Origin of the sequence: Nesterenkonia salmonea, assembly GCF_005771525.1 — a bacterium.
GTDB lineage: Bacteria > Actinomycetota > Actinomycetes > Actinomycetales > Micrococcaceae > Nesterenkonia > Nesterenkonia salmonea.
In genome coordinates, this window is sequence record NZ_VAVZ01000021.1 from 1 (window position 1) to 57,050 (window position 57,050).

49 protein-coding genes, 2 tRNA genes and 2 pseudogenes are annotated in these 57,050 nt (G+C 61.7%); 31 read left to right on the top strand and 22 right to left on the bottom strand.

Annotated features, from left to right (window positions below):
* From FEF26_RS08535 to FEF26_RS08545, 3 genes are all read right to left on the bottom strand, one after another.
* A partial coding sequence (locus FEF26_RS08535; protein WP_138253123.1) for a restriction endonuclease occupies nt 1-2,740 on the bottom strand: 2,740 nt, incomplete at its 3' end.
* Nucleotides 2,741-3,309: 569 nt separating this feature from the next.
* Entirely contained in the window at nt 3,310-3,501 is a 192-nt protein-coding gene (locus FEF26_RS08540) for a hypothetical protein (protein ID WP_138253124.1), read from the bottom strand.
* Between the two features lie 40 nt (nt 3,502-3,541).
* The gene (locus tag FEF26_RS08545) at nt 3,542-3,742 is read right to left on the bottom strand and encodes a hypothetical protein (protein WP_138253125.1); all 201 of its coding nucleotides are present in this window, start codon (nt 3,740-3,742) and stop codon (nt 3,542-3,544) included.
* Nucleotides 3,743-4,797: 1,055 nt separating this feature from the next.
* On the opposite strand from FEF26_RS08545, the gene FEF26_RS08550 reads away from it, so the two are divergent.
* The 5 genes from FEF26_RS08550 to FEF26_RS08575 all read left to right on the top strand — a co-directional run bounded on the left by FEF26_RS08550 (nt 4,798) and on the right by FEF26_RS08575 (nt 10,991).
* The gene (locus FEF26_RS08550) at nt 4,798-5,496 is read left to right on the top strand and encodes a glycosyltransferase family 2 protein (protein WP_166432974.1); all 699 of its coding nucleotides are present in this window, start codon (nt 4,798-4,800) and stop codon (nt 5,494-5,496) included.
* Nucleotides 5,493-6,461: an acyl-CoA dehydrogenase family protein gene (locus tag FEF26_RS08555; RefSeq protein ID WP_138253127.1), complete on the top strand. Its 969-nt coding sequence runs from the start codon at nt 5,493-5,495 to the stop codon at nt 6,459-6,461. Before FEF26_RS08550 ends, FEF26_RS08555 begins: the two co-directional genes overlap by 4 nt.
* Nucleotides 6,458-7,918, top strand: coding sequence for a bifunctional PIG-L family deacetylase/class I SAM-dependent methyltransferase (locus FEF26_RS08560; protein ID WP_138253128.1), 1,461 nt, complete (start codon nt 6,458-6,460; stop codon nt 7,916-7,918). Before FEF26_RS08555 ends, FEF26_RS08560 begins: the two co-directional genes overlap by 4 nt.
* 9 nt (nt 7,919-7,927) lie before the next feature.
* Nucleotides 7,928-9,016 carry an alcohol dehydrogenase catalytic domain-containing protein gene (locus FEF26_RS08565; protein ID WP_138253129.1) on the top strand — a complete coding sequence of 363 codons (1,089 nt, stop codon included), beginning with the start codon at nt 7,928-7,930 and terminating at the stop codon, nt 9,014-9,016.
* A 499-nt stretch (nt 9,017-9,515) separates the two neighbouring features.
* Nucleotides 9,516-10,991, top strand: coding sequence for an HNH endonuclease signature motif containing protein (locus tag FEF26_RS08575; protein WP_138253131.1), 1,476 nt, complete (start codon nt 9,516-9,518; stop codon nt 10,989-10,991).
* Between the two features lie 146 nt (nt 10,992-11,137).
* On the opposite strand, the gene FEF26_RS08580 is transcribed toward FEF26_RS08575, so the two are convergent.
* From FEF26_RS08580 to FEF26_RS08595, 4 genes are read right to left on the bottom strand one after another with little or no spacing between them, the layout of a single operon-like run.
* Nucleotides 11,138-12,274, bottom strand: coding sequence for a bifunctional 2-methylcitrate synthase/citrate synthase (locus tag FEF26_RS08580; RefSeq protein WP_138253132.1), 1,137 nt, complete (start codon nt 12,272-12,274; stop codon nt 11,138-11,140).
* Nucleotides 12,271-13,197: a methylisocitrate lyase gene (gene prpB, locus FEF26_RS08585; RefSeq protein ID WP_138253133.1), complete on the bottom strand. Its 927-nt coding sequence runs from the start codon at nt 13,195-13,197 to the stop codon at nt 12,271-12,273. The genes FEF26_RS08580 and prpB overlap by 4 nt, the downstream gene beginning before the upstream one ends.
* Nucleotides 13,197-14,714, bottom strand: coding sequence for an MmgE/PrpD family protein (locus tag FEF26_RS08590; protein ID WP_138253134.1), 1,518 nt, complete (start codon nt 14,712-14,714; stop codon nt 13,197-13,199). The genes prpB and FEF26_RS08590 overlap by 1 nt, the downstream gene beginning before the upstream one ends.
* A 16-nt stretch (nt 14,715-14,730) precedes the next feature.
* The gene (locus FEF26_RS08595) at nt 14,731-15,372 is read right to left on the bottom strand and encodes a GntR family transcriptional regulator (protein WP_138253135.1); all 642 of its coding nucleotides are present in this window, start codon (nt 15,370-15,372) and stop codon (nt 14,731-14,733) included.
* A 159-nt stretch (nt 15,373-15,531) separates the two neighbouring features.
* Between FEF26_RS08595 and FEF26_RS08600 the strand changes: the two genes are divergently transcribed.
* The 8 genes from FEF26_RS08600 to der all read left to right on the top strand — a co-directional run bounded on the left by FEF26_RS08600 (nt 15,532) and on the right by der (nt 24,264).
* Nucleotides 15,532-17,451 (top strand): acetate--CoA ligase, encoded by a 1,920-nt coding sequence (locus FEF26_RS08600; RefSeq protein WP_138253136.1) that lies wholly within the window; start codon nt 15,532-15,534, stop codon nt 17,449-17,451.
* 93 nt (nt 17,452-17,544) lie between these two features.
* Nucleotides 17,545-18,432, top strand: a complete 888-nt coding sequence (locus tag FEF26_RS08605) for a ParA family protein (protein ID WP_138253137.1) — start codon at nt 17,545-17,547, stop codon at nt 18,430-18,432.
* On the top strand, nt 18,420-19,292 hold the full coding sequence (locus tag FEF26_RS08610; RefSeq protein WP_138253138.1) for a segregation and condensation protein A: 873 nt from the start codon (nt 18,420-18,422) through the stop codon (nt 19,290-19,292). Before FEF26_RS08605 ends, FEF26_RS08610 begins: the two co-directional genes overlap by 13 nt.
* Nucleotides 19,289-19,912 (top strand): SMC-Scp complex subunit ScpB, encoded by a 624-nt coding sequence (gene scpB / locus FEF26_RS08615; RefSeq protein ID WP_138253139.1) that lies wholly within the window; start codon nt 19,289-19,291, stop codon nt 19,910-19,912. Before FEF26_RS08610 ends, scpB begins: the two co-directional genes overlap by 4 nt.
* Before the next feature lie 48 nt (nt 19,913-19,960).
* Nucleotides 19,961-20,896 carry a pseudouridine synthase gene (locus tag FEF26_RS08620; RefSeq protein ID WP_138253140.1) on the top strand — a complete coding sequence of 312 codons (936 nt, stop codon included), beginning with the start codon at nt 19,961-19,963 and terminating at the stop codon, nt 20,894-20,896.
* Nucleotides 20,889-22,019, top strand: coding sequence for a prephenate dehydrogenase (locus FEF26_RS08625; protein ID WP_138253141.1), 1,131 nt, complete (start codon nt 20,889-20,891; stop codon nt 22,017-22,019). Before FEF26_RS08620 ends, FEF26_RS08625 begins: the two co-directional genes overlap by 8 nt.
* A gap of 50 nt (nt 22,020-22,069) precedes the next feature.
* The gene (gene cmk / locus FEF26_RS08630; protein ID WP_138253168.1) at nt 22,070-22,732 is read left to right on the top strand and encodes a (d)CMP kinase; all 663 of its coding nucleotides are present in this window, start codon (nt 22,070-22,072) and stop codon (nt 22,730-22,732) included.
* Entirely contained in the window at nt 22,732-24,264 is a 1,533-nt protein-coding gene (gene der / locus FEF26_RS08635) for a ribosome biogenesis GTPase Der (protein ID WP_138253142.1), read from the top strand. The genes cmk and der overlap by 1 nt, the downstream gene beginning before the upstream one ends.
* A 6-nt stretch (nt 24,265-24,270) precedes the next feature.
* Here the strand turns inward: der and FEF26_RS08640 are convergent, their stop codons facing one another.
* Nucleotides 24,271-25,596: a serine hydrolase gene (locus tag FEF26_RS08640; RefSeq protein WP_138253143.1), complete on the bottom strand. Its 1,326-nt coding sequence runs from the start codon at nt 25,594-25,596 to the stop codon at nt 24,271-24,273.
* Between the two features lie 186 nt (nt 25,597-25,782).
* Here FEF26_RS08640 and FEF26_RS08645 point away from each other — a divergent pair.
* Together FEF26_RS08645 and FEF26_RS08650 are read left to right on the top strand one after the other, a co-directional pair.
* Nucleotides 25,783-25,859, top strand: a tRNA-Pro gene (locus FEF26_RS08645).
* A gap of 539 nt (nt 25,860-26,398) precedes the next feature.
* The gene (locus FEF26_RS08650; protein WP_138253144.1) at nt 26,399-27,289 is read left to right on the top strand and encodes a DMT family transporter; all 891 of its coding nucleotides are present in this window, start codon (nt 26,399-26,401) and stop codon (nt 27,287-27,289) included.
* 85 nt (nt 27,290-27,374) lie between these two features.
* On the opposite strand, the gene FEF26_RS08655 is transcribed toward FEF26_RS08650, so the two are convergent.
* Nucleotides 27,375-28,064, bottom strand: coding sequence for an SDR family NAD(P)-dependent oxidoreductase (locus FEF26_RS08655; protein ID WP_243730490.1), 690 nt, complete (start codon nt 28,062-28,064; stop codon nt 27,375-27,377).
* Nucleotides 28,065-28,286: 222 nt separating this feature from the next.
* On the opposite strand from FEF26_RS08655, the gene FEF26_RS08660 reads away from it, so the two are divergent.
* Nucleotides 28,287-28,598 (top strand): putative quinol monooxygenase, encoded by a 312-nt coding sequence (locus FEF26_RS08660; protein WP_138253145.1) that lies wholly within the window; start codon nt 28,287-28,289, stop codon nt 28,596-28,598.
* Nucleotides 28,599-28,611: 13 nt separating this feature from the next.
* On the opposite strand, the gene FEF26_RS08665 is transcribed toward FEF26_RS08660, so the two are convergent.
* The gene (locus FEF26_RS08665; RefSeq protein WP_138253146.1) at nt 28,612-28,851 is read right to left on the bottom strand and encodes a DUF6480 family protein; all 240 of its coding nucleotides are present in this window, start codon (nt 28,849-28,851) and stop codon (nt 28,612-28,614) included.
* Nucleotides 28,852-28,971: 120 nt separating this feature from the next.
* Here FEF26_RS08665 and FEF26_RS08670 point away from each other — a divergent pair, with 120 nt between their 5' ends.
* A complete protein-coding gene (locus FEF26_RS08670; protein WP_138253147.1) occupies nt 28,972-29,706 on the top strand; it encodes an SOS response-associated peptidase in 735 nt (244 codons plus the stop codon).
* A 22-nt stretch (nt 29,707-29,728) separates the two neighbouring features.
* Here the strand turns inward: FEF26_RS08670 and FEF26_RS08675 are convergent, their stop codons facing one another.
* Nucleotides 29,729-30,559 carry an alpha/beta hydrolase gene (locus tag FEF26_RS08675; RefSeq protein WP_138253148.1) on the bottom strand — a complete coding sequence of 277 codons (831 nt, stop codon included), beginning with the start codon at nt 30,557-30,559 and terminating at the stop codon, nt 29,729-29,731.
* A 23-nt stretch (nt 30,560-30,582) separates the two neighbouring features.
* Entirely contained in the window at nt 30,583-31,314 is a 732-nt protein-coding gene (locus tag FEF26_RS08680; RefSeq protein WP_138253149.1) for a GAF and ANTAR domain-containing protein, read from the bottom strand.
* Nucleotides 31,315-31,503: 189 nt separating this feature from the next.
* On the opposite strand from FEF26_RS08680, the gene FEF26_RS08685 reads away from it, so the two are divergent.
* Both FEF26_RS08685 and FEF26_RS08690 read left to right on the top strand, forming a co-directional pair.
* Nucleotides 31,504-31,806 carry an STAS domain-containing protein gene (locus tag FEF26_RS08685; protein ID WP_138253150.1) on the top strand — a complete coding sequence of 101 codons (303 nt, stop codon included), beginning with the start codon at nt 31,504-31,506 and terminating at the stop codon, nt 31,804-31,806.
* Entirely contained in the window at nt 31,803-32,210 is a 408-nt protein-coding gene (locus FEF26_RS08690) for a CBS domain-containing protein (RefSeq protein ID WP_138253151.1), read from the top strand. The genes FEF26_RS08685 and FEF26_RS08690 overlap by 4 nt, the downstream gene beginning before the upstream one ends.
* Nucleotides 32,211-32,233: 23 nt before the next feature.
* Here FEF26_RS08690 and FEF26_RS08695 read toward each other — a convergent pair whose 3' ends face one another.
* The 4 genes from FEF26_RS08695 to FEF26_RS08710 are packed head-to-tail and all read right to left on the bottom strand — an operon-like array spanning nt 32,234 to nt 36,178.
* Nucleotides 32,234-33,334 carry a cysteine desulfurase family protein gene (locus tag FEF26_RS08695; RefSeq protein WP_138253152.1) on the bottom strand — a complete coding sequence of 367 codons (1,101 nt, stop codon included), beginning with the start codon at nt 33,332-33,334 and terminating at the stop codon, nt 32,234-32,236.
* The gene (gene nadC / locus FEF26_RS08700) at nt 33,331-34,209 is read right to left on the bottom strand and encodes a carboxylating nicotinate-nucleotide diphosphorylase (protein ID WP_138253153.1); all 879 of its coding nucleotides are present in this window, start codon (nt 34,207-34,209) and stop codon (nt 33,331-33,333) included. Before nadC ends, FEF26_RS08695 begins: the two co-directional genes overlap by 4 nt.
* Nucleotides 34,206-35,480, bottom strand: a complete 1,275-nt coding sequence (gene nadA / locus FEF26_RS08705; RefSeq protein WP_138253154.1) for a quinolinate synthase NadA — start codon at nt 35,478-35,480, stop codon at nt 34,206-34,208. Before nadA ends, nadC begins: the two co-directional genes overlap by 4 nt.
* Nucleotides 35,477-36,178 (bottom strand): NUDIX hydrolase, encoded by a 702-nt coding sequence (locus tag FEF26_RS08710; RefSeq protein WP_138253155.1) that lies wholly within the window; start codon nt 36,176-36,178, stop codon nt 35,477-35,479. The genes nadA and FEF26_RS08710 overlap by 4 nt, the downstream gene beginning before the upstream one ends.
* A gap of 122 nt (nt 36,179-36,300) precedes the next feature.
* Here FEF26_RS08710 and FEF26_RS08715 point away from each other — a divergent pair, with 122 nt between their 5' ends.
* Nucleotides 36,301-37,269 carry a 2-hydroxyacid dehydrogenase gene (locus FEF26_RS08715; RefSeq protein ID WP_138253156.1) on the top strand — a complete coding sequence of 323 codons (969 nt, stop codon included), beginning with the start codon at nt 36,301-36,303 and terminating at the stop codon, nt 37,267-37,269.
* A gap of 8 nt (nt 37,270-37,277) precedes the next feature.
* Here FEF26_RS08715 and tgt read toward each other — a convergent pair whose 3' ends face one another.
* Nucleotides 37,278-38,576, bottom strand: coding sequence for a tRNA guanosine(34) transglycosylase Tgt (tgt, locus tag FEF26_RS08720; protein WP_138253157.1), 1,299 nt, complete (start codon nt 38,574-38,576; stop codon nt 37,278-37,280).
* Between the two features lie 37 nt (nt 38,577-38,613).
* Between tgt and FEF26_RS08725 the strand changes: the two genes are divergently transcribed.
* Nucleotides 38,614-39,219: a helix-turn-helix domain-containing protein gene (locus FEF26_RS08725; protein WP_138253158.1), complete on the top strand. Its 606-nt coding sequence runs from the start codon at nt 38,614-38,616 to the stop codon at nt 39,217-39,219.
* Nucleotides 39,220-39,225: 6 nt separating this feature from the next.
* Here FEF26_RS08725 and FEF26_RS08730 read toward each other — a convergent pair whose 3' ends face one another.
* Nucleotides 39,226-39,897, bottom strand: coding sequence for a DUF1028 domain-containing protein (locus FEF26_RS08730; RefSeq protein WP_138253159.1), 672 nt, complete (start codon nt 39,895-39,897; stop codon nt 39,226-39,228).
* A gap of 147 nt (nt 39,898-40,044) precedes the next feature.
* Here FEF26_RS08730 and FEF26_RS08735 point away from each other — a divergent pair, with 147 nt between their 5' ends.
* The 5 genes from FEF26_RS08735 to FEF26_RS08755 are packed head-to-tail and all read left to right on the top strand — an operon-like array spanning nt 40,045 to nt 46,149.
* A complete protein-coding gene (locus FEF26_RS08735; RefSeq protein ID WP_138253160.1) occupies nt 40,045-41,571 on the top strand; it encodes an ABC transporter substrate-binding protein in 1,527 nt (508 codons plus the stop codon).
* Between the two features lie 5 nt (nt 41,572-41,576).
* Complete coding sequence (locus tag FEF26_RS08740) at nt 41,577-42,542, top strand: ABC transporter permease (RefSeq protein ID WP_138253161.1); 966 nt, start codon at nt 41,577-41,579, stop codon at nt 42,540-42,542.
* Entirely contained in the window at nt 42,539-43,465 is a 927-nt protein-coding gene (locus FEF26_RS08745) for an ABC transporter permease (protein WP_138253162.1), read from the top strand. The genes FEF26_RS08740 and FEF26_RS08745 overlap by 4 nt, the downstream gene beginning before the upstream one ends.
* Nucleotides 43,462-45,090, top strand: coding sequence for an ABC transporter ATP-binding protein (locus FEF26_RS08750; RefSeq protein WP_208012879.1), 1,629 nt, complete (start codon nt 43,462-43,464; stop codon nt 45,088-45,090). Before FEF26_RS08745 ends, FEF26_RS08750 begins: the two co-directional genes overlap by 4 nt.
* Nucleotides 45,091-45,114: 24 nt before the next feature.
* Nucleotides 45,115-46,149 carry a YeiH family protein gene (locus FEF26_RS08755; RefSeq protein ID WP_138253163.1) on the top strand — a complete coding sequence of 345 codons (1,035 nt, stop codon included), beginning with the start codon at nt 45,115-45,117 and terminating at the stop codon, nt 46,147-46,149.
* Nucleotides 46,150-46,163: 14 nt separating this feature from the next.
* On the opposite strand, the gene FEF26_RS16385 is transcribed toward FEF26_RS08755, so the two are convergent.
* Nucleotides 46,164-46,373, bottom strand: a complete 210-nt coding sequence (locus FEF26_RS16385; RefSeq protein ID WP_138253164.1) for an Lrp/AsnC ligand binding domain-containing protein — start codon at nt 46,371-46,373, stop codon at nt 46,164-46,166.
* Between the two features lie 134 nt (nt 46,374-46,507).
* On the opposite strand from FEF26_RS16385, the gene FEF26_RS08765 reads away from it, so the two are divergent.
* Nucleotides 46,508-47,134, top strand: coding sequence for a LysE family transporter (locus FEF26_RS08765; RefSeq protein ID WP_166432975.1), 627 nt, complete (start codon nt 46,508-46,510; stop codon nt 47,132-47,134).
* A gap of 130 nt (nt 47,135-47,264) precedes the next feature.
* On the top strand, nt 47,265-49,385 hold the full coding sequence (locus tag FEF26_RS15730; protein ID WP_208012880.1) for an intein-containing Rv2578c family radical SAM protein: 2,121 nt from the start codon (nt 47,265-47,267) through the stop codon (nt 49,383-49,385).
* On the opposite strand, the gene FEF26_RS08780 is transcribed toward FEF26_RS15730, so the two are convergent.
* Nucleotides 49,382-54,748: a DUF4011 domain-containing protein gene (locus FEF26_RS08780; protein WP_138253166.1), complete on the bottom strand. Its 5,367-nt coding sequence runs from the start codon at nt 54,746-54,748 to the stop codon at nt 49,382-49,384. The two genes, FEF26_RS15730 and FEF26_RS08780, sit on opposite strands and share 4 nt — an antisense overlap.
* A 69-nt stretch (nt 54,749-54,817) precedes the next feature.
* Between FEF26_RS08780 and FEF26_RS08785 the strand changes: the two genes are divergently transcribed.
* From FEF26_RS08785 to FEF26_RS16095, 3 genes are all read left to right on the top strand, one after another.
* Nucleotides 54,818-55,132: an antibiotic biosynthesis monooxygenase family protein gene (locus FEF26_RS08785; RefSeq protein ID WP_138253167.1), complete on the top strand. Its 315-nt coding sequence runs from the start codon at nt 54,818-54,820 to the stop codon at nt 55,130-55,132.
* Nucleotides 55,133-55,196: 64 nt separating this feature from the next.
* A tRNA-Arg gene (locus FEF26_RS08790) sits at nt 55,197-55,272 on the top strand.
* A 34-nt stretch (nt 55,273-55,306) separates the two neighbouring features.
* Nucleotides 55,307-55,672 (top strand): hypothetical protein, encoded by a 366-nt coding sequence (locus FEF26_RS16095; protein ID WP_243730491.1) that lies wholly within the window; start codon nt 55,307-55,309, stop codon nt 55,670-55,672.
* 204 nt (nt 55,673-55,876) lie between these two features.
* On the opposite strand, the pseudogene FEF26_RS16100 reads toward FEF26_RS16095, so the two are convergent.
* Together FEF26_RS16100 and FEF26_RS08800 are read right to left on the bottom strand one after the other, a co-directional pair.
* Nucleotides 55,877-56,758: pseudogene (locus tag FEF26_RS16100) on the bottom strand (recombinase family protein); the annotation flags it as partial.
* A gap of 9 nt (nt 56,759-56,767) precedes the next feature.
* A pseudogene (locus FEF26_RS08800) lies at nt 56,768-56,983 on the bottom strand (integrase core domain-containing protein); the annotation flags it as partial.
* Between the last annotated feature and the right edge of the window lie 67 nt (nt 56,984-57,050).

The following is a 57,050-nucleotide window of genomic DNA, read 5'->3' on the forward strand; positions in this document are numbered from 1 at the left end:
GTTGCCTAGATACGAGTCTATGGAGAGTCCTTTGGGTGTTTCGTGAGACATGCTTGTTGCGCATAAAGGCCGGGTCGAGGACGTGGACGCCTTCGTCGGTGATGCCGGCACCGAAGTGTTCTTTGGAGAGGTCATCGACGGCTCGGATGATGAAGTCGACGATCTCGACCGGTGTGTAGACGACGCCGAGGGCGTCGGCTTGGGCGGGGAAGGCTTGTTTGAAGAAGTTCTCATACAGCTCGGTGATAATCCGCTGTTTGCCTTCAGCGTTGTCGATCCCGGCAGCCCGTTCCGCGACCGACTTGTAGAACCCTTCGAGGGAGGCAGTCTCTGCTTGGAGGTTGTTGCCCTCCAGGGTGTCGATCATCTCCTGCATGACCACCGAAACTGGGTTGTTCGCGACGAAGTCGTACCCGGAGAACAGGGCGTCAAAAACTGGTTTGGTGATCAGGTGCTGAGAGAGCATGCTGATCGCGTCCGAGTCGCTGATGCCCTCGTTAAGGTTGTGCTTCAGCGCGGCAACAAACTGCTCGAATTTCTCCGCCACGTGGGGTTCTGGTCCGGCGCCGTGGGGTCCTGCCGTAACGAGGGTGGTGATGCGTTGGGTGTGGTTGGCGGCGACCTCGGCGATGTCGGAGGCCCAGTCTTCCCAGTATTTGCGGTCGCCGACCTTTTGGACGATCTTGGCGTAGATTGCGTCCTTCCACTCCTCCAACCCGGGGAACTCCAGATCCAGGGTCAGCTGCTGCGGCGCGGTGAGGGCGGCGGCGTCGTCGTCCTCGGTGCCGACTCCGACGCCGATGATGTCGATCTTCTCTGACCGGTCTTGGTTGAGGTCGATCTTGTTGACCGTGGCTTCGAACCGGTCATCATGGGAGCGCAGGGCGTTGAGCACGCTCCAGATGACTTTGTACTTGGCGTTGTCCTTCAATGCTTGTTCCGGTGTCTGGCCCACGGGCACACCGACGGGAAGGATGATGTACCCGTAGTCCTTGCCCTGGGCTCGGCGCATCACTCGGCCGACTGACTGGACGACGTCGACTTGGGAGTTCCGAGGATTCAAGAACAACACCGCATCCAGGCTCGGCACGTCTACGCCTTCGGAGAGGCACCGGGCGTTGGTGAGGATCCGGGCTTCGTTGTCCTCCGGGGTGGCCTCCAACCAGTTCAGCTTGGAGGAGCGTTCGGCGACGTTCATGGTGCCATCGACGTGCTCAGCCCGGCAGATCAGGCCGCCATCGTCGCTGGTGGTGGCGAGTTCTTCGGTGATCTTCTCGAACATCGACGCCACACGTTGGGATTCTTTGATGTTGGACGCGAACGCCACAGCCCGCTGCATTGCCCGGACTGGTTCATCGCCGGCCTGTTTGCCGCGCTGGGACAGTCCGTTCCAGCAGCCGACGATCTTGGCGACATCGTCGATCCTCAACTCACCCTCCTCATCGGTAAGGAGCCGCTGAAGGTGCTTGTTAATTGAGGTTTCATCGACCGCGAGTACGAGAACTTTGTAATCAGTCAGCAGGCCCTGGGCGACAGCCGTACCGAATCCGAGCCGGTGAAACTCAGGGCCATAGAGCCGCTGATCATCCATAGACGCCACAACCACAGAGTTCTCATCAGCTTTCTTCTTCGCGCCCTCGTCGAACACCTTCGGAGTGGCCGTCATGTAGAGACGTTTTGCGCCTGCGATGAATGACGCGCTGTGAATTTTGGTGAACGCTGACGCATCCTGGCCGGCTACTGTGGCACCGGTGGTGCGGTGGGCTTCATCGCAGATGATCAGATCGAACTCAGCGAAACCTGCCTGTTGGGCCTGATGGAGCACCTCAATGGACTGGTAGGTGGAAAACACCACAGTCCGGCCGGCGTAATCTCTTGCGCTCTGTTGCTGCTCGACCAGTCGTGTCGCATCAGTCGTGGCGGGCACTAGTAGGTCTGTGGTGGAGATGTCCTCCTGGGCGGTGTTCTTCCCGACCTTCACATCTGAACAGACCGCTAGGGCGCGGAAGTCGGTGGCGGCGTCGCGCTTCCACTCCCGCAACGTCTGATCCAACAGCGCAATCGACGGCACAAGGAACAACACCGTGGCGTTGGATGGGGTCTGGTCCTGCATGATCTGCAGCGAGGTGAACGTCTTACCCGTCCCGCAGGCCATGATCAACTTGCCACGATCAGAGCTATGGAAGCCCTCGGCGACATCTGCCATGGCTTGGCGCTGATACGGGAAAGGGGTCTTCTTCCCGTCCTTCTGGACCATCCGGTCTGGGTACTCAACTTGAAACTCAGCCCACTGAATGTCCGCCCGATCCATCTGATGCGGATCCAACACCCGCACAGGAGGATCCTGAGCCTCCAATGTCTTCTGTGCTGTGGGACCGATACAGGCGGTGTGGGCTAAGAGGCGCGTGGAGAACTCCGGCTTAGGGGATGCGGAGATGAACGAGTCGATGTCGCCTTTGGAGACCGTGTTCTCGGGGTCCAAGAACTTGCACTGGACCGCGGTCAACTCCCCGGTGAATTTGTCTCTCGCGACCAGATCCACGCCGGTGTCTGTGCGGTTTCCGCGGTCAGGGTAGTCCTGCCACAACCACACATCTGAAAACTGGAACGCCCACGCCGGGTCAGTCGTCAGATAGGACCGCACCAGGCGTTCGAACTTATCGCCCCGGTCCCGGTAATCGTTGGACTCCCGGTAGTAGGTCTCCAGCAAGTGCCCTAGCGTGATCTCCTGCGTCCCCATCAGGCCATTATCCAGGTTCGCGCCCACATCACAGAAAGGACTCACGCCGGGCCGTGTCGGGGACAAGTCACTTCGGTGAGCTTTGCGGAGGGCAAACAGTTAGCAGAGGAATGTATATCTCAGGGGTTCGCGCCGTTAGCGGCTCTCCTCGTGAACAAAGTTCTCCCTTCTTCTCCTGCCGCAGGTTTTGCGCTGCCGAGTGTTCTGGATCTTCGACGCCGGAGGCTGTAAATGGCGGGGGTATCCTAGGAGGTGGCGACGACTTGAGCTTCTGGCTCCATCGTTTCCTCCTTTCGAAGTGCCTCCGGTTTCGACCGGGGGCACTTTTATCTAGAAAACCCGCGGAGGGAAGCAGGCAAAGACAAAGTGCGTCGCGCGGTTGCTAACGGGTCTCCGTCGGCGGTGGACTGTGCGGAACTGGGTTCGGGCATTTATCGGCGTTTACAGGGTTTCACCGCAGAGCGGGAGGGCCATCGCCAGGTGACGACGCCGTTCTCCCGATCTTGAGGCACAAATGGTTGCAGCAGCGGCGGTGCGCGGAGGAAGGCCGCGTCCGCCTTCGTTTTCGCTTACGAGGGCCGGTCTCCGGCTGGGAAAGGAGTGAACGTGAGATCAAAAGCATCAGGCGCTTGCCCCGTCATGATGCCGATCAGATCTCGGGCCATCGTGTCTGTTTCACCCAATCCTTCCGCTTGGGTTGAGCATTCGATTTCGGGGACATAGAGGTGCCAGAACGGCCCTTCAGCCTTTGAATATTCCACCTTGTATGTGTGTCTAGGGTTTGTGTTCACGTGAAAATCTCTATTCGTAGTGGTGAGTCTCAAGGTCGCTTTGATCTTCGGACCCAGGGATGGATCTGCTGACCGCGAGATGCCGCTGGGGGCGGCCCGCTGACTGGGCAGCCCCATTGGCCGATGCCTCGACATCGAGGAGCAGGTCTGATCCGGAGGTGCAGATGAGCCACAATTCGCTAATTTTGTGGTCGAATGAGGGTGGCTCCACGTCGAAGTTTCTATTATCAGGCGGTGCGATACCTGTGTCGCCACCAAAGGAACGGTCACACCGTGTTGGAATGCTGGGCCTGTAGACCCGAGAGTCCATTATTTCAATCAGTTCTGTCTCGAGGTACCAACCGTCGTGAGATTTCGGGGCTTTGTCCAACTCCGGGCACTCAGGCGTGGGCAGTGCGACGAGCGGCGTTGAACGAAGTGCCTCTTATTGATGACGTCATTCTCGTCGTCGTTTCGCAGTGGCTCAAGGAAGATTTTTGCCCCTGGGCATGGAAACTCGCCATCGCCGAAAGCTGTAGGTCAAACTAACCTCACAAATGTAGGGGCTTGAGATCCGCTGCGGCGTGTCACCCCCTCCGTGGCCTAGGGTACTCAATACCTTTTGCCCATGTTCTCAACTTCTGATGTCTTACCCTCTCCGCGATTCGCAATCGAGTTCCCAAAAGTGAAACAAGTGCCTCTCACCGCAGCTCAGCTGAGAGCTAAGTGACAGAGTGTCCTACAACGCCAAAATACCTGAAAGGCAGCACCAACACTCAGTCAAGTGCTCACGGAGGACTTCCGGGAACAACTCAAAGCAGTCAGACCCTTGCTCCTTCGCAATACTGGTGAATTGCATCCTGAAAGGGCAGACGGTCCGGCTCGCTGAATAAAAAGCGTCCAACAGTTTTGAGGTAACTACATAATTGGGTTCGGCAAGCCCTGGATTCGCGTTGCAGAGCGCATCGGACTAGGCCCCGGTGTGCGTCTGCAGGCTCGCTGGAACACACCAAGTCGAGTGGCACGTTCCTACCGGTTGCCAACCGGTCAGGACCTGATCGTGCTCAGCCAGAACGGTTACGCGGGTCCTCCTGGTGAGGCGGATACGGCCACCCTTTGCTCCATCTTGAAGATCTAACCAAACCTGTACCCAGCAGGCGCCGTCGAACCTTTCGCCTGCCCCCAGGAAACACCCAGGAATCTTGGAGACACCACCCCAGATTAATCAGTACTGTCATGACTTTACGCAGGTCAACGGCCTTTTGCGACAGGTAAACGGGGATCCAAGTGCAAACACGACAGGTGCGAGTCGTCATTCCGGCGCGCAATGAGGAGCACTTGCTGCCGCATGCACTCCGCGCAATCCGCCAAGCTTTCGAGTACTCACACCACACTGTGGCCACAGTCCTCGACACGCACATCACAGTCGTGGCAGACCAGTGCTCTGACTACACCTCAGCGGTCGCCCAACACCTAGCCGATGAGGTGATCACCCTCGAAGCCGGATCAGTGGGCGCGGCACGCGCAGCAGGATGCGCTTCGCTCCTGCGTGCGGCTGGATCAGCGGTCTGCGACGATGCTCTTGTGCTATGCACCGACGCGGACTCACTGGTTCCGCCCACCTGGATTGCGGAATATCTGCACCACATCGAAACAGGTGCTGACGCTGTAGCAGGCACTGTGCGCGTCCACGATTGGAGCGGCCGGCGCGCCTCCCTGCAACCTCATTATGAGCGCACTTACGCAGCATCAGCCGCACATGTTCACGGAGCAAACCTGGGTTTCACCGCCGCCGCCTACCGCGCCGTGGGTGGTTTCCGCGCTCTAGCCACTGGTGAGGACCAAGACCTCGTGGACCGCATGGTGGCTGCAGGACTGAACGTGGAATTCAGCACACGCGCCTCGGTGGTCACCTCGGGGCGGTCCGACACACGAGCAAAACAAGGATTCGGCGACTACCTGACCACTCTGGAGGCCGCTTCATGACTCGCGCGATTGACACCGCACGTGAGTGGATCAAACAACGCCGCGCCGAGTTGCCCCTGCCAGGATCCGGCGACACGCAAGCCCGGTGGCATGCTTTGCGCCAGCTTGCCCGCGAAAACCTCCCCGCAGCCCGCGTGGTGGAAGCTCATACTGACGCCGCGGCCATCTGCGCGGAGCTGAGCCTCAACCAGGCCCCCGAACAGGACTCTCTATGGGCTGTTTGGGCCGCGGAGCCGCCGTCGCCCGTTCTCCACGCCACCTGCCATGAAGGCCAATGGCAGCTCACGGGTACCAAACCCTGGTGTTCTGGAGCAGGCCACGCCACACATGCCCTTGTCACAGCCCGCGCTGGGCAGGGCTCCCGGCTCTTTGCGGTCGATCTCAACCAGACCGGCGTCTCAGCGGGGGAGCACCACTGGGCCTCTGCAGGGATGGCCGACACCGCCACCGGTGAGATGCATTTCGACGACGCCCTCGCCACCACGGCTGGCACACCCACCGGTTACCTTGAGCGACCTGGATTCTGGCACGGCGGGCTCGGGGTCGCGAACTGCTGGTGGGGAGGAGCGCAGGGACTGCTCAGCATCCTGCGATCCAAAGTGAGCGCCTCAGCTCGTCTGCAGCAAAACCCACACACTATGGCGCACCTGGGAGCCTGCCTCGCCTGGGACGCCACAATCACCGGCGCCTTGAACAGCGCCGCCCAAGACACCGACGCCGCACCAACAGACACGCTCGCTGCCCGCCGACGGGCCTTCGCCCTGCGATCTATGGTGGAACGGGCGTGCACGGATGTGATCCAGCGGTTCGGCCGGGCACTCGGTGCGCACCCTTTTGCCCGCAATGATCAGGCCGCGAACCTGGTTCAAGATCTTCAGGTCTACATCCGGCAGAGCCACGCAGATTCCGACGACGCCGAACTGGCACGGCTCGCACTCGCCGATGCCGAGCAGGGGGACTCATGAACAGCACTGCTGAGAGCCATGGCGGCCCGAGCAGCACCGAGCGGTTCGCCAGCGTGCCGTTGGAGGACCCCGGCACCCCAGCCCACGTGTGGCAGGCAGCCGCAGGCGGATTGCCTGCGGTGAGGTTCGCTCCAGGGCGCCGTGTGCTGGTGATCGTCGCCCACCCTGATGATGAGGTGCTCGGCCCCGGTGGGCTTGTCTCCACCCTTGTTGCGCAAGGAACCGAAGTGGAGACGATCATCTGCTCCGACGGGGACAAGTCCCACGCCCACGATCCGGCAGTGGACCCGGCACACCTCGGCGTGGTCCGCCGAGAGGAATCCCGGGCTGCCTCCAGTGTGCTCGGCACCTCGCTCCCAACGTTCCTTGGCTACCCGGACGGGGATCTCGCAGCCCACCAGGGACCACTCGCCGAAAAGCTCATGCGCCGCATCACCGGCACGACGCCGCCGCTGACCCTCCTCACCCACTGGCAGTCGGATGGACACCCGGACCATGAGGCGGTCAGTCGCGCTGTGCGTGAAGCAGGTGAACACGTGCTCGCAAGAGGACAGGACATCGAGATCCTGGAGTTCCCTGTGTGGGCTTTGCATTGGGATTCCCCTTATGGGGGCCAGTTCCCTCTTGAGCGGGCACACCGTGGCCCCCATGAGCGCAAACGGCAGAAACTCAAACGCGAGGCCTCTGCCTGCTTCGCCTCACAAGTCACGCCGTGGCCCAAGCCCGGCGCGGAGAGTCCTGTGATGCCGGAGCATGTGATGCACAGGCTGCTCAGCGTTCCGGAAATGTTTGTGCCTGTCTCTTTAGAAGGCGTCGTCGTGCCAGGTGAGGGTGCGGCAGAGGAAGAGGTGGACAGCATCGAGCACCTCCGGGGTCTCTACGCTGACTCCCGAGACCCATGGGACATGGAGTCCTCTGGCTATGAGGAGGCAAAACGCGCGGCGACTCTTGCTGCACTGCCCCGTGACAGATACGGACTGTGCTTCGAGCCTGGCTGTTCAATCGGAGTGCTGACTGCTGAGTTGGCCCAGTGGGCCGACCGAGTCGTCGGATGGGAACCGGTGGAAAGCGCCGCCATCACCGCGCGGACACGCAGTGATGAGCTGGTACGCAGCGGGACGCTCCCGCGTGGCCGGGTGACCATTGAGCAGCGATCGCTCTCCGCACTCCACAATGAATTAGGACCAGTCGGCGCGGATCTGGTGGTCATCTCAGAAGTGTTGTATTTTCTGCCGCGCGCTGAGCTGGCTGACATCATCAGCGGGCTGTGTTCGCAGGCTGCTGTGGGTGCGCATGTGGTGGCAGTCCATTGGAAGCACCCCGTGACGGGGTGGCCGGGTGGAGGAGCTGAGACACACCAGGTGCTCGAGGCCGAGCGGCAGCTCCGGCGACTTCATCGGGACGATACCCACGCCGACTACCTCCTGGAGGTCTTTGAAACCGTGGACATTTCGTAGAATGCGATGATGCGCGCCGTCCACGTCACTGCATTCGGTGAGACCCCTACCCTCGTTGACCTACCTGCGCCTACGGCGCCTGCTGGAGGGGTCGTGGTTGACGTCGAACTCACGGGACTGTGCCGCAGCGATTTCCATGGCTTTTCCGGTCACGATGACAGTATTCAACTGCCCTACGTACCAGGACATGAGTTCCTCGGGGGGATTGCCGCGGTAGGTGAAGGGGTAACCGGGTGGTCTGTCGGAGAGCGAGTGACCGCGCCCTTCGTCTGCGGGTGTGGTGACTGCGCCTGGTGTGCCGCAGGGCAATCGCAGATCTGCCCTGACCAGTCGCAGCCCGGATTCACCTATGACGGATCCTGGGCCGAGCAAGTGGTGGTGCCCGCCGCCGAACACAACCTGGTCGCGGTGCCGGAGTCGCTCCCCGGGACGAGCGTCGCCTCTCTCGGCTGTCGGTTCGCCACAGCATTTCGCGCATTACGTGAGCGGGCGCAGGTGCGGCCCGGTGAAGTGGTCGCTGTCTTCGGATGCGGGGGAGTGGGACTCTCCGCGGTGATGTTGGCCAGCGCCATGGGTGCCAGCGTCGTCGCTGTCGACGTTTCCCCGGGCGCGCTGGAGATCGCCGAGTCAGTCGGCGCTCATCGGTCTGTGAACGTCACAGGGCTCAATCCGGAGGAGGTGGCAGCAAAGGTGCGTGCCGCCGCGTCGGATATTGACGAAGGCGATTCAAGCAGTCTCGCGGGAACCACGGCGGCACCGGGGCCCGGACCGCATGTGGCCCTCGAAGCACTTGGCCGGGCAGAGACCCTGGAGTCCGGGCTGCTGAGCTTGGATCCACTGGGACGGCACGTCCAGGTCGGTCTGTTCGCTGAAGCGCCCCGTACGCTCATCCCGCGTGTGGTGGCGTTGGAGCTGTCGATACTCGGTAGCCACGGCATGGCTGCCGCAGACTACCCCGCACTCCTAGAAATGCTCGTCACAGGTGCGGTGGACCCCGGGGTCTTAGTTACCCGTGAGCTTGGGTTGGATGAGGTGCCCGATGCTCTGGCTGCGATGTCCGGTGGGACGCAGCCGGGGGTTGCCGTCATCCGGCCTTGATCTTGCGCGAACTTTCGGCACGGATTTTTGGTTCTTGGCGGGCCGGGATGATGTCGTAGGTAGGAAAAAATTGTTTGTGCACGCCCGATCCCCACCACATGGACACGCAGTCTTTCGGGGACTTCTTCGAGTATGGAATAGGTACCGCGATCGTGGTGCTCTCGCTGGTTGGCGCCTACTCCGCCTTGAGGTCCCCAATCCATAGTCCGGGGCCTAAAGCTTTGTGGGTTGTCTTCACACTCGCTGTCCCGATCGCGGGGCAGTCCTATGGTTCTTTGTAGGACGTGAAACCACCGATGAGCGCATCAAACGAGAAGCAACACACGGCTAGTTCCCTCTTCACATTAGAGGAGGCGCCGGCCATCCTCGTCGCAGGCTGACTGACGCGAGAGCGGTTTTGCTCCCGAAAGCCGCGCTTATCGAAGCCTCGTGGTGAGACCCTCCGTCAGGTGTTCGACGGGTCGGGGTCGTGTCGGTGGTGGCGGATAAAATTGTGGGTATGGAAGGCCAGTCAGTTTCTTTCTCCTCAGCCCGGGTTCCGGCGCCGGTTCCGGTGTCGTTGCGGCACTTGGTGCAGGTGCCTGAGTTGGTGTCTGCGTGGGAGGCCCAGGTGGCGGCTCGGCGTGCTGAGGCTGTGAAGATCCGGCACCTGGTGGATTATCTGGACCGGCGCTCAGTGGAGTGTGTTGGTGAGACAGCGATTGGTCGTGCTGAGGCGCGCAAAGCTGCGGTCCGTGATGCGGCAGTGGTCCTGGGTGCTAGTGAGCGCACCACCACCATGGTGCTCAACGTCGCCGGTTTCGCTAGGGAGTCTTTACCCCGGATGTGGGAAGCGTTCACCGACGGGCTAGTGGACCTGGCCCGGGTGCGCAAAGTCGCAGAGGCTGCCACCACCAGCGACCTCAAGAATGAGCTAATTGAGGTGTTGGATGCTCGTGCTGCGGTGGAGGCCACCAGGCGTACCCTGGGGGATTTCCACCGGTGGCTAACGAGGTGTATTGCTGACCTGGCCCCAGACGCCTTCGAAGCCTCGTGTGAGAAGGCCAGGGAGGACCGGTATGTGCGGTTTGAGCATCACTCGCACGGGATGAGCTACCTGGAGGCCTACCTCCCCACCCTGGAAGCAGCCGCGATTGAAAACCGCCTCCGGGCGGCAGCCCGCGGTCTGGACAAACCCCGCCCACAGGAGGACGAAGACCCCCACCGAGACAAGAGTTATCGGGTGGGCCACGACCACCATATTCACTCCGACGACGAGTCTGTTTCTGGTCAGTGTCAGGGTTCTGGTGGTGATTCTCGGTCCCTGGTGCAGCGGGAGGCGGACCTTCTTGCCGCCTGGTTGCGCGATGGGCGGGTGTATCAGGCCCCGGTGGAGGCGAAGATTATGGTGATGATCCCTGAAGCCACACTGACCGGTGAATCCCAGGAGCCGGGGGTTTCAGCGGACCGGTCCTGGCGGATCCCCGCTGGTCAGGCCCGCGCATTAGCTGCGGACCCTCGAGCGGGGCACCAGTGGTACGAAGGTCTAACCCGTCGGGATGAGGGTAACGCGGACTATGAGCTGCTTTCGGCCCGGTATGTGGGGCGGTTTGTTCCTGCCCGTTTGCGGGATGCGTTGGTGTTCCGCGATGGGACCTGTCAGGCGCCCGGGTGTACGGTGGCGGCGCAGCGGTGCGATATGGACCATCAACACCCCTGGGATGCTGGGGGTGAGACCACCGGGACCAACATGTGGGCGTTATGTAGGCGGCATCACCGGATGAAATCCCACGGCCACCTCAACCCACCAGAATCCGGGGAGGAACACAAGGCGCCCCCACCAAAGCGGGCGGCACCAGAGACGTCCCCACCGGCGAAACCCCCGCCAGGGAAGCCGAACCCCAACCGGGGCCACCACCGATCCCGATCACCTGATCACGGGCAGAAACCGGCTCTAGCTGAGCCTGCCCTAGGGGCANAGACCCCGATCACCTGATCACGGGCAGAAACCGGCCCTAGCCGAGCCTGCCCTAGGGGCACCCACAATGATGTGGGCACCCAGCACCATAACCATCAAGTACTAACAAGCACCCCGAGGGGGCCGGGAGGACGAGTGCCTCCCGGCAAGTAAAAGGCGCTCTGTTAGAGGTGTCGTTCGTCTGGGCCGTTGTATTCGCTCAACGGTCGGATCAGGGCGTTGTTCGCACGCTGCTCCATGATGTGAGCGGTCCACCCCGTGATGCGTGAAGCGATGAAAAGCGGAGTGAACATCTCGGTGTCAAAGCCCATCAAGTGATAGGTGGGCCCAGCGGGGTAGTCGAGGTTGGGTTTGATGCCCTTCGCTTCATCCATGGCCGCCTCCAACCCGTCGTAGAGTCCCATGAGTTCGCCGCGGCCATAGTGCTCCACCATGGCGTCCAGCGCCTCCTTCATGGTTGGGACACGGGAATCACCATGTTTGTAGACCCGGTGGCCGAAACCCATGACCTTGCGCTTCTCAGCCAGGGCGTTCTCCATCCACGCCTTGGAACGCGCGGCAGCTTCCTCGCGGGTTTCCTCCTTGCGGATTCCGATCTCCTCGAAGGTGTGCATCACAGCCTCATTGGCCCCGCCGTGCAACGACCCCTTCAGTGCGCCGATAGCCGCCGTCACTGCAGAATGCAGATCAGCCAACGTGGAGGTGACCACACGAGCTGTGAACGTTGAGGCGTTGAACGAGTGCTCTGCATACAGCACCATCGACACGCGGAAAGCGTCCACGACCTCTTCGGGGGCTTCCTCACCAAAGGTCATCCATAGGAAGTTCTGCGAATAGTCCAAGTCATCGCGAGGCTCCACCACGTCCTGGCCCCGCCGACGGCGCTGATCGTAGGCGACCACTGCAGGGAAGGCTGCAAACAGCTTCTTGGCCTTCACCAGCTCAGTGGCCCGGTCAGACTTCTCCGAATCGGGATCATTCGCGCCCATCACAGACACTGCAGTCCGTCCCACATCCATGGGGTGACAATCGGTCGGCAGCAGATCAATGGCCTGGCGCACATTCGGCTCCAAAGTACGGTGGCTACGCTCAAACTCAACGAACTCCTTGAGCTCGTCCTCACTCGGCAGATCACCGTTCCACAGCAGTAGCGCCACAGCTTCAAAGTTGAGCTCAGCGGCCAGCTGCTGCACCGGATAGCCCTGGTACAGCAGAGAGTTCGTCTCCGGGTTCACCTTTGACACGGCGGTATAGTCGGCAACAACGCCGGCTAGGCCTTTGTACACAGTAGTCTCAGTCATCCTTGGGCTCCTTCATCGTTAAAACGTTCCGGCACATCGAAGTCGAAGATCCCGGCATCAAAGCTGCTGTATGCCTCGTAATCCACCAGCTCATAGAGCCGTGCACGAGTCATCATCTCCTGTACAGCGGTCTCTTGGGTACCCTCTGCGGAAATGGTGTCCAGTGTGCGCTCAATAGCGCCCATCGCTGAGCGCAGGGAAGTGACCGGATAAATGATCAGCGCAACCCCGGCCTCAGCCAACTGCTCACGGGTGAACAACTCCGATTTGCCGAACTCAGTCATATTCGCCAGCACCGGCACATCCACCGCACTGCACATGGCCTCGAACTCGCTAAGATCCTTCATAGCCTCTGGGAAAATCGCGTCAGCACCAGCGGCCACCAACGCCTTCGCACGATCCACCGCCGCATCCAAACCCTCGGCAGCGCGAAGATCAGTCCGCGCCATGATCAGGAAGTTCTCATCCCGGCGGGCTTCAGCAGCGGCGCGGATCCGTTTGCTCGCAGTCTCCGCATCCACTGTGGCTTTCCCATCCAAATGCCCGCAGCGCTTCGGGTTGACCTGATCCTCGATATGGCAGCCGGCCAGACCAGCATTCTCCAGCTCGTGGATGGTCCGCGCCACGTTCATCGGCTCACCGAAACCCGTATCCGCATCAGCGATAGTCGGCAGATCAGACATCCGGGCGATCTGCCCAGCTCGCTGCGCGACCTCAGTCAGCGTGGTCAGCCCAATATCCGGCAGGCCCAACTCATTGGCCAACACAGCACCGGAGACATACAGTCCGTCGAAGCCCTTCTCCTGAATCAGCGGAGCGCTCAGGGGAGTGAACGTGCCCGGGAACTGGCGTGCGGCCCCAGGTGTGAGGATCTCGCGCAGATGGGCGCGCTTCTGCTCAGGTGTGGTCTTCGCATACAACATTAGAACAGCCCCTTGGGTGAGACAGAAAGATCGACGACGCCGCCAGTAGCCTCAATATTGAGACCCACCAGTTCCTCTGCGGTGAGGTGGGGCAGCCGCTGTACGGTGTCCAGGAAACGGTCGGCCTCGGCGTCGTCGATGATCCCGGCAGCCAGGGAGCGGAACTTGGCAATGTACTGTTCGCGGGCAAATGGTCGAGCACCCAGAGGGTGGGCGTCCGCCACAGCGATCTCGTCAGTGATGGTGCGCCCATCGGTGAGCCGGATCTCCACAGAACCGCCGAAGGCCTTCTCCGAAATATCCAAGGAGTGGTAGCGGCGGGTCCACTCCGGGTCTTCCTCGGTGGTGACCTTGTGCCACAGCTCCACAGTGTCTGGGCGTCCCGCGCGCTCCGGCGCATAGGAGTCCCCGTGGTGCCAGCTGCCGTCCTGCAGGGCAACGGTGAAGATGTACGGAATGGAGTGGTCCAGTGTTTCCCGGGATGCGGTGGGATCGTACTTCTGCGGGTCGTTGGCGCCGGAGCCGATCACATAGTGAGTGTGGTGGCTGGTGCGGATCAGTACCGAGTCCACATTCGCTGGGTCGGTGACCTCAGGATGTTCGTGGTGGAGCTTCCGGGCCAGGTCAATCCATGCCTGGGCCTGGTACTCAGCGGAGTGCTCCTTGGTGTAGGTGTCCAGGATCGCCCGCTTAGCCTCACCGGGGGCAGGCAGCGGGACCGTGTACTCAGCGTCGGGTCCGTCCAGAATCCAGGCAATGACCCCGTCTTCACCTTCGTAGATCGGCACTGGGGAGGTCTGACCGCGCATGGCACGGTCAACAGCCTCCACTGCCATTTTTCCTGCGAAGGCCGGAGCGTGGGCTTTCCACGTGGAGATCTCGCCCTTGCGGGACTGGCGGGTCGCCGTTGTGGTGTGCAGGGCTTGGCCTACGGCTTGAAAAATGGTCTCAGTGTCGAGTCCAAGCAGGGTGCCGATACCTGCGGCCGCCGAGGGTCCCAGGTGGGCTACGTGGTCAATCTTGTGCTTGTGGAGGCAGATGGCCTTGACCAGGTCCACCTGGATCTCGTAGCCGGTGGCCAGGCCGCGAATGACATCGGCCCCTGTCCGCCCGGTGTGCTGTGCGACGGCGAGAATGGGCGGGATGTTGTCGCCCGGGTGGGAGTAGTCCGCCGCCAAGAACGTGTCGTGGAAGTCCAGTTCGCGCACGGCCACACCATTGGCCCAGGCCGCCCACTCGGGGGAGGACTTCTGATTGATGCCAAAGATGGACGCCCCAGAGCCGTTGGCGGAGACCGGGTGGTCCAAAGCCTGGGCGCGGGCGGAGACAATAGGCGCACGAGTCAGTGAGGCAACTGCGACAGAGGCGTTATCGATGACCCGGTTGATGACCATCTCGGTGACATCATCGTCAACAGCTACCTCATCGACAGCGACCTGGGCGATCTTATAGGCCAGCTGGTCCTCGCGGGCCAGGTTGTCCTTGCTGGGGTGGACGCGGACATTGTGTTCGATCATGGGGTGAGGTGTCCTCTCATGGTGACGGTACCGGTTCTGTGCGGCGCAGTTCGGAAATATAGGCAAGGCTTCGGCGCAGGTGCAGGCTCGTGGCAGCTTCAGCCATCTGGGGGTCGCCGGAGGCGATGCCCAGACAGATGTCGCGGTGCTCGGCGGCAGATTCAGCAAGCCGCTGCGGCTGGTCTTTGGCTAGGCGGCGCACCCGGATCAGGTGCACGCGGAGATTGCCGAGCATTGAGCTTAGGTACGGATTCCCCACCGAGGTATCGATGGCCTCATCCATGCGGGCGGCCAGCTTGTAGTGGCTTTCGGCCTCAGGTGCTTGCTGGGCTTGCCGGAACTCCTCGGCCAGTGCGGCGAACACCTCAGGTGTGCCCCGCTGAGCGGCGAGCCCCGCGGCCTGAGTCTCAAGAGGGATGCGCACTTCAAAGAGCCGGTCAACATCCTCCAGGGAGATGTCACTGACCACAGTGCCGCGGCCAGGCTGCTGGACGGCGAGCCCCGCGGCGACCAGCCGTGAGAACGCCTCCCTGATCGGAGTGCGGGACACTCCGAGCCGTTCCGACTGCCCCACTTCGCCCAGGACGGTACCCGGGGCCAGCCGGCCCTCAAGGATCTCCTCCTGCAGCGCCGTGTAGGCCGCGTCACTTGCTCGCATACCTGCAGTGTATACAACCCGCGCCGATTTGGGCACCCACTCATCAGAAAAGAGCACATTTTCGCGCCGTTCTCAGTTCTTGTGTATACAGCACGAGAGTGGACGGATACACTAACAGTGACTGACGCCACATCACTGCTGCTGTGCGAAGGAGCTCCAATGTCACCCTCCCATTCCTCCACCTCCTACCGTGAGATCCACCGCAGATCCATCACAGAGCCGCAAGACTTCTGGCTTGAGGCCGCGTCCGGACTGGAGTGGGAGACCTTCCCCACCACAGCCGTTGACGACTCCGCAGCCCCGCTCTACAGGTGGTTCACGGACGGCACGCTCAACATCACCCGCAATGCGCTGGACCGCCACGTCGATGCTGGACATGGTGACCGGACAGCCCTGATCTACGACTCCGCGGTGACTGAGAACTCCCGCAGCTACTCCTACGCAGAACTTCTCAAAGAGGTCTCTGCCGCGGCCGGAGCGCTCAAAGGGCTAGGAGTCGGCTCAGGGGACAGAGTGCTGCTCTACATGCCGATGATCCCGCAGGCTGTCATAGCCATGCTTGCCTGTGCCCGCCTGGGTGCGGTGCACTCCGTGGTCTTCGGCGGATTCGCCGCCAAAGAGATCGCCGCACGGATCGACGACGCCGCCCCCGACACCGTCATCACCGCCACCGGCGGCATAGAGCCCTCCCGCCGCATCGAATATCTGCCCAAAGTGGCAGAGGCAGTCCAGCGCGCCCAGCACAAGGTCCGCGACGTCGTCGTCGTTCACCGTGAGGGTTTTGCCAACAGTGTGGAGCAGGCCTCTGAGCAGACGCAGGCGCAATGGCATGCCTGGGACACCGTGACAACCCAGGCTGAGCCGGCCGGTGCGGTCAGTGTGAAGGCGACGCACCCGCTCTATGTCCTCTACACCTCAGGAACCACGGGCAAACCCAAAGGCGTAGTGCGCGACCAGGGCGGAACTGCGGTGGCGCTGAGCTGGTCAGTTCCGGCGATCTTTGACATAGGTCCCGGCCAGACCATGCTCACTGCCTCAGACGTCGGGTGGGTGGTGGGGCACTCCTATATTGTGTACGCGCCACTGCTGGCCGGGGCCACCAGCGTGCTCTACGAAGGCAAACCCATCGGCACTCCAGATGCAGGAGCGTTTTGGCGGATGGTCCAACAGCACCGCATCACCTCCCTCTTCACCGCGCCCACCGCTCTGCGCGCCATTCGCAAAGCGGACCCTGGGGCGTCCGCGGTCGCCGACTATGACATCTCGAGCCTGAAATACCTCTTCTCCGCGGGGGAGCGGCTCGACCCAGAGACGCAACGGTGGATCGGCCAGGCACTGAATGTACCGGTGATCGACAACTGGTGGCAGACCGAGACAGGCTGGCCGATCGCCGCCAACCCGGTGGGCATAGAACAGCTCCCGGTCAAAGAAGGTTCAGCCACTCTGCCCATGGTCGGCTACGACATCTCAGTCCTCGATCCACTGGGCGAGCCACTGCCAGCAGGGCAAGAAGGCAACATTGCCATCAAACTGCCGCTTCCCCCAGGAACCCTCTACTCCCTCTGGGGTGACGATGCCCGCTATATCGAGTCCTACCTCAGCGCATTCGACGGCTACTACACCACCGGGGACTCCGGCTACATCGACCAGGACGGCTACATCTTTGTCATGGGTCGCACCGATGATGTCATCAACGTTTCCGGGCATCGGCTCTCCACCGGAGAGATTGAGGCCGCTGTGGCCGAACACCCGGCCGTGGCCGAGTGCGCGGTGATCGGTCTGGCCGATGAGCTCAAGGGTCAGCGCCCGGCCGGCTTTCTGGTGTTGAAAACCGGAGTGGACATTACCGAGGATCAGCTGCGTCAAGAGCTGGTCGCCCATGTCCGCTCCAGTATCGGCCCGGTCGCAGACTTCAAAGAAGTCGCAGTGGTGCAAGCCCTGCCGAAAACCCGCTCGGGAAAGATCTTGCGGAAGACCATGCGGCAGATAGCCGACGGTAAGGACTACACAGTACCGTCCACTATTGAGGACGCCGGGGTGATCGAGGATCTCCTGCCTGTGCTGCGAAGAAACCTGTAGGGGTTGAACCTGCACCTTGCCCTCAACACAGCAAGCGGTAATCTGGTCTGGACATCGACAGCCGTCGCATCAGACCACACCGGAGGGCCGCACGTGAACGCCGATCAGCCGCGAACGCTCTTCACCATCCAAGGTGAGGCGATCATCGGCCCTACCGGCCGCCCCAAGCATGACTTCGCGGACCCCGAGCCGTTGGAAGGTCACGGCCCGGCACGGATCATCGCCATGGTCAACCAGAAGGGCGGGGTCGGCAAGACCACTTCAGCCATCAACCTGGCCGCAGCCCTCGCGGAATACGGGCGCAAGGTCCTCATGGTGGACTTCGACCCGCAGGGCGCACTCTCGGCCGGATTTGGCGCCAACCCGCATGAGCTCGACACCAGCGTCTACAACGTCATGATGGAGAAGGACGTCACCGTCCATGACGCCCTGGTCTCCACCCACGTGCCCGGAGTGGATCTGCTTCCGGCCAATATCGACCTCTCCGCCGCTGAGGTCCAACTGGTCACCGAGGTAGGCCGCGAACAGGTCCTGCAGCGCGCGCTGCGTCCGGTCCGCAATGACTATGACGTCATCATCATTGACTGCCAGCCCTCCCTGGGGCTGCTGACGGTGAATGCGCTCACTGCCGCCCATGGGGTGCTCATCCCGCTGGTGGCGGAATTCTTCGCCCTGCGCGCAGTCGCCCTGCTGAAGGACACCATTGAAAAGGTCCAGGACCGCATCAACCCGGATCTGGAGATCGATGGTGTCCTCGTCACCATGGTGGATCTGCGGACCACCCACTCCAAGGAAGTCATTCAGAGGATTGTGGAGGCCTTCGGGGAGAAAGTCTTCGAAACCGTCATCAAACGGTCAGTGAAATTCCCTGACGCCACCGTGGCCGCAGAACCCATCACCAGTTACGCGGCCAAGCACGAAGGCGCTAAGGCCTACCGTCAGCTGGCACGCGAGCTCATCAGCCGGGGATGCTCGCCATAAATATGGTCGCCTCCGAACCTGAGGCTACGTCCGGGTTCCAGGTGAGCCTGGACGGGTTCGACGGTCCATTCGATCTGCTCCTGGGGCTGATCGCCAAACGCCGGATGGACATCACCACAGTCGCTCTCGCTGAGGTCACCGATGAGTTCATCACCTACGTGCGCACCCTCGATGCGCAGCGAGCACTGGATGAGTCGTCCAATTTTGTGTTCGTGGCGGCGACCCTGCTGGACATGAAACTGGTGCAGCTGCTCCCCGGATCGGAGGTCGAGTCCGAAGAAGACATCGCCGTGCTGGAGGCCCGGGACCTGCTCTTCGCGCGGCTGCTGCAGTTCAAGGCGTTCAAACAGATCGCCGAGCAGATGGGTGCTGCTGTGGAAGACAACTCCGGCCGGTTCCCGCGCCGCCCCGGGAGGCATCCGGATATGGCGAACCTCCTGCCGGAGCTGGTGTGGAACACCACCGCGGAAGACCTCAAGGAGCTGGCGGAGCGTGCTCTGCTGCGGCAGCAGATGGAACCAGACCATGTCGGGATGGAACACCTGCACGCCCAAACCGTCAATATCCAGGCGGAGATGGCGGAGATGGCCCAACAGCTGCGCAGTGCGGGCTCATGCCGGTTCCAGGAGCTGGTCGCCGGAGCTGAGAGTCGACTGGTTGTGGTGGTGCGGTTCCTGGGACTGTTGGAGCTCTTCCGTGACCGCACGGTGGAGTTTGACCAGAAGGCGCCCCTGGGGGAGCTGACCATCACCTGGGCTGGAGATCAGAACGACGACGCCACCGCGGCCGCCATTGCCCGGGCCGCCGTTGAATGGGACGGGGCAGAAACTCGCGGTGCTGCACAGGAGGGCAAGTCATGAGTGAACCCCGGAGCCATTATCCGGCTCTTGAAGAGTTGGACTCCGATCAGCTGGTCTCCCATGAGGAGTACCTAGCCGCAGTGGAGGCGGTGCTGATGGTCACCGAGGAATCGGTCACCCCAGCCGAATTGGCCGCTGCCGTCGATGTACCTGAACACCAAGTGGTGGTGCTGCTGGATCAGCTCAGGGCAGAGGCCGACGGCGCAGCAGGTGGTAGGCAGCGCGGCTATGAACTGCGCGAAGTCGCCGGAGGATGGCGGTACTACTCGAGGGCACGCTACGCCGAACAAGTCTCGGCATTCGTTCTCGGCACTCAGACTTCCAGGTTGTCGGCTGCGGCCCTGGAGACCCTAGCCGTGATTGCCTACCGGCAACCGGTTGCCCGCTCAGCTGTCTCCGCGATCCGCGGGGTGAACGTCGATGGCGTGGTGCGCACCCTGGTTCAGCGCGGACTGCTGGACACCGCAGGGCACGATCCGGTCACTGGTGCCACGCTGTATGTCACCACCTCGCAGCTGCTGGAGAGGCTCGGTCTGGATTCATTGGCGGACCTTCCTCAGCTATCCCCGCACCTTCCGGGGGTCGAAGACCTCGGAGAGAATGACCACCCCGCGGTATGAGGTTGCCAGGAGAATTCCGGGCCACTGCTGGGCGGTAGGATTATCGGCATGACTTTTTCGGGGAAAGACGGCCGGAACACCCCACCCCAGCGGGCTACCAGGGCGGCTCGCACCCCCAAACCAGGCTCTGACGGTGGACCCTTCGCCCACACCAAACCGGAGCGTCTCATTTCTGCGCAACCCAAACCGGTCAAAATCCGCGCTGATGAGGCGGAGGTGAACTTCCGTGCCGTCCACCAGGAGGACGGCACTCGGCTGCAGAAAATCCTCGCCCAAGCCGGAGTCGCCTCCCGCCGCGTCTGTGAGGACCTCATTGCTGAAGGTCGGGTGACCGTCGGTGGAAAAGTGATCGTTGAACCTGGGGTGCGCGTTGACCCGGATACGGTGTCAATTCACGTGGACGGTGTCCGGGTCACCCTGGATGTGAAGCACCGGTATGTGATGTTCAACAAGCCAGCCAAGGTCATGACCACTATGCGCGACCCGGAAGGCCGGCGCTGCGTCGGCGATTTTCTGGACGAGAGTATGCGGGAAGCTCGATTGGTCCACGTGGGACGGTTGGACTATGAAACGGAAGGCCTGCTGCTGCTCACCAATGATGGTGACCTGACCAATAAGTTGACCCACCCCCGCTATGAGGTGCCCAAGACCTACATGGTCGAGGTGCAGGGGAAGATGCCGGTCAAGGCCGCCAAGCAGCTTCAATCCGGAATTGAGCTTGAGGACGGCCCGATCGCCGCCGACCGCTGCTGGGTGATGGGTTCCACTGGTTCACGCACCATGGTGGAAGTGACCCTGCACTCTGGGCGGAACCGGATTGTTCGGCGGATGTTCGAGCACATCGGGTTCCCCGCCACACGGCTTGTGCGCACCGCCATCGGCAAAATCGTCATCGGAGATCAGCCCCAAGGTGCTCTGCGTGACCTGGAGAAGCAGGAGATCGGCCACTTGCAGGACCTCGCAGGAGGCGCCCAGGATGGCTGAAGCGCGGGAGACCGTCCTGGTGCGTGGCACAGGACTGCTGGGAACCAGCATCGGCCTGGGCCTGCGCGCCGCCGGCCATGAGGTATGGCTTTCTGACCCCTCACCCACCGCCCAGCGCATCGCCGAGGATGTGGGCGCCGGCGTCTCATGGTCACCGGAGAAAGATGTCGAACTCGTAGTGGTCGCCTCACCGCCGGAGGTCACAGCCCAAGAGGTGGCCCACGCCCTGCAGAATCACCCGCACAGCGTGGTGATGGACATAGCCTCCGTCAAAGCCGCCGTCTTGAAGGACCTGCTGGACTGGGCAGACGATCCTCAACATGCTTTGAGCCGGGAGGGCATTCGGCGATATGTGGGGACGCACCCCATGGCAGGGCGCGAAAAGTCCGGACCGGTAGCCGCGCGTGGAGAGCTGTTCACCTCCATGCCATGGGTGATCTGCCCCGTCGTGGATCCCCACACGCAGGAACAGCTCACTCAGCGGGAAGCAGTCGACACAGTGACCGCACTGGCTCGGCGTCTCGGGGCGAGCGCGCACCAGATGAGCGCGGTCAAACACGACCAATCGGTGGCGTTGATCTCTCACCTGCCGCAGATCGCCGCCTCATTGGTGGCCTCACGGCTCCAGGAAGCTGAACCGGGGGCGTTGGCGCTCTCCGGTAACGGATTGCGCGATGTCACCCGGATCGCTGCCAGCGACCCGAACCTTTGGGTACAGATCCTCAGTGCGAACTCGGCCCCCGTGGTGGAGATCCTCTACGGTGTGCGCGAAGACGTCGAACGGCTGATCAGCACACTGGAAGACCCAGCCGCGCCGGGTGGTCATGCGGATATCGCGCAACTGATCGCTGAAGGAAACTCCGGTGTGGCCAGAGTGCCGGGCAAACACGGGGCACCGCCGCAGTCGTTCTCCCAGCTCACTGTTATCGTTGACGACCGGCCCGGGCAGATCGCCGCTGTCCTCAACGACGTCGCTGAAGTCGGCGTCAACGTCGAAGACCTGCACATGGAGCATTCGGCAGGCCACCAAGTCGGTATGGTGGAACTGTCAGTGCTGCCCGCCCGCCGCAATGAGCTGGCTGAGGCCCTGACAACTATGGGATGGAAGGTAGTTCTTTCGTGAGTACACATACTGATGAGGCGCCCCCGGGGGCCCCGCAGTACACGGGACGCATGGTGATTGCTGTCGATGGGCCCTCAGGCTCTGGCAAATCCAGTGTCTGCCGGGCCGCGGCCTCCGAGTTGGGCGCGGCCTATCTCGACACCGGTGCTATGTACCGGGCAGCCACGTGGTACTGCCTCCAGCAAGAGGTTGGCCTCGACGATCATGATGCGGTTGAGGTGGCGGTTGAGGAACTTCCGCTGAACATCTCCACCAACCCCGACCACCAGGTGATCACCGTGGGCCAGGCCGATGTCACTGAGGCCATCCGGGATGCCAGCATCTCCGAGAACGTCTCCGCAGTGGCCACCAACCCCAAGGCGCGTGCGCTGCTGATTGCCTCCCAGCGCGGCATCATTGACCGCGAGGGCTTCATCGTCGCTGAAGGCCGGGACATCACCACGGTGGTCGCCCCCGATGCCCAGGTGCGGGTACTGCTGACAGCATCAGCTGAGGCGCGCCTGCGCCGCCGGGGAGCCCAACTGGGCGGCACTCAGGATGCTGAGGCGTTGAAGAGGCAGGTCCTTGACCGCGATACCAAGGATTCCGCGGCGTCGAACTTTACCGAGGCCGCCGATGGCGTGGCCGTTCTGGACTCCTCAGATCTGAGTTTCCAGGAGACAGTTGATTCATTGATTAGCCGGGTGCAGCTTGCCCAGGGAGCACGGACTTGATGGTGCACGATTCGCAAGACACCGGCGAGGACTTTGTTCCTACCGGAGATGATGAAAGGCTCGCCCAACGGCTGGCTGCGATCACCGAAGAAGAGGCAGAAGCCCGTGCCGCTGCGCTGCGTGCCGGCTTGGAGGACTACGAGCTTGATCCGGAAGACTCGGCGCTGCTGGACATCGATGAAGACGATGTCGAAGACCGCCCTTATGTGCCCGCACCACCAGTGCTGGCCATTATCGGGCGCCCCAATGTGGGCAAATCCACCCTGCTCAACCGGATCATCCAGTCCCGCGAGGCCGTGGTGGAGGACGTACCAGGTGTGACCCGCGACCGGGTGTCCTACCCGGCGGAATGGAACGGTCGAGACTTCACCCTGGTCGACACTGGCGGTTGGGAGGCTGACGCTAAGGGCCTGCATAAGCGGGTCGCTGAGCAGGCTGAGTTGGCGGTGGATGAGGCCGACGCTGTGGTGTTTGTCCTGGACGGTCTGGTCGGGGCGACCGCTGTGGATGAGGCCGTGGTGAAGATGCTGCGCCGGAAGAAAAAACCGGTTCTCCTGGTGGCTAACAAAATCGATTCCAACGCTCACATGTCTGAGGTGTACCCGCTGTGGAACCTCGGCATGGGGGAGCCTTTCCCGGTGTCAGCGCTGCACGGCACCGGAACCGGTGACCTGCTTGATGCTGCGCTGAAGCACTTGCCTAAGACGGCTCAGCACGGGGGAATGGTTCCCCTTGGCGGGCCACGGCGGGTAGCGCTGGTGGGCCGGCCTAACGTGGGTAAGTCATCATTGCTGAACAAGCTCGCTGGAGCCGACCGAGTGGTTGTGGACAAGGTTGCCGGCACCACTCGCGACCCGGTGGATGAGCTGATTCAGCTCGGCGGCGAGGAGTGGACTTTCGTGGACACCGCCGGTATTCGGCGTCGTCAACATATGGCGTCTGGTTCTGAGTACTACGCGATGCTGCGTACCCAACGCGCCCTGGAGCGCGCTGAGGTGGCCGTCATTCTGCTCTCCGTGGAGGAGCCGGTCAGTGAGCAGGACGTGCGTATCGTCCAGATGGCACTGGATTCTGGCCGTGCTGTGGTCCTCGCGTTCAACAAATGGGACCTGTTGGACGATGAGCGCCGCTACTATTTGGAGCGCGAGATCGAGCGAGACTTGGCGCATATCGCCTGGGCACCAAGGGTGAACGTTTCCGCACTCACCGGGTGGCATAAGGACAGACTGGCTCCAGCCCTGCAGCGGTCTCTGCAGAACTGGGAGCAGCGGATCCCGACAGGACGGTTCAATGCTTTCCTGGGGGAGCTGGTCGCGGCGCATCCGCACCCGGTGCGCGGGGGGAAGCAGCCACGTATCCTCTTTGGCACGCAGCCTTCAACGCGTCCGCCGACGTTCGTGTTGTTCACCACAGGCTTCTTGGACCCAGGCTACCGGAGGTTCATCATCCGCAGGCTTCGTGAGACCTTCGACTTCAGCGGAACCCCGATTCAGGTGCAGATGCGCGTTCGGGAGAAGCGCAAACGCCGTTAGGAGCCCTCAGCCATACAGCGCAGACTCAATGTCGCGGGTGATTCCAGCCAGGGAGTCCCAGCTCGAACCCTGGCTGAGGATCGTCAGCACGTAGGTCCCTGATGGGTGGTGGACGATCGCCGTGTCGTGGAGGTTGCCGCTGATGAAGCCCGGCTTGTTGAGCACCCGTCCGGCGGAACCGGCCGGAATGCCCTGCCTGTGGACATTAGCGGCTAAGGCGTTGCGCAGGCGTTCATGCCCGGAGTCGCTCATGGACATCGACCCAGTGGCTAGGTTGGTCATGAATCGAGTCAGGTCCAGCGCGTTGGTGCGGATGCCGCCTTCACCAGCGCCTGTGTTGGTGGCACCCATCGCGGCTGCGTCAGCATAGATGTTCGCCCACCCGAGGTCGGGGCCGATGGCCTCCGGGCATGGGTTGTCGCTCACGGTGAGCATGTCGTTGAAGCACTGCGCCAGATCGCGGTCACCGAGTGCGGTGTCATCCCAGCTGCGTTCACCCGCTTCAACTTCTCGAATAAGGCTGTAGCCCACCAACAGTTTGTAGGTGCTTGCGGTGACAAAGGAGTCTGAACCTCCAGTGGAGCCGCTGCGGGATTGACCGCCGACCTCTTGAAGGCCGATGGAGATCCGCCCGGGGTAGGCACTGGCGGTCTGGGCAAGGAACGTACTGAGGTCACCGTCGAACGTGACATCAGAGGAGTCTGGCACTGGCTCTGGGGCCGGTGCGGGCTCCTCGGCCTCAGACTCAGGCTGCGGGGCTTCAGGCTCCGGTTCGGCCTGCTCCTGCTCAGGAAGCTCTTCTTCGGGTGCTTCCGCTTCAGCTTCCTGCTCTGCTTCTGCTTGACGCTGGGCCTCTTCCTCGGCTTCAGCCTCAGCCTGACGCTGGGCTTCTTCTTCCGCTTCAGCTTGCTGCTGGTCGCCGTCTTGCTCGCCATCCTGCTCGGAGGCTTGGTGAGCGCGCGCGATGGCCTCTGCCCATTCTTCCAGCTCTTGGGTGCCGGTGTCTGTCGACTCTTCAGTCCGCTCGGGCTCGTCAACCTCCGGAGTCTCCTCAGAGGCTTCGGAGCTCGGCTCCTCAGAGGTTGCGCTGCGCTCCTGCGGCTGGTGCTCAGCTACCTGTTGTGCGACGGCCGCGGCAGCGTCGCGCATTGTGCTATCGGCGGTGTTCTTCACCGTTTCCGGCACATCCTGGTGTTCGCTGGCCGGCACAAGGTTGGCGGGCTCGGGGGCTTGGAAGTTCGGTGCGCAACCGGAGACCAGCAGAGCCGCAGTGACTGCAACGACGGAGAGTCGTCCGGGCACACCCGCAAATTGGGGAAGACGCGAGTGCATAAGGGGTACCGTATCCAGGCCCGGCCCATTGACCTGGGATTTCAACCACAATTGCGAGTTACGGTTTCATCACGGGTGCGGAGCTGTCCCAAGATATGGCGATCTCCGGCGTCAAGACCACTCCGGGAATCATGTAGACTGTTCCGGTGCTTCAGCCGGCTTAGCCGGTTTCAGAAAGTGCGATCACGGGCTATAGCGCAGCTTGGTAGCGCGTCCGTCTGGGGGACGGAAGGTCGTGGGTTCAAATCCCGCTAGCCCGACCATGTGATGTCTCAATACATCGGAAAGGCCCTGATCAAACGGCTTTAGAGCCTGAAAGGTCGGGGTTTTCTGCTATCTCTAGAATTGCTCCCAGGAGTCATTGAGTACGTAGCAGCGTCGAGAGTTTCTCCCCAACCGGCGTAGTGCTCAGGATGCGGGGCCGACCAGTCTCAGAGCCTCAGACAGATTCACCAATGCGGAGACCGAGTTGAACTATGCTGCTCAGCGCGGCCTCACAATCTTCTGCTTGCCTGCCGGCCAGGGGCGTGGCTCCCACTGGGCACGTGCGAGGGGGTCTGTTCCCAGAGGCCTACGTTCACGGACTCCTGCGAGCGCGTGCCATCATGCTTGATGTTGGAGGTCTGAATGCCCTGGCAGCACTCGTTGAACTCCTCAAGGTAGCGCCATTCATCTAGCCACGCTCGGGCAGTCGGCGCAACATCGGCTAGGGTCAGCGGGGTTGATCATCTCGGTCACGTTCGCCGGATACGCTTCCTCACACTTAGTACGGGCTACCAGAGATTTGGAGGTTCGGCTCGCAATGACGAGGGCCCATGCCTACATCGCATGCTTGTTCGTGGTGATTTTCTATTCGGGGAACATCCTCGTGGGTAGTGCGCTCAATGAGCTTCCTCCGATCACCGTGGCGTTTTTCCGGGTTGCCATTGCCGCTGCAGTGCTAGTGCCCCTGGGGTGGCGCTCCGCCTGGAGCAATAGGTCGGCATTTCGCCGGCACATCGGGCCGCTGCTGCTGCTGACGCTGACGGGTGTGACTTTCTTCAACACGTTCATCTACGGAGCCTTGCAGTTCACGTCCGCTACGAACGTCTCAGTACTGGAAGCCATCATCCCCGTGGCCACCGCACTGCTGAGTGCGTGGTTGCTGCGCGAACGGTTGCGCTTGGTGCAGTGGGCCGGGGTTCTTGTCTCCTTCCTCGGGGCTCTGTGGGTGGTCATGGGGGGCGTCGTCGACCACGCTCTCGGAGGCTGGAACGTCGGAGACCTCATCATGGTCGGGGCGATCATGTCCTGGGCCCTATACTCCATTGCCGTCAAGCGGTACCTCCACTTGTTTCCCGAATATGGCACCCTGCTGGTCATGACGTCACTGTCGGTGGCTGTGCTGGCGCCACTGGTGGCGCTGGAGTGGGCCATTGTGGGAGTTCCAGAGCTCGGGCAGTGGGCCTATTGGCCGGGGCTGGCGTACCTGGGCATCTTCCCCTCCATTGTTGCTCTCCTGCTGTACAACCGGGCAGTGAGTGTGCTGGGGGCTTCTCAGGCTGCGGTTTTCCTGAACTTTCTTCCCGTGGTCACGATGATCGGCGCCTTCCTCTTCCTCTCAGAGGCCGTTACTGCGGCGCAGGTCGGCGGAGCAGGGCTGGTCATCGCCGGTGTGATCCTGACGACGCGCCCGGCGCGGAATAAACAATGAGCGGAACATCTGCGCTCAGTTCAGGCGAGGGTGCTGGTGTCGCACGTCGGACCACCTAGTGGTGTTCGGGTCCAGGTGGCAACTCTTACCAGGAAAGCTCCCTGCGCGGCCTGACATGAATTTCGGTGAGTTGGGTGTCGCCGGTTGTCGTAATGGCGTCAACGATTGCTCGTGCCACAGTTTCGGGTTGGATCAGCTGCGACCGGTCGACGTCGCCAGTGAACAACGGTGTGTCAGTCGGGCCCGGGAAGACTGACGTCACCCTGACTCCGTGGTCTTCCTCATCTTGCCGCAGCCCATTCGCAAGGGCGCGAAGGGCGTGTTTGGTTGCTCCGTAGAGCGTGTTGCGCGGCAGAGGGGTAACCCCTGCGCCAGAGTTCACGAACACCACCGTCCCCTGACGCTCTCGCAGCTTGGTGAGTGATTGACGGACGAGTTCTGCCCCGGCGGTGACGTTGAGGGCAAAAGCAGAATGCCACTCCTGGGGTGTTGCCTTCTCGACGGACCCTGTAGGTACGATGCCTGCCGCATGGACGACAGCGTCGACGCTGTCAGGGATCAGATCTGGGTAGGGGAAAATCGTGAGATCTGCGGGACGCGGGTCGATCCCGGGCGCTTCGGCCGCGAGCTGTTTGAGGCTCTCTTCTCGACGTGCGATGGCGACGACACGCCAGCCCAGATTCGACAGTTTCAGCGCGACCGCCCTCCCAATTCCGCTGGTGGCGCCGGTGACAATAGCTGTCATCTGATCCGAGGTGCCTTGGCGCGCGATCACTCAGAACCTCCCTACTCAATTGTGGTCGGTAGTACTGGTGAAGACCTTACTCGTGGGGCGGAGGTTTTCGCAGGTGGCTGGAACCAGCGTGTGGCGCAGTGCCCACCCGGAGCGTGGACGCGGCGGAGGTGCCAGAGTCAAGATAACCTCTTCGGTGGGGAAGTGCCGCTTGCCCACACCCACTGAACGAAGATATCGGAAACACTCATGAAAGAGGATGATATGACCGTTGTTGTGACAGCAGTTTTCCAGCCGAAAGAGGGCAAGAAAGCGGAGCTTGTGGAGGCTATGCGCCGGGGGATCGAGGCCGTCCACCAAGAAGATGGCTGCGAACTCTACGCGATTCACGACGCTGAAGATGGCACCGTCACGATGCTGGAGAAGTGGACCTCAGTCGAGGCCCTGGATACCCACGGTGAGGGCGAACCGGTGCGTCAGCTCCTGGCCGACATCACGGACCTGATCGACGGCGTACCCGTGGTGACGCGCATGACGCCCATACCCATGGGCGCCGACAAGCAGGGCGCGCTCTGAGAGGCAAGCGGTTCTAGGAAATGATGCCTGCAATGTAGCCGATGAAGATCAGCAGCAGCACCGCCACACCAATGCTCCCAATGATGATCAGGGGCTTGGCGCTGCTGGGCGACTTGGCCGGTGGAGCCCCATGGCTCTGGTCATCGGCGGTACCAGCGTCGGGAGGCGTGTCGCCGGGGCGGACACTGTTTCCACCATCTAGACCTGGGGACTCTTCTGGGCTCGGTCCGGGCTCGTTGTGACGTTCACTCATGGCCCCAGCGTACTGCGGTTGATCCGATGCCGCGACTATCGGCCATGCCTCACTGCGCTCACGTGTCAGCTCCTGACCTGGGCCTAGCGTGATCAGCGTGCTGCGGCGTATGGTCGTTCTATGTGCGGCAGATACGTTCAAGCTCGTGCCGGGGCGGACCTCGCAGCGGACCTCGGAGTGCATCTCGCTGAAGGTGTGGAGGTGCGGCCCTCATGGAATGTCGCCCCCACCACCGGTGTGCCCATCGTCGTGGAGCGTCTCAACGAGGATGAACTCTTTCGAGAAATACACATAGCCCGCTGGGGCCTCCTGCCAGGCTGGGCCAAGGATCCCAAACAGTCTTATAAGACGTTCAACGCCCGCAGCGAGACCGTGGCAGAAAAGCCCACCTTCCGCTCAGCGCTCAGATCCAAACGATGCGCAGTACCGGCGGACGCCTACTACGAGTGGCTGACAGAGGGCAGTCACAAGAGGCCCCACGTCATCAAGCCCGCCGATGGGCGAGTGATGACTTTCGCGGGACTCTACGAATGGTGGAAAGACCCAAGCACCGATGAGTGGCTGCTCTCCACCACAATCCTCACAGGCCCATCACCAGAGCCCGGGCCTGGCGGAGTCCTGGATGATCTTGCGGCACTGCACGATCGGATGCCCTTGCCGATTGGGCCCAAGCACTTCGGTGACTGGCTGACCCCAGAAAAACTGGAGAAGGACGACGCCGCCCTGCTCCTCACCCAGGTGCGTGCTGAGGCGCTGGAAGTCGCCCTGGGCTGGGAAATCTACGAGGTCGGTCGGGACGTCGGAAACGTCCGGAACAACTCACCCGAGCTTGTGGAACCGCTCCAGGCAAGCTGATAGCCCTGGGCCTGGGGCGTGACTATTCGTCCAGAGAGGTCAGGAACGGCCCGATCGCCTCATAGGTGAGCGCGCGAGCCTCGTCGTCAGAAATCGTGGGGTCCCCGTCGCCTCGCTGTGGTCCATAGTCACCAAATTGAGCGTGAGTCGCACCCTCAATATCGACGCGTTGAGCCCCCGGTGGCATCAGCGCTAGTGAAGAGCGCAGATCTTCCTCCGCGACGAGCTCGTCCTGTGTGCCGGTTACAGTCAGGGCCGCAAGATCATCACGGTCGGAGAGGTCACCAAGGGAGCAGTACGATGCGAGCAGAATGAGGGCGCGCACCTCGGCGTCCTCGGCATAGGTGCACGCCCGGACACCACCCATGCTGTGGCCGCCCACTGACCAGTTCTCAATATCCGGGGCTAGAGCAGTGAAGTCTTCCCATGGGCGACGTTCGAGAATCGCGAGGTTCAGGAACGGTTTGATGATCACCACGGTCGTGCCCTCCGCGGTGAGCTCTTGGAACGTGGGCGCGTAGGCCTGCGGCTCGACTTTCGCTCCGGCAAAGAAAACCAGGCCGCCCCCGTCGCCACCCTCAGCAGGACCCATGACGACGGCGTCGCCTTGGTCGTCCACAGAGAGGCGAGGATCCTCCTGCACCGAGTCAAAGCCATCCGGGGTGACGGCGTAGGTGTCGTTGGCCCATAGGAGGAATGCGCTGAGAGCGACAATCAGCAGCCCGAGCAGCGTGAACCCGGCAATGAGGATCCCTCTGCGGACACGGCGTCGCCCGGTAGCAGCGGGCGCACCACCTGCAGGTTCTGGGTCGGAGAGTGGCTCCGAGGGGTTGCGCTTCTGGCTGCGTGGCATGAGTCTTCTCCCGCAGGGGGCGTCTACGAGTCGAAGTCAGTGACTGGTGCGGTGTCGCTCACGGAGGCGATGATCTGTTCGGCCAGTTCACGGAGCTTGATGTTGCGGTGGTTCGACGCTCGCTTGAGAATGTCCACCGCTTTGTCCTGGCTGCACCGGTTCTGCCCCATAATGATTCCCACCGCAAGGTCGATGGTGGTCCGGGACTCCATGGCGCGGCGTCGATCCTCAGCGGTTTCTGAATGCTCCGCAATGCGCAGGGCAATAGCTACTGTGGTTGAGGCGACCTTGGCGTACTCCAGCGCGATGTCCAGCGCTTCACCGTCGAAGTCACCGACCTGGTAGGAGTAGAAGTTCATTGCAGCTGTCGCTGAGGTGTTGATCCGCAACGGCACCGCAAGCACGCTCATGGGGCCGTTGTTGCGGACCTCATCCATGTACGGTTTCCAACGCTTTTCGTAGCGCACGTCTGGAATCCGGATCACGTTGTCGCTGCGCTGGGCCTCCAAGCACGGACCGTCGCCGAAACCAGTCTGAGTCTCTTCCATCTGCTGGGCTTCAGCAGAACCACTCGCGACTACCATGTTGCGTTTGGGGCGTTCCAGCACAATGCCACACCGCACCGTCCGACCCATCGAAAGTCGCTGTTCGGCGAGCTTCGCCAGAGAGTTTAATACCTCGACGATGTCGTGATCCTCCAGCAGCAGCTCACTCAGCTCCACCGAGAAGTCTCGGGTGCCTTCGAGAGTACTCACCGCAGTCTCCTGTTCTCTCTGTTCGACATTTCGGGAGAAACAACAATAATTGCCACCTCGTACCCGGGTCTATCCTGCGGCGTCGCCGCTGAGCCGCAGGGGTTCTATCGTAAGAGGTGATCTGGTAACGTAAGTTTCTCGCTCAAGCAGAGGGCTCTTGTTGTATTAATCCAAGGGTAACTGTATCTAATGGAGCATTCATCTCAGCTCACCATCAGCCTTTCAGACGTCAATGGACCGCTTAACTTAGTGGTGACCGGCCCTCTGACTCTCGAGAGTTCGAAATCTCTCACGGCTGCTCTTGACCGCGGAATCCACCCGGCGGCCTGTCCAGACCTCACTCTGGATCTGAAGGACGCCGAACACATTGAACCCGCAGGACTCGCCGCGCTACAGCTGTACCTCACGCAGGTGCGCCAGGCGCTGGGGCTCCCGGAACCCGCCGTTGAGTTCCCGGTCCTGCCCTTAGAAGGAGAGAAGGTGCTGCCATGACTCACGTCAGCGACCTTATGTCACCCATCACTAGCGTCATCTCGATGACCCAGTCCGTGGCCGAAGCGGCCCAGTTCCTCAGTGGCGAGGACGATGCCGTGCTTGTGCTCGGAATGACCAATCAGCCCCGTGGGCTGATCACCGAAGAGGCTGTCGCGCAGGTGATCGCAGAGTATCCCGAGACGTGGCCGAAGAAACGCTGCGCATGTGTCATTCCCGAAGAACTCGAGTTCGTGAGACCGGACGACACCGCCGAAGAGGTCATCCGCCTCTACAAAGATGGTGGAGCGCGGCCGCTGACGGTTGTCGAGAATGACTATGCGGTCGGGATCCTCTACCCGAACCCGGTCTTCCTAGAGAGCCTGGAACAGCCAGAATCCCGGATGAGCGGAAGCTCCGAATAGCCAGTTCTAGAGAGTCACACCGCTTATGCGCGGAGGGCCTCCACTGTGCGCCGGAGGTCCTCTGCGGACACATCAGCACCGAAGGTGAAACGGACCGCAGTCTGCGCTTCATCCGGCGAGAAACCCATGGCACTGAGCACAGGGCTGGGCTCACTACTCCCAGCCGCGCAGGCCGAGCCAGAAGAACACCACACCCCCTGCTGCTGAAGATCCAACAGCAGCGACTCTCCACTGCGTCCAGCAAACAGAAACGATGCGTGTCCAGGCAGGCGCTGATTCTCGGACCCCGTCAGTCGTGCACCCGGAACGGTTTCCTGAACCTCGGCAATGAAGTCATCACGACGACGCCGCCACTCCACCACATCTGCCCGGGCGGCAGATTCCAGTGCTGTAGCCATACCCACAGCACCAGCTGCGTCCTCGGTGCCGGAACGGTGACCTCGTTGCTGGCCACCTCCATGGATCAGCGGCTCAAAGCGGGTCCGGCGGTCCATATAGAGCACCCCTACGCCCTTGGGAGTTCCGAGCTTATGCCCGGCTAGGCTCAGGGCCTGCACTCCGAGGTCCTTCACCCGCAGCGGCATCGCGCCAGCTGCCTGGACCGCATCGGTATGGAACGGCACACCGTATTCTGCGGCGACTGCACTGAGTGCAGCAATGTCTTGGACTGTGCCGACCTCACCATTGGCGCTCTGCACACTCACCAGTGTGGTGTCTTCGCGCAGTGCCGAGTGCAGGGTCTCGGCTGTGACTACGCCCTCGGCGTCAACCGGTAGACGCTCCACTGTGAACCCCATGCGGCCCAGCCAGTCCGCGGACTCCAGTACCGCTGGGTGTTCCACAGCTGAAATGAGTACATGCCGTCCCCTGGGTTCCGCCAACGCGATGCCTTTGACAGCGGTGTTGTCAGATTCGGTCCCTCCGGAGGTGAACACGATCTCCGCTGGTCGGGCACCTAACTGGTGCGCTACGCGGCGTCGTGCATCCTTCACCGCACGCTCGGCCTCCAGGCCAGGATCGTGCCTGCTGGCCGGGTTGGCGAAGTGAGCCGTCATATGCGGCCACATAGCCTCGAGTACTTCACGCCTCGGCGGGGCCGAGGCCGCCTCATCCAGGTAGATCATGTGCTGACCTGAAAATCCAGCCCCAAGTCCAACGCCCGGGCGCTCTGAGTCAAAGCGCCCACACTGATGACGTCCACACCGGTGCGTGCAATGCTGGCCACCGTCTCGAGGGATACTCCGCCTGAGGCCTCCACTATGGCGCGGCCGGCGATCAGCTTCACCGCCTGGACCATGTCCTCGGGGGAGAAGTTGTCCACCATGATGGTGTCCGCACCACCCTCCAGGGCGGGGAGAATCTGCTCCATCCGGTCGACCTCCACCTCAATATGTGCAGTGTGCGGAAGTCGGGCCTTCGCGGTACGGATCGCCTCAGTAAGATCAGTCCCTTCCGCAGTGACCGCCGCCAGGTGGTTGTCCTTGGCCATCACCGCATCTGAAAGGCTGAACCGGTGGTTGTGCCCACCGCCGCAGCGCACGGCATAGCGTTCCAGTGCCCGCAGCCCCGGGGTCGTTTTGCGAGTGTCCGTGATCCGCACTTCGGTGCCCTGCACAGCGGCCACGAACTCTGCGGTGACGGTGGCGATCCCTGACATGCGCTGCACGAGGTTCAGTGCTGTGCGCTCGCAGGTCAGGATTCCGCGGGCCGGGCCCTGTACCCGCGCCAACACATCCCCGGAAACGAACTCCGCACCTTCTTCGGCAGCTAGGTTCACTTCCACCGTGTCATCAACAGCCTGTATGGCGCGGCTCAAGACGTTCCCGCCGGAGAAGACTCCTGGTTCGCGTGCGCGCAGTTCCGCCGTGGCGTGAGCGTGCTCGGGGACGAAGGCCTCGGTGGTGAGGTCTCCGAAAGGGACATCTTCAGCTAGTGCCATCTGAATTACCCGGTCTATCTGTTGCGCCGAGAGCCCTGTCTGGGTCACTGGTGTGCTCATTTTGGCGCGGCTGCCAGCATGCGGTCCAGGGCCACACGGGCCGGTTCAGCGACGTCTTCGGGGACGATGATCTGGTTCGGCGTGCGGCCTTCGACGATTTCGTCGAGCACCCATGCCAGGTAGCCGGGGTGTATCCGGTACATGGTCGAGCATGGGCAGATCACCGGGTCCAGGCAGAAGATGGTCCGGTCGGGGTATTCGGACGTCAGCCTGTTCACCAGGTTGATCTCGGTGCCGATGGCGATCACGTCCCCTGGTGAGCTGGCAGCGACGTATTTCCTGATCGCATCAGTGGATCCGGCGGCGTCGGCGGCGTCCACCACTGGCATGGGGGACTCCGGATGCACAATGACGCGGCACCCAGGGTATTCCTCCCGGGCTTTCTCAATCTGGCGGACGTTGAAGCGTTTGTGCACTGAGCAGAACCCATGCCAGAGCAGCACTTTGGCCTGCTGAAGGTCTTCTGCGGTGTTGCCGCCCAGCGTGCGGCGGGGGTTCCACATAGGCATCTGCTCCAGCGGGACCCCCATGGCCTTGGCCGTGTTGCGCCCCAAATGCTGGTCAGGGAAGAACAGCACCCGGTGGGCACGTTCGAACGCCCACTCCAGGACGGTGGTGGCGTTTGAAGAGGTGCAGACGATCCCGCCGTGCCGGCCGCAGAAGGCCTTCAGCGCGGCTGAGGAGTTCATATAAGTCACCGGAAGAATGGGAAGCTTTCCATCGGCTCCGGGCTCCACATGCTCCGGATCCACCCCGTAGACCTCGCAGATGTCCTCCCATGCTGCCTCCACGGAGTCCTCGTCAGCCATGTCGGCCATGGAGCAGCCTGCGGCCAGGTTGGGCAGGATGACCTGCTGGTGTTCTTCGGAGAGGATGTCAGCTGTCTCCGCCATAAAGTGCACACCGCAGAAGACGATGTGTTCGGCCTCAGGCTTGGACAGGGCTGCTTTGGCCAACTGGTAAGAATCACCCAGGAAGTCAGCGTGCTGGACCACCTCGTCACGCTGATAGAAGTGCCCCAGGATGACCAGCTTCTCCGCCAGTGTTGCCTTAGCCCGGCGGATCCGCTCATGGAGCTGTTGCTGTGACATCTCCTGGTACGCCTGGGGCAACTGGCCCGGGCGGGTGGTGGCATCAGGGATCGGGTCTGCTTCGGAAGATCCGGGCCCGTAACCAGGTTGAAGGTCAAACGCCCAGGGGTCATCGGCCAGTTTCGTATTGCAGGAACTGGAAGGCGACAGCTCGATGCGTTGCGTCACTGACAGCGTCATGGGGTCTCCTCGATGGTGAGTGCGTAGCGGCTGCTCTTGGGTGCCGAGCGGTAGAGCTTAGGGGGTCGGTGTGCGGTGCCTGTCATTCGGCGTCCGGTGTCTTCCACTGTTCCCTGGGAAAGGATCTGACGGCGGAAATTCGATGGGTCCAACGCCCGGTTGAGGATCGCCTCGTACACCCGGCGCAGATCCGCGAGGGAGAACTCCTCAGGCAGGAAAGCATGCGCGATGGGGGAGTAGGTGACCTTGGCCCGCAGCCGGTCCACGGCGTAACGGATGATCAGATCATGATCGAATGCCAGAGGGCTCGGGATCTCCTCCACTGGGTGCCACTCCACGTTCTCAGCATCCACCACTTGGAGGTCCTCATCTTGACGGACCAGCGCCCAGTAGACGATCGAGACGACCCGTTCCGGGGCGTCAGGTGAGCGGTCCACATCTCCGAAAGCGTAGAGCTGCTCCAAATGCCGCGGCTGCACCTGTGTGGTGCGGTGCATGGTGGACTTGGCCGCCTCTGCCAGGTCCTGTGTATTGTCCAGCGGTCCGCCGGGCAACGCCCATCGTTTCTTGAATGGGTCACGGATGCGCCGCACCAGGGGCAGCCAGAGGGTGAACTCTCCGGTGTCCGGGTGCGGACGCAAAGAGAAGATCACTGTGGATACGGCCAGCACCATGTGCTGTTCCGGGTCTGCGGACATCTCACCATCCTGAAGCGGTAGACCCCCAAGGGGCTTCTGGTACAGGTGACACTATCTCCTGGGACTTGTGGTCAGGTCAACCTGAAGGTTGGCCGCAATCCCTCACCTGTACTCTGTTGCGCATGGGCCACATTTATCTCACCCGCCCACTGGGCGACGTCGTAGAACAGTTCCGGCAGCAGCTCCCTGGCGAGCTGCGCACTCACTACACGGCGGACTTTCCGCCCAGCCGTGAGGAACTCCTGGAATCAGTGCGGGGTGCAGAGGCGATAATCAGTCTTGTCACCGACCGGATTGACGCCGAGGTGCTCGACGCCGCCGGTGATCAGCTGAAGGTTGTCGCCAACGTAGCCGTCGGTTACGACAACATTGATCTTGGCGCGGCCGCCGAACGCGGTGTGCTCGTGACCAACACGCCGGGAGTTCTCGATGAGGCGGTCGCAGATCTGACTCTGGCGCTGATCCTCGCTACTACGCGGCGGGTGGCTGAAGGTGACCGATTCATCCGGACCGGCACCGAGTGGATCTGGAGCCCTGAAGGTTACGTGGGGCTCGATATCTCTGCCGGCGCCACCCTCGGCATCGTGGGGCTTGGCCGGATCGGAATGGCCGTTGCACAACGCGCCCAGGCCTTCGGCGTGAAGATCATCGCCACCGGACGGCGGGCACATGACGACGACGCCCGCAGCCTGGGTGTGAGCCCGGCGTCGTCCCTCAATGAACTGCTCAGCGCTGCCGATATTGTCAGCCTGCACTGCCCACTGACCGAAGACACCAAACACCTGATCGGTGCGCAGCAGCTCCAGGCCATGAAACCCGGCAGCTACCTCATCAACACTGCCCGTGGGCCACTTGTTGACGAGGAGGCTTTGGCTGATGCGATCGAGTCCGGGCACCTCGGCGGGGCTGGTTTGGATGTCCACGAGTTTGAACCGGCGACCAATCCGCGGCTGCGGACCATGGACTCGGTGGTCATGCTTCCGCACATCGGCTCAGCCGGCGATGTCACCCGCAATGAGATGGCCTCCCTGGCGTTCCGCAACGTGGTCGCCGCGCTCAACGGTGAGAAGCCCATCACCGCTGTGGGGTGAGTGATTGTCTAGGTCTTGCCCTTATAGCGGGCGAGGGCGGCGTCGCGGAATTCTGAAAATCTGCCCTCAGTGATCGAGGTGCGGATATCGGCCACCAACTGCACGGTGAAGTACTCGTTGTGGATCGTGCACAGCGTGGAGTAGAGCATCTCCTTGGCCTTGAACAGGTGATGCAGATACGCCTTGGTGTAGTGCTGGCACGTGTAACACCCGCAGCCCTCTTGGATGGGGGAGAAGTCCTTCTTGAACTTCGCCTGCGGAATGTTGAAGTACCCATCCGGGGTGTAGACCCGACCAGTGCGGGCAACCCGTGAAGGCTGGACGCAGTCGAACGTGTCCGCGCCGTTCTCAATGGCGGTGAAGAAGTCCTCCGGCTCAGAGATGCCCAGCAGGTGCCGCGGTTTGTTCTCCGGCAACTCCTCGCTGACCCACCGCACAATAGTGCCCAGATTCTCCTTCTCCAGAGCTCCGCCAATGCCGAAGCCGTCGAACTCCTGGCCGTCGATCATCATGGTGCCTAGGTCGCTGGCTGCCTTGCGGCGCAGGTCCTCATACTGCGCACCCTGCAGCACGCCGAACAGTGCCTGATACGGCTTGTGGCTGCGCTGCTCGGTGAGGTCACGGTGCGCGCTGAGGCAACGCTCCGCCCACAGCCGGGTCCGCTCCAGTGACTCCTCCTGGTAAGCGCGGGTGTTGAACAGGGTGGTGAGCTCATCGAAGGCGAAGATAATGTCCGCGCCGATCTCATGCTGCAGCCGCATCGAAATCTCTGGGGTGAAACGGTGCTTGGTACCGTCAATATGGGACTTGAACGTCACGCCGTCGTCATCAACGAACGCTCGGCGCTCATGCTCCTCAGACATCGCCTCATCATTGGTGACCCGACTGGCATCCATCTGGATGACCTTCTTGAACCCCACCCCGAGGCTCATCACCTGGAAACCTCCGGAGTCCGTGAAGGTCGGGCCCGGCCAGTTCATGAACTTGCCCAGCCCGCCGGCGGCATCGAGCACATCCGTGCCGGGCTGCAGGTTCAGGTGATACGCATTCGCCAACACGGCCTGGGTGCCGAGCTCGGCCATTTCCTCAGGGCGCACCGCTTTGACCGTCGCCTTGGTGGCTACCGGGATAAACGCTGGAGTCTGAATGACACCGTGCGGGGTGGTGATGGTGCCGGTGCGGCCCAGGAACCCATCAATCCGGTCGTGGACTTCGAAGGCGAAGTCCCCTTGGACATGGTCAGGGGGCAACGGCGACGACGCCGGGTCATTACTGGGTGGACGTTGCAGAGACTGGGAGCCGGGCATCAGAACAGTCTACGGTGGGCGTGGATATGCTTGAGCTATGGTCGACGCCCCCGAACACACGAAGAATGCCACTGACAATGGTGCGCTTGCGTTAGGAATGGCAGTCCGCTCGACTCGCAGCCGCCTCGGACTGTCAGTTCAGGCTTTGGCGCACCGGGCGGGAGTGAGCCTGGGTTCAATCAGTCAGATCGAACGTGGTCTGGGGAACCCTTCTCTGCAGTCCATCCAGCGCATTGCGCACGCTCTTGGGGTCTCTGCCAGTCAATTGCTGGAGCCACCCGCTGATGAGCTGGCCGTGGTCCAGGCAGACAAGCGGCATGTTCTCAAGAATCCGGAGGATCAGCGTGAGGGGCGGGTCGCGGCGGTCCGAGAGTTGCTTTCTCCTCCCGCTGATTCGCGAATCCAATTCATTCGGACGGTTCTACCTGTCGGATTCTCTAATGAAGGGCGCCCGTATCGTCACATTGGTACGGAGTCGATCACCGTGTTGGAAGGTCAACTCCTGGTCACGCATGGTGATCGTCAAGAGACACTCGGCGTGGGAGATAGCGCCACATATGGATGCTCCGCCCCACATTGGTGGGCGAACATCGCTGACACAGAAACCACGGTCTTGGGCGCCTCCACCCCCATCGAGCGGTGAGCTGTTTCAGCGAGTTGCGTGCGGCATCCTGTCGGCGATACCGCGGTTGACGAGCATATTCAGTTGGGGGATCGGGTCGTCATGATGATCGACCCTGAAATCTACAGCCAGGTCTGGTGGGCTGAGCCACCTGTCGCGGACATGGGCGACCATGACCGCCGCACTCTCTCTTCCGCGCGCATCACCACCAGCTGCTTCTCCGGCCATCAGTGACGCTATCAAGCGCTTCGCCATCCACAGTGCCGGAGCTGATCTCTCACCGGGAGGCACCGCTGAGGAGTCGTATTCATCGGACATGGACTGCAGAACGTCCGGTCCGGTGAGGAAGTTTCCTAGAGCCACGTGTCCGCGACCGAACAGGTGGCCCGTCCATGGTGATGTTCTTTCTCCGGTATAAGCGGCGACCGAACCGTGTAGGTCCACTGCCGCCACCTGGCGGTACGCGAACTCGTCATCAATCTCGGGGAGCCGGGCCACCGCGTCTTCAACACTGGACCCATTCCGCACTTCGGAGAGTATGTGGTGCCGAAGGCTTCGATTCGTCCATGCCTGTGAGGCGACGACACCCACTGTGGGGTCGATAGCGGGTACTGAGGCGCCCAGCGCCAGGGACTTGCTTGCCGTGGCAACACCCAGAAGGCCGTGTTCAGGGTCTGCCGCAAGAAGGGTGAAGGTCATGAGTGGTCATCCTCTCACTAGTCCCACATCGGATGGGTGGTGGTTTGTGAAGATTGCGTTACGTGCGGTGGACCGTCTTGTGATCCAGGCGTACATGCATAATACTGAAAATATCTTCAACAAAATGAACGATAGAGGGGAAACACCATGACGAAGGTGCCGAAGTCCGCCGTAGCAAGCCTCGCACTACTAAGCCTGGCAGCATGCAGCACAGGTGAAAGCGTTGACCTGGACGGGTCTGCGGATGAAGTCGACAGTGCCGTTCTCAGGGCGGCAATCGGGGGAGAACCTGATCAGTTGGATCCTCACCGCACATCCGCGTATTTCTCTTTCCAGGTCCTAGAGAATATCTTCGACACACTCGTTGAACCTGACGAGAACCTCGAGATGCAGCCCGCATTGGCCGAGTCTTGGGAGCTCAGTGACGATCAGCTCACATGGACCTTCCACCTACGCGACGACGTGAGTTTTCACGATGGCTCAGACTTTATGAGTGATGACGTGGTCTACTCATACGAGCGAATCATCAATGAAGAGCTGGCCAATGCCTGGAGATTCGACGCTGTCGAATCCGTCGAAGCACTTGATGACTATACGGTCGAGATCACAGTGTCGGCGCCCACGCCAAACCTTCTTTCGAATCTCGGCGGCTTCAAGGGAATGGCGATCGTCAGTGAAGAAAATGTTGAATCAGGCGACATTTCGAGTAACCCGGTGGGTACGGGGCCGTTTTTGTTGTCTTCCTACACCTCCGGAGACCAAATCGCCTTGGAAGCAAACCCGGACCACTGGAGTGGAAGCCCAGAACTCGCCGGTGTGGAATTCAGCTTCATTTCTGAGCCCTCCACCGCCATGGCAGCGCTCACTAGTGGGGAGGTTGACTGGACAGACAACATTCCGCCCCAACAGGTGGAGGACCTTGTGGACTCAGACTCCTTGGAAGTGGAAGTCATCCCCTCGAACGATTATTGGTATCTGGCCATGAACATCAACGAGGAGCCATGGGACGATGCTCGCGTCCGCCAGGCTATTGCGTATGCGGTCGATCGTGAGGCCATTATTCAGGCAGTCAGCTACGGCACGGCCCAGGAGAATCAGCTTGCCGTACCCGAGGAGAGCATCTGGTACACCGAATACGATCAGTATGCTAACGACCCTGACGAAGCTGAACGGCTCTTGGACGAAGCCGGCTTCTCCGGCGGAAGCATCGAGTTCCTCGCGACCAATGAGTACCCGGAGACGGTGACAGCCGCGCAAATTATCGCCGACAATCTTGAGCCACTGGGCTTCGACGTCTCGATCAGCCAGCCTGACTTCTCTACGTGGCTAGATGAGCAGAATTCGGGCAACTTCGACATGTTGATGATGGGGTGGCTGGGCAACATAGATCCCGATGACTTCTACTACGCGCAGCACCACAGCGATGGAGGCAGCAACGCCCAAGGGTATGTCAACGACGATGTGGATGCCCTGCTCGAAGCTGGCCGAACAGAAACTGACGAATCTAACCGCGCCGACCTATACTCCGAGGCGGCACAGATCATCGCCGATGAGGCCAGCTATGTCTATCTCTACAACCCTGCTGTGATTCAAGGCTGGGTCCCAGAAGTCGGCGCATACCAAGTGCGCTCTGATGCTGCGATCCGCTTCCGTGACACCACATTGGAAGAGTAGGCCTGATGAGAATGTCGCCTCGAGCCGTTACACGGTTCTTGGGAATGCGGTTGATCCATTCCGCAGTGGTGCTCTTCGGCGTGATGGTGGTGACCTTCGCGCTCATCCAGCTTGTGCCAGGAGATCCGGTGAGACTTGCCTTGGGAACCAGATACACCCAAGAATCTTACGATGCCCTGATGGCGGCCTCCGGGCTGGACCGCCCCATGGGCGAACAGTTTTTCGCGTATATCGGCTCCGCCGCCACCGGCGATTTGGGTGTGAGCTTCCGCAGCGGCCAGCCAGTCACGGTGCTCCTGTTTGAGAGGCTACCGGCCACCCTCTCGCTGGCGGGCGCAGGCCTACTGATCGGCTTGCTGATCGCAGTACCGGCCGGGCTGTGGGCAGCCCTCCGTGAGGGCAGACTGGCTGACGGGGTGGTTCGCATCACCAGCCAGTTTGGTGTCTCGATCCCAGATTTCTGGATGGGAATGCTGCTCATTCTGGTGTTCTCCACGGGGCTCGGTTGGCTCCCCTCCAGCGGCTACATCCCCATTAGTGAGAGTCCGGGGGGTTGGCTCAGACAGGTCACGCTCCCTGCCATTACCGTCGGCACTGTCGCTGGAGCCATCCTTACTAGGTATGTGCGGGCGGCCACCCTGGAGGTGGCGAATATGGGATATGTACGCACCGCGAAGTCCAAGGGCTTAGCGCCCTCGGTGGTTACTCTCCGCCATATTGCGCGTAACGCCCTCGTTCCTGTGCTCACTGTTGCCGGTATTCAACTGGCGACCATACTCTCCGGGGTCATCGTCGTCGAAGTGGTGTTCGCTTGGCCCGGTCTGGGCAGACTCGTCTTCGACTCGGTTGCTTCAAGGGATTACCCCATGATCCAGGGTGCGGTGCTACTCATCGCGGTGATGTTCCTACTCATCAATTTCATCGTCGATGTTCTCTACGCTGTCGTTGACCCAAGGATCCGATTGGCATGAAACAGACATCAGAAACCGGTGGAGAGGCTTCCCAGGACCCATCAGGCTCGGCTTCACCCGCCTCGGGGCGTGTAGCGGCCTGGAAGCTCCTCGCAGCGCACCCTGTGACCCTGTTCAGTATCTTTGTCTTGACGTGCATCGTAGTAGTGGCACTGGCTGCCCCTTGGATCGCACCCTACGGAGTCAATCAGACGGATGTCTCCCGTGCCCTGCAACCACCTAGTGCCGCCCACTGGATGGGAACCGATGACCTCGGTCGGGATGTCATGTCGCGAATCATCGCCGCCACCGGGACTTCGATGCAGATTGCTGTGGCGTCCGTCGTTTTCGCTTTCATGGTGGGAGTTCCTATCGGCATCCTTGCCGGATACGTGGGAGGTCTCGTCGATGCTGTGCTGATGCGCGTAGTCGACGTGATGTTCGCTTTTCCCGTCTTGCTCCTTGCGCTGGCCATTGTCGCGATCCTCACTCCCGGCCAACTCACCACCATGATTGCGATAGGCGTAGTGTTCACGCCCATCTTCGCTCGCGTGGCTCGTGCAAGCACGCTATCGGTCCGAGTAGAGCCCTTCGTCCAAGTATCGCGGACCATGGGCACCCCGGGGTGGTGGATCCTGCTGCGCCACATCTTGCCGAACATCACAGGGCCGATTGTGGTCCAGACATCACTTTCTTTGGCTTTCGCCATCCTGTCCGAGGCCGCCCTATCTTTCTTGGGACTCGGCATCCAGCCGCCATACCCCTCGTGGGGAGGCATGCTCTTCGACGCTCAAGGATTCATGTCGCAGGCCTGGTGGATGAGTGTTTTCCCTGGTGCCGCCATCTTCATCGCGGTGTTGGCATTCAACCTGCTGGGAGACGGCCTCCGGGATGTCCTAGACCCCAAACAGAGAACGTTGGCTGAACTGAGGAGGAAACGGTGACTCCAGTCCCCACCAGTGCTCCCGTCCTCCAAGTGGAGGATCTGTCCGTCAGTATCGGACGGACAGAGATCGTCCGAGGCGTTAGCTTCGCCGTCAACCGCGGCTCGACGCTCGGGATTGTCGGTGAATCTGGTTCCGGCAAGTCCATGAGCGTTCTGGCCGCTACCGGACTCCTCGACGCCCCTGGAGCCTCAGTCACAGGTCTCAGTCAGCTTCACGAGGACACGCGGAGCCTCACGCTGACCTCCGCCACCGCGAGGGAACTCCGAAGAGTGCACGGAAACTCTGTGGGCTTCGTATTTCAGGACCCCAGTACGTCCTTGAACCCCTTGCTCACCCTTGAACGCCAGATATCTGAAACTCTGGAAACGCACCGGGGGATGACACGAAGGGCAGCGCGGTCACGGGCGCTAGACCTACTAGAGTCCGTGGGAATCCCAGAGGCTGAATCTCGGCTTGATTCCTACCCGCACCATCTGTCGGGCGGGCAACGCCAACGGGTGATGATTGCCATCGCCCTAGCGTGTGACCCCGCGCTTCTTATCGCTGACGAGCCCACGACAGCCTTGGACGTTACTACCCAAGCCCAGATCATCGATCTAGTCAAAGAGCTGCAAGCCGAAAGAGGCACAGCGGTGGTGTGGATCAGTCACGACTTGGGGGTGATCGGGCAAGTTGCCGAAGAGGTCCTGGTACTGAAGTCAGGCCAAATTGTTGAGCAGGGCCCCACGAGTTCGGTGATGGAACAACCGAAACACACTTATACCCAGCAGCTGCTGTCAGCGCGGCCCACCTTGGGTCGGCACCCTGATTCCGCAGACCCCGACGCTGAGGTCGTCCTTGAGGTGAAGGACCTCAAGGTCGACTTCTCTGTCTCTGCAACGACCGGCCGGAAACGTATCCAGGCAGTCGACGGCGTCTCCTTTTGTGTCAGGCGCGGACAGACACTTGGCATTGTGGGAGAGTCAGGTTCCGGGAAGTCAACAATTGCCAATGTCTTGACCGGATTGGTCAAACCTACTGCGGGAACGGCCGAACTGCAGGGTGCAGATCTGCTCTCGGTTCGGGGGGCCTCCGGACGTTCTTTGCGCCGGAGAGTAGCCATGGTGTTTCAAGATCCGTTCTCATCTCTCGATTCCCGCATGCGCGTCAGTGACTCGATCGGAGAACCTCTGCGGGTCCACCGGCTACCCACAGGAGGTAGCCGAGACGACCGCATTCGTGAATTGCTCCAGCTGGTGGACCTGCCAGAAGAGTTCGCCTCTCGCTTTCCCCACGAGCTCTCTGGCGGGCAGCGGCAGAGAGTGTCCATCGCACGTGCGCTCGCACTGGAACCAGACGTGGTGATTCTGGATGAGTCCACCTCAGCACTGGATGTGTCCATCCAGGCGCATGTCCTTGCCCTCCTGGAAAGACTCCAAATAGAGCTTGGTCTAACCTACGTTTTCATCGCACATGACCTGGCGATAGTGCAGCAAATGAGCCATGACGTACTCGTCATGCGCGGTGGAAAGTCGGTGGAACAGGGCTCGGCCTCTCAGATTTTCTTGGCACCGGAGCAGGAGTACACGAAGATGCTCCTGGCGGCGATACCTCCGGAGAAGCCAGCGGTGGTGCGGCGCTGACGGGGTGCCCCCTACACTGATGCGGTGCCAACTTTTGACGCCGAGCGGTGGGTAGACCGCGGTTATCAGATCATGCCCGGTGCCATCCTTGCCTTCGTGGGCGCTGTGCTGTCCCACCGGTTCCTCGGCGAATGGCTACCGGTCTCCAGTCTGCTGATCGCCATTGTGATCGGCATGCTCATCCGGACCTTCGGCTGGGTTCCCCATTGGGGCGAAGACGGGCTGAAGTGGGCTGCGAAGTTCCCGCTGCGCCTAGGGATCGTGCTGCTGGGCTTGCAATTGGCGCTCGCCGACATTCTGGGCCTGGGGTGGGAAGTTCTCCTCATTGTAGTGCTCACTGTGACAGTGACGTTTATCGGCATTCGCGTCCTGGGCCCGCTGTTCCGCGCCGATCGGACCACCTCGGCATTGGTCGCTACCGGGACCGCGATCTGTGGGGCCTCAGCGGTCGCAGCGGGTGCGGCTGTCTTAGACCGTGGTGATGGGAGAGATCGGCAGAACCGAGACATCGCAGGGCCGACGGCCACGGCACTGGCGGTGGTGACCATTTGGGGAACTGTGGCCATGGTCGCCTTGCCTGCGATGAGTGCTGGGCTGGGGCTGGGGGAGCGGCCTGCAGGAGTGTGGATCGGTGCCAGTGTCCATGAGGTGGGTCAGGTGGTAGCAGCCGGCGGGATCGTGGGGGCGACGGCGCTCACTGTTGCCACCGTGGTGAAGCTCGCCCGGGTGCTGCTGCTGGCCCCGGCAGTGGTGGCGCTGCGCCTAGGCGATACCTCAGGCGCCGCTGACCGAGGAAAACGCCCGCCGATCATGCCCTGGTTTGTGGTCGGTTTCCTGGTGGCCGTTGCGGTGAACTCGGTGGTCGACATCCCTGCCAATAGTGCCGAGTTCCTTGCTCAGATCACCACCATGCTCATCACCTTCGCCATGGTCGGCATAGGCGCTGCGGTCGACCTGCGGAAGATCCTGCGCACCGGGGCGCCAGCGTTGCTGCTGGGCGGGGCAGGTAGTGTCTTGGCGGCAGGGACTGCCCTCGGCGGCGTCGTGCTATTACTCTGACTTCCCGGGCGTGACTAGCGGAGAGCCAGCCGAGTCTGAGTGTGGGACGCGCCCCCGTCACTCTTGATTCTTCGCAGTAGTCGGTCGAGTGCTCTGGTGTCGGCGACACGGATATGCACGAGATAGTCGTACGCTCCTGTGACATGGACGGCGTCCCGGATCTCGGGAATGCGCCTAGCCCACACAAGAAATCCCTCTGACTCGTGCGCCGGGTCGAGACGCACATCTACGAATGCCTCTAGCCCACCTCCCGGAGTACATCTACAATTGCTTCGTCAATGGCGTCCATACAGAACATTCTCCTGGCAAACTGATCAATCACCCAGTCGCTCGGGAGGCCGTGCCGCACAGTTCTTCCATGATCAACTCAGTGGCACTGCTCTCGGGCATCGTTGTTGGCGTGGCTCTGGCAGTACCTCTGGGAGCCATTGGCTTACTCCTCATTCAAGAAGGGGTGGCGCGAGGAATGCGCAGAGGTTTCCCAGCGGCCGCAGCCGTCTCCCTCGTGGACATCATGTACTGTGCTGTTGCCGTAGCGGCAGGGTCGCTCGTCGGGCCGATCATCAGCAACTGGGTACCATGGCCGCAAGTCATTGGCGGGGTGACGCTCATTGCCCTTGGCGTCCTTCGACTTATCGGACGCCCACGCCCGAAGGTATCCTCATCCGACGGTACTGCGGCGCATTCAGGCGCAACGGTTCATCGATTCGTTCTCTTTTTGGGACTTACCGCGATCAACCCGGCAACGGTGGTGTATTTCGCCTCGATCCTCCCGGGTCTGGATCAGATTTCGGCTTCGACGGCGGCTAGAGTCAGCTTTGTTATTGGTGTCGGCCTCGCTTTGGCTGGTTGGCAGACTCTGCTTGTCGCGTTGGGGGCCATCTTGCGTCACAAGGCGGGACCCGCTCTCCAGAAATGGACAGTGGCTGTCGGAAACGGTCTTGTGGTGGTCCTAGGTGCCGTTCTCATCATCCGGTCCCTTTAACGACCAAAGCTCATGCAGCAAGGGTGGGTGTCGCAAGGCGCGGTAGGTGTGGTTGGGTGCCAACCAGCAAGAGCACCGCGTGTCATGGGAACGCCTTGAACCCGATTCGAATATGTGTTCGAATGGCTGCATGCGTTGGGACAGTCAGAGGATCAATGAGGCTGCTGCTCCGGCGCTGCTGCCCATGCAGAACTTGGTGCGAACGGTCCGGACTCCAGAATTCGAAGGTGTCACTTTCCACGAGGTCGCAGCGAAGACCGCACTGAACAAGGTGCCCAAGGCGTCGAACATGCCCTTTGGATGGACGGTGAACCCCACACGTGGATGCCTCCACCAGTGCCGTTACTGCCTGAGTCCCGACACCCTGATATTGATGGCGGACGGCAGAAATAAACGGCTGGACGAGATCCGGGTCGGCGACCGCATTGTGGGAACCTCACTGGGTGACCGTTACCGCTACTACGTGGAAACTGAAGTCCATGCGCTGTGGGCGACTCGAAAGCGTGCTCATCGCATCGTCCTTCAGGATGGAACTGAGCTTGTAGCGAGTGGTGATCACCGGTTCCTGACGGAACGAGGATGGAAGTATGTTGCACCTCCGCGGTCAGGCATGGGCCAGCATCCATACCTGACCACCAACAACTCGCTCATGGGTTTTGGGCTTGGAAGTGCAAGCAGCGCATACCCAAGGCCGCTGAAGAACGCGTCGTACCGACGTGGCTACCTTACGGGCATGATCCGTGGGGACGGCATGCTTATCGACAAAACATACACCCGTCGTAGCAACGGTGCTCCGTATCGCGTGACCATTTTCCGGCTTGCATTGGTCGACGCCGACGGGCTTGCCAGGAGCCAGGCATATTTAGCACAGGAGGGCATCACAACAACACTGAAGCCCTTCTTAGCTGCGACGTCATCCCGCAAGGCGCTCAACATGATTGTGACAAGCAAACGCGACCACTTCAGCCGAATACAGGAACTGATCTCCTGGCCGAGGGTCCCCGATGGCCAATGGGAAAAAGGGTTCCTGGCAGGCGTTTTCGACGCCGAAGGATCACTGTCGGGAAATGTTCTGAGAATTTCGAACTCGGATGAAGAAATTCTCAGTCACGCAGAAGAAGCATTGACGTACTTTGACATGCCGTTCGTGCGGGAAAAGGCCCGTGAGAACGGAGTCGCGACGATCCGACTTACCGGTGGCAGGAGCGGTCACAGAAAGTTCCTTCATGTTGTCGAGCCAGCAATCACCAGAAAACTCGCAATACTGGGAAAAGCAGTGAAGACCTCTTGCGACCTTGGAGTAGCGAAGGTTGAGGACCTTGGCGTTGATGTGCCCATGCTAGACATTTCGACAGGGACCGGCGATTTCATCGCTAACGGAGTTGTCAGCCATAACTGCTTCGCGCGGAAAACGCATGAGTACCTCGATATGGACTCAGGCCAGGACTTCGACACCCAGATCGTGGTCAAGACCAATGTAGCCGAGGTCCTGCGTGCAGAACTGGCCAAGCCCAGCTGGCAGCGCGAACATGTGGCTCTTGGGACCAACACCGATCCCTACCAGCGGGCGGAAGGGCGCTACCGGCTGATGCCCGGGATCATCACAGCACTCGCCGACTCAGGCACCCCGTTCTCCATTCTCACCAAAGGCCCCCTGCTGAAGCGCGACCTCCCCCTGCTCAAAGAAGCCGCTGAGAAGGTGCCCGTCTCCGTGGCGGTCTCACTGGCCATCATGGACACTGAGCTCCAGCAGAAGGTCGAACCAGGAACCCCCGACCCGCGCGCCCGGCTCAACCTGGTCAAAGCCATTGCGGATGCGGGACTGGAATGCAATGTGCTCGCCATGCCCATCCTGCCCTGGCTCACCGACTCCGCTGAGCACCTGGACCTGCTCCACAAAGAACTCGCGCGGGCCGGTGCCGGCTGGGTCACCACAGGAGCGCTGCACCTGCGCCCCGGTGCCCGCGAGTGGTACATGCAATGGCTGAAAGAGGAGTACCCGCTGCTGGTGCCGCGCTATGAGGAGCTCTACCGAGGAGCGCGCGGCGGATTCGCCACCTACGCCTCCGCGGACTACAAGAAGTGGCTCGGCCAACAAGCTGCTTCAGCACGACGACGCCACGGATTCCTCGACCACGCTGAGGCCACCTGGCGCGGACGCACCTCACCTGAGAAACCAACCGCTGACCACGAGTCACAGCTAGTGCCCCTGGACATCCCCACAGGGCCCGCCCAGCCAGCGCTCTTCTAAATGAAGTCCTTCGGGGTGGCCGGACCAGGTTCGTAATTCCCCGCCCCAGAAGAGACGATCAGACCTTCAGCCAGCGCGCATTGGAACACCTCATCCAAACGCTTCTGAATCTTCGGCCCCATCCGCTGATGACCGTACAAGCGGGCCACCGACCGTAGGATGTCATCCTCCGGGGCGCGGAAAGCCCTCCGGAGCACCTGGACCATCACCTGGGACAACTCGTCGTAAGACACCTTCTCCACATGGCGCTCCTCCACCCGGATTGGACCTGATTCATCGGTTCCTGATTCAGCGGTTTCTGAGTCCGTGCCGTCCGGTTCACCCGCCTCCGGGGCTGTTGATTCAGGGTGTGCGGGGGCAGTGAGGGTCTGGTCGGGAGCGTCTTGAGCGTGCTTGGCGGCACTCTCGGCGGCAGAGCGGATACGTTCAACAACAGCCTCTGCATCCCGCAACCACTCGGGCAACCAGATACGCTCCACCTCAGACCAGCCCATGGTGCCGACGAGCACCGACTGCGGAAGCGCATCTCGGTCACCCACCGTGCTGCGCTGAGCCCACTCCGGACCATCCAGAAGCACCGCCACCCACGGCTGGCCCGCCCAACGCACCGCGAAGTCCACATGAAAATCCGACAGTCCAACCCGCGGAATGACCTCAAGGCCGGCCTTCAGCAATCGGTTGTGCACTTGCTCAGCATGACGATCCGCTGCGGCACCTGCTGAATCCTGCGTACCCGTGAGTCGTTCAGTGCCGTCGCGGGCGGCCAGCAGATACTCCTTCAGATCAGCCAAACCCTGAGATGTAGAGTTGCGCAGATCCAGCTCATGAGGCTCGAAAGAGCAGATGATCCGCACCGCTTGACGAGCACGAGTGACGGCCACATTAAGCCTGCGCTCACCACCGGCGGTGGTCATCGACCCCCACTGCAACGGAACCCGGCCATTGGCATCCCGGGAGAACGCCAGGGTGAAGATCACCGCATCGCGCTCATCACCCTGGACGTTCTCCAAGTTCTTCACGAACAGCGGTTCCTCATCACGGGCCAGAGCATCCTGAATGAGCTGTTCCTCGCTGGCCTCCAACATGTCCAGCAGCAGATCACGCTGCTGCACATTGAACGTCACCACGCCGATGCTCTGGTCTGGATCCTCGGTGAGCAGCTCGATGACTTCGGCGACAACCTCCTCAGCCTCCACACGGTTGACCCTGGCGGCACCGCGCCCACCCTCCCACTCGCCATCGACTACGCGCAGCCGCACAGCATCAGAGCCAGAAGCACTAGGTGGCGCAGGGAAAGTCGACAGCCGGTCCTGGTAGTACTGCCTGTTGGAGAACGCAATGAGGGACTCGTCCTTGGACCGGTAGTGCCAGGTGAGCCAAAGTCGGGGGAGTCCTGACTCGTGGGCCTCAGAGAGTATCGAGTCCAGATCCGCAGGAACCAGGGCGTCGTCGTGATCATCCTCGCTCTCAGCATGGGCAAACGTCGAGGTCGGGGGCATCTGTTTGGTATCACCGACGACCACCACGGAACGTCCCCGGCCCATGGCCCCGATAGCCTCCGGCACACGAATCTGTGAAGCCTCATCAAAGACGACCACATCAAAGTCCACTGCATCAGCAGGCAGGAAGCGAGCCACCGAGTCCGGGCTCATCAGCAGACACGGTGCGGCCTCGGTGATGAGGTCGCCGAATCGGTCGAACAGCTGCCTGATGCGCAGTCCGCCCCGCCTCCGGCCGATCTGCTGCTGCAGCTGCGCCACCGCGCCCACATCAGCATTCGGCGCGAATTGGCGGGCCTCGATCAGCTCAGCTGGCAGCTGGGTGCGCAGCATGTGCCGGCGGCGGCCGGTGGCCTCAGTGAACTGTTGGATACGGCGGCCATGGGCGGTCTGATCGAACCGGTGAAGACCCGTGGTGTGCAGCCGTTCATCCAACACAGCCTCAGTGAGCGCCCTGCGCAGTCCCTGCTCGACGTCGCCGGCGGGAATCTGCTCATTCAGGGCGGCCTCGGTCACCGTTTCCAACCCTCGTGAGCGGAGGGCTTCTGCGGCAGCAGCCAGTGCAGACCACCTGCCCAGTTCCAGCAGCACCTCGTCATAGGAATCTGCCCGCCATGCATCAGCGCAGGCTGTCAACGCTGCGGAGAGTGTCGGGTTTGGATGGCCGGTGATGCCGCGCGCCCAGCGCAGGACTGAGCGGTCGTCAGCGGCCAAAAGGTCGAGCAGATGAGACCAAGCGGCAGCGAACCGTTCGTTCTGCCCTGCAGACACATGGAGAAGCTGACCGTTGTTGAACACTTCTTGAGCTAATCGGCGGGCCTCCTCGGCGTGGTCCGAGGAGCGGAAAGCGGCCTCCACGTCCGCCCAGGCCTGCCTCAAAGCAGCCAGCGAACGGAAATGATCCGCCAAGTGATCGGGATCGATCGCGCTGCGCAGGCTGACGTGTTGGCTGATGTCGTCCAGAAGGCGTTCCTTGCGGCGTCGCTTCCCAAACGGCCAGAACCTGTCATCAATCTCCTGGGCCCGCTGAGCCAAATGCTCAGTGTCCAGATCAAGTGCCGAGGCGGTGAAACCCGGGGTCAGCGCCCTGATCCACCCGAGTACGGCCTCAGCTTGTTCGGAGGTGAGCGCCAGGCTGAACAGCTGCGCCGCCGGGGAGTCAGGAACATCGTGGTGGGCATCCAGCAGTTCGGTCACAGCATGGGTGGCCTCCTGTGGGCTCCACTGGTCAGGTGTTACGCGTGCCAGGGCCCAAGGGTGAGAGGTGGGGTTGGTGCCCAGGTCGATCAGGGCACGGTCGGCTGCGGCGGCGTCGTCGTACACGGTGCTCAGATCTCCCAGTGTCCGGGCCGTTTCCCGGTCGATGGAGAGCCCAGCCTGGGGTGCGCCGTCTTCTGCGGAGAGTTCTAGGCTCAGTTGGTGCGCCTGCCATGCGCTCAATTCCGCTGGCCCGGGGGAGTGGAGGCGCTTCGGGTAGTCAGCCAGTTGCTGGGCCGACGAGGTCGCGCGGGATTGGACCGCATCCCACGCCACAGGTTGTGCAGCTGAGACCTCCAATGCCTGACGGATCTGTTCACGCACTGCAGTCAGCGATTGGTTGCGGCCGTGAACATCCAGTGTGAACGGTCCCAGCCCGACATCTTCCAGTCGGCGCTGGACCACATCCAGGGCCGCCTGCTTCTCCGCGACGAACAGCACCTTCTTCCTGCGGTGCACACATTCGGCGATCAGGTTGGTGATGGTCTGGGACTTCCCCGTCCCAGGTGGGCCCTCAAGGATGAAGCTCTTGCCAGCGCTTGCCCACTGCACCGCCTGAATCTGGGAGCCATCAGCCGGCACGGGGAGCCGCATGGTGGTCTCAGCAAGGGGTTCCAGGTCGGGGGTGGCGACGGCGTCGTCATAGGGTTCCCCGGGATGCTCCACCAGGTGCCTGACATGTGGCCGGGTCATGAAGTGCTGCCAGTTCTCACCCATATCCCGCCACAGGTCCAAGGTGGAGAACTGGGCCAGAGCAAGATGCGCAGATTCCTCCACGGTGAAGTGCTCCAGCCGCTCATCCAGCAGAGTGCGGCGGACGTGTTCCAGCGCGGTGTGCACATCGACCCGGCCATCACGCATCGGCGGATTCAGCAGCGACTCAAGCGTCAGGCCCAGCTCAGAGCGGATCTTCTCCACCACGGAGATGTTCGCGACCGTTTCCCTGGTCTCATCCAGGGTGACCCGGAACGGCGTGCTGCCACGTCCCCCGCTCAGGTTCACAGGTACCAGGAACAGTGGGGCGCGGCCGCCACGGTTGCGTCCGCCGCGTGGGCCGGCTTCCTCCCAGGTCAGCAGCCCTGCGGCAATATACAGCGGATTCGCGCCCGTCTCCTCTGCGGTGGTGCGGGCCCGGCGCTGCAGTGAGCGCAGCCGGCGAAGAAACTCAGTGAAACCCAGGACCGCGAAGATACGGTGTTCGTGTTCCAGAATGGTGGTCAGCACCCCGGAGTCCACATCGGCGGCGGTGCGAGCCCCCTGAGCTTTGTGCAGATCGTCGATATCGCCGTGTTCATCCACTGTTAGCCGCATCCCCGAGGCCAGCAGCTCCACCAGAAGGTCCAGGGCGCCTGCCGGAACGTGCAACTCGGCTGAGTACGTTGCTCTCAGCCGCAGCAGCGGGTTGCGGTAACTGAGGTCCAATAGGGAACGCCGCCAGCGTTGAATCCTCAGCGGGGCCTCTGGGCTCCCCGCCTCCTTCGGACGTTCCTCGGTGGGCTGGGCTGGAGTGGATCTCTGGGTCGACGACGCCGGGGCAGTCTTCACGACCTCCACCACTCGGGTGTCGCCCTCCCACCGAATATTCGGCAGGGCAGAGATGCGCCGTTGGGCAGCGTGAACGTCAATGAGGTAGAGGCCCTCGCGTTCATAGCTGGACCACCAGTGCAGGGCGTGGCCGGCGGCGTCGTCGAATGTCATGGTCTGCTCACCACGGCAGAGACCGGTGACCTCAAGCGTTTCGAACATCTGCGAATCAGCGATGGTCGCGATCGCGGCAGGGGAGTCCACCACCGGGGCGGGGAGTCGGTGCGGCTCTGCAAGCCAGCTCAGCAGGGCATGACGCTCGCTGACGGCCACCACGCTGTGGATGCCTGCGCGTTCGATGGCGGCGGCCATCATGGTCACCAGCTCAAGGGTGGTTGCCCGGCCGCGCTCCAGCACATCAGAGGGCGAACCAATGCGGTGCCGGCCGTCCATCAGGCTCTCAGCTGTGCTGATATGACCCAGTTGGAGGGTACTGAGCACATGGTAGATCCCGCGGACGATTTGCCTGACCCGCCCGGGGCCGGAGTGGTATCCGGCAATCTCTGCTGAGCCTGTGAAGTGCTCCAGGGCGGCGGAGGTTTCATCCATAAGCTCGGTGATTGCGGGGTCGTGGGGCCGGATGAAAGCGGCCAAGGATTCGCGGATGCCCTCAGCACCCCACACATCCTCGGGTAGTACCGTGATCGGTGCAGTAGCAGGAGTGGCGCCCGAGGTTTTTTCTTGGGCGTGGAGGTAGGTCTGAGCGGCTGAGTCCAGACTCAGCAGCGCAGGTAAGCTCAGCGGCCAGTGGAGATCCCGGGCCGGGGTGCTGTAGATCTCTCCGGCGGTGAGCGCGGGAACGTGTAGTGTGTGCGGTGCCGCAGCCAGTTCGAGCTCTGGGCCAATGGGGTCGAGGTGGAGCTCGAGGTCCAGCGGCGGTGAATCCTGCGTGCTGGTGTTGGTGATTTCTGCCGCTGAGATCAGCGGCACCTGATTGTGCATCAGGGCATAGTTGAGCGATTCGCGGAGATGGATGACCACGCCGATACGGCCGTCCTGTGCGCTCAGTTCCAGTGTGCCCATGGGCCCATCCTGCCCTGTGTGCAGTGAGCAGGGGTGCCCATGACACGGTGACAGTGCCAGAATAGGTTCATGAGCAGTGTTATCAAGATCAACGCCATCACCGTCCCCGAAGACTCCGGAGATCAACTGGGTGAGCGGTTCGCCGCCCGACGCCACTCCATGGAAGGTACCCCGGGATTCCAGGGATTCGAGCTGCTGCAGCCCACCGATGGGCGCATCTCTTGGTTGGTGCTTACCCGGTGGGACTCGGAGGAAGCCTTCGAGAACTGGCGGAACTCCCAGAGTTTCGGTGCCTCGCATGGTCACAAGGACGGCGAAGCGCCTCAGAAGCCTGTGGGCATGTCCAGCGAACTGTGGAGCTACACGGTGTTCACCACTGGCTAGGTGGCATGGGCAGTACCTGGTAATCTAGATCGGTCAGCGCGACGGCGACGTCGTGAGGACCCCCGCCTCCGTAGCTCAGGGGATAGAGCGTCGGTTTCCGGTACCGAAGGCCAGAGGTTCGAATCCTCTCGGGGGCACCAGTTGGTCCTTGTTCAAACCTGCGACGTTCGCGGTTTGATCTCCACTCTGGTCTCCACCACTCTGCCTGTGGCGCAGCGCGGTGGACTGGACCTCGGGGTTGAACAGGATGTCGAAGGGCTCACCGGCCTCACCCTCCACGGCATCGGCCTCTGTGACGTAGAGCTTGTCGAAGAACGCCTGGTTCGCTGTGCGGCGCAGCGAGTCATCGATGCTGGTGTAGATCGCGTGGCAGTCACCAGCCAGGGCCAGGCAGTCCTCCAAGTGTGCCTGGGCCTGCTCGTACTCCAGGGTGCCGGCCTCGATCTGTGCTTCCAGGAACGCCAGGCGCTTGGCGATCCTCTCCTGCTCAGTCTTCAGCAGCTCCAGCGGCACGGCTCCGGCGTAGTGAGCCTGAAGTAGCTTGGTCCGCTCCGTGATCAGGTCCTCCCGTTCTCGGGTGTAGGCCTCTTGCTGCTGCTTGGTGGTGGCCTGTAACCGGTCGAACTCCGAGGTCACCAGCTCCCGCAGTGCCGTCACGATGTGCTCGGGTATCTGGACCTGCTTGTAGTAGTCCTCGACCGCCCGCTCCACATCCGGGATGTACATGGCCTTCTGCTCGCAGTTGGTGCGCTTGGAGTGCCGCCCGGCGCACATGAAGTAGGGGTAGATCACGCCCTGGCGGTTCTTGGCTTTGGTCATGATCAGCCGGGACCCGCACTGGCCGCAGTACAGGCTGCCTTTGAGGTAGTGGTCATGGACCTGGGTCTTCTCTCCCGAGGCCCGGTGGGAGGACAGCACTGCCTGGACCCGGTACCAAATCTCGGTGGGCACCAGCGGTTCGTGCATGCCTTCATAGACCGCGCCCCGGAAGGATACGTTGCCCTTGTAGTACGGGTTCGACAGCATCCGGTGCACCGCAGAAAGGGAGGGAGCCTTCTTCGGGCGCTTCGGTGTCGGCACGGTGGTCAGGCCACGGTCGATGAGTTCATCACGCAGGCTGGCGGTGGAGTAGTTGCCGCTGGCGTAGGCCTCGAAGGCCCACTTCACGATGGGGGCTCGTTCTGGATCGAGGTCAACGGTGCGCATCTCCCGGCCCAGCTCATCCTTCTTCACCACGTTGAGGTAGCCCATAGGAGCCTTGCCATTGGTGCCTCCGGTGATGGCCTTCTGGCTCATGCCCTTGGAGACTTCATTGGCCAGGTTCCGGGAGTAAAACTCTGCAATCGAGGACATGATGCCGTGCAGCAAAATCCCCGAGGGCGTCTCATCGATGTTCTCTGTGGCAGAGACCAGCAGAACACCGGCTTCCTGCAACGCCAGATGGATAGCGACATCATCAGAGCGGTTCCGCGCCAGACGATCCACCTTGTGCACGATGCAGTAGGCCACCTGATGAGCCTTGATGTACTCGATCATCCGCATCAGCTCAGGCCGGTCGGCCTTACGGGCGGACTCACCGGCATCCACGAACTCTTGGGCGTGACCCCTGAGTAGTGGACACTGCATTGTGTACTATCAGGCGGCAAGATCGAGCATAGGGGCCTGGCCCGCTTCGAAGTCAAGCGGGGATCGATAACTCAATGAGGAGTGCCTCCTACGGGTGTTGTACCGGGTGATCCACCGGAAGACCTCGGCGCGGCACTGGACCTGGGTTTCCCAGCGTTTGGCCCCCTGCAGGGTCTCTCGCTTCAGGGTGGCGTTGAACGATTCCGCCAGCGCATTATCGGCACTTTATCCGGCTAATTGGGGTTCTTTTGGGCTATTGGCCGGTTAATCTTTTCAGCGGCGCAGCCGGCGG

What these genes read in the sequence shown, in the direction of transcription:
- FEF26_RS08555 (WP_138253127.1), top strand. Translation starts at nt 5,493, where the DNA reads ATGACTCGCGCGATTGACACCGCACGTGAGTGGATCAAACAACGCCGC.
- FEF26_RS08560 (WP_138253128.1), top strand. Translation starts at nt 6,458, where the DNA reads ATGAACAGCACTGCTGAGAGCCATGGCGGCCCGAGCAGCACCGAGCGG.
- FEF26_RS08565 (WP_138253129.1), top strand. Translation starts at nt 7,928, where the DNA reads ATGCGCGCCGTCCACGTCACTGCATTCGGTGAGACCCCTACCCTCGTT.
- FEF26_RS08580 (WP_138253132.1), bottom strand. Translation starts at nt 12,274, where the DNA reads ATGACTGAGACTACTGTGTACAAAGGCCTAGCCGGCGTTGTTGCCGAC.
- prpB (WP_138253133.1), bottom strand. Translation starts at nt 13,197, where the DNA reads ATGTTGTATGCGAAGACCACACCTGAGCAGAAGCGCGCCCATCTGCGC.
- FEF26_RS08590 (WP_138253134.1), bottom strand. Translation starts at nt 14,714, where the DNA reads ATGATCGAACACAATGTCCGCGTCCACCCCAGCAAGGACAACCTGGCC.
- FEF26_RS08595 (WP_138253135.1), bottom strand. Translation starts at nt 15,372, where the DNA reads ATGCGAGCAAGTGACGCGGCCTACACGGCGCTGCAGGAGGAGATCCTT.
- FEF26_RS08600 (WP_138253136.1), top strand. Translation starts at nt 15,532, where the DNA reads ATGTCACCCTCCCATTCCTCCACCTCCTACCGTGAGATCCACCGCAGA.
- FEF26_RS08610 (WP_138253138.1), top strand. Translation starts at nt 18,420, where the DNA reads ATGCTCGCCATAAATATGGTCGCCTCCGAACCTGAGGCTACGTCCGGG.
- scpB (WP_138253139.1), top strand. Translation starts at nt 19,289, where the DNA reads ATGAGTGAACCCCGGAGCCATTATCCGGCTCTTGAAGAGTTGGACTCC.
- FEF26_RS08620 (WP_138253140.1), top strand. Translation starts at nt 19,961, where the DNA reads ATGACTTTTTCGGGGAAAGACGGCCGGAACACCCCACCCCAGCGGGCT.
- FEF26_RS08625 (WP_138253141.1), top strand. Translation starts at nt 20,889, where the DNA reads ATGGCTGAAGCGCGGGAGACCGTCCTGGTGCGTGGCACAGGACTGCTG.
- cmk (WP_138253168.1), top strand. Translation starts at nt 22,070, where the DNA reads ATGGTGATTGCTGTCGATGGGCCCTCAGGCTCTGGCAAATCCAGTGTC.
- der (WP_138253142.1), top strand. Translation starts at nt 22,732, where the DNA reads ATGGTGCACGATTCGCAAGACACCGGCGAGGACTTTGTTCCTACCGGA.
- FEF26_RS08640 (WP_138253143.1), bottom strand. Translation starts at nt 25,596, where the DNA reads ATGCACTCGCGTCTTCCCCAATTTGCGGGTGTGCCCGGACGACTCTCC.
- FEF26_RS08650 (WP_138253144.1), top strand. Translation starts at nt 26,399, where the DNA reads ATGACGAGGGCCCATGCCTACATCGCATGCTTGTTCGTGGTGATTTTC.
- FEF26_RS08660 (WP_138253145.1), top strand. Translation starts at nt 28,287, where the DNA reads ATGACCGTTGTTGTGACAGCAGTTTTCCAGCCGAAAGAGGGCAAGAAA.
- FEF26_RS08665 (WP_138253146.1), bottom strand. Translation starts at nt 28,851, where the DNA reads ATGAGTGAACGTCACAACGAGCCCGGACCGAGCCCAGAAGAGTCCCCA.
- FEF26_RS08670 (WP_138253147.1), top strand. Translation starts at nt 28,972, where the DNA reads ATGTGCGGCAGATACGTTCAAGCTCGTGCCGGGGCGGACCTCGCAGCG.
- FEF26_RS08675 (WP_138253148.1), bottom strand. Translation starts at nt 30,559, where the DNA reads ATGCCACGCAGCCAGAAGCGCAACCCCTCGGAGCCACTCTCCGACCCA.
- FEF26_RS08685 (WP_138253150.1), top strand. Translation starts at nt 31,504, where the DNA reads ATGGAGCATTCATCTCAGCTCACCATCAGCCTTTCAGACGTCAATGGA.
- FEF26_RS08690 (WP_138253151.1), top strand. Translation starts at nt 31,803, where the DNA reads ATGACTCACGTCAGCGACCTTATGTCACCCATCACTAGCGTCATCTCG.
- FEF26_RS08695 (WP_138253152.1), bottom strand. Translation starts at nt 33,334, where the DNA reads ATGATCTACCTGGATGAGGCGGCCTCGGCCCCGCCGAGGCGTGAAGTA.
- nadC (WP_138253153.1), bottom strand. Translation starts at nt 34,209, where the DNA reads ATGAGCACACCAGTGACCCAGACAGGGCTCTCGGCGCAACAGATAGAC.
- nadA (WP_138253154.1), bottom strand. Translation starts at nt 35,480, where the DNA reads ATGACGCTGTCAGTGACGCAACGCATCGAGCTGTCGCCTTCCAGTTCC.
- FEF26_RS08710 (WP_138253155.1), bottom strand. Translation starts at nt 36,178, where the DNA reads ATGTCCGCAGACCCGGAACAGCACATGGTGCTGGCCGTATCCACAGTG.
- FEF26_RS08715 (WP_138253156.1), top strand. Translation starts at nt 36,301, where the DNA reads ATGGGCCACATTTATCTCACCCGCCCACTGGGCGACGTCGTAGAACAG.
- tgt (WP_138253157.1), bottom strand. Translation starts at nt 38,576, where the DNA reads ATGCCCGGCTCCCAGTCTCTGCAACGTCCACCCAGTAATGACCCGGCG.
- FEF26_RS08725 (WP_138253158.1), top strand. Translation starts at nt 38,614, where the DNA reads ATGGTCGACGCCCCCGAACACACGAAGAATGCCACTGACAATGGTGCG.
- FEF26_RS08730 (WP_138253159.1), bottom strand. Translation starts at nt 39,897, where the DNA reads ATGACCTTCACCCTTCTTGCGGCAGACCCTGAACACGGCCTTCTGGGT.
- FEF26_RS08735 (WP_138253160.1), top strand. Translation starts at nt 40,045, where the DNA reads ATGACGAAGGTGCCGAAGTCCGCCGTAGCAAGCCTCGCACTACTAAGC.
- FEF26_RS08740 (WP_138253161.1), top strand. Translation starts at nt 41,577, where the DNA reads ATGAGAATGTCGCCTCGAGCCGTTACACGGTTCTTGGGAATGCGGTTG.
- FEF26_RS08745 (WP_138253162.1), top strand. Translation starts at nt 42,539, where the DNA reads ATGAAACAGACATCAGAAACCGGTGGAGAGGCTTCCCAGGACCCATCA.
- FEF26_RS08765 (WP_166432975.1), top strand. Translation starts at nt 46,508, where the DNA reads ATGATCAACTCAGTGGCACTGCTCTCGGGCATCGTTGTTGGCGTGGCT.
- FEF26_RS15730 (WP_208012880.1), top strand. Translation starts at nt 47,265, where the DNA reads ATGCGTTGGGACAGTCAGAGGATCAATGAGGCTGCTGCTCCGGCGCTG.
- FEF26_RS08780 (WP_138253166.1), bottom strand. Translation starts at nt 54,748, where the DNA reads ATGGGCACACTGGAACTGAGCGCACAGGACGGCCGTATCGGCGTGGTC.
- FEF26_RS08785 (WP_138253167.1), top strand. Translation starts at nt 54,818, where the DNA reads ATGAGCAGTGTTATCAAGATCAACGCCATCACCGTCCCCGAAGACTCC.